Annotated in this window: 49 protein-coding genes and 2 pseudogenes (1 of these 51 running past the window's edge); 31 read left to right on the plus strand and 20 right to left on the minus strand. The window is 69.6% G+C overall.

What is annotated here, in order from left to right:
- The first annotated feature begins 160 nt into the window (after positions 1 to 160).
- Together KPL78_RS26675 and rlmN are read left to right on the plus strand one after the other, a co-directional pair.
- Entirely contained in the window at positions 161 to 685 is a 525-nt protein-coding gene (locus KPL78_RS26675; protein WP_219766143.1) for an invasion associated locus B family protein, read from the plus strand.
- Complete coding sequence (rlmN, locus tag KPL78_RS26680; protein WP_255569510.1) at positions 682 to 1,863, plus strand: dual-specificity RNA methyltransferase RlmN; 1,182 nt, start codon at positions 682 to 684, stop codon at positions 1,861 to 1,863. Before KPL78_RS26675 ends, rlmN begins: the two co-directional genes overlap by 4 nt.
- 453 nt (positions 1,864 to 2,316) lie before the next feature.
- On the opposite strand, the gene KPL78_RS26685 is transcribed toward rlmN, so the two are convergent.
- From KPL78_RS26685 to KPL78_RS26695, 3 genes are read right to left on the minus strand one after another with little or no spacing between them, the layout of a single operon-like run.
- On the minus strand, positions 2,317 to 2,985 hold the full coding sequence (locus KPL78_RS26685) for an SDR family NAD(P)-dependent oxidoreductase (protein WP_219766147.1): 669 nt from the start codon (positions 2,983 to 2,985) through the stop codon (positions 2,317 to 2,319).
- 51 nt (positions 2,986 to 3,036) lie between these two features.
- Positions 3,037 to 3,354: a YnfA family protein gene (locus KPL78_RS26690; RefSeq protein WP_219766149.1), complete on the minus strand. Its 318-nt coding sequence runs from the start codon at positions 3,352 to 3,354 to the stop codon at positions 3,037 to 3,039.
- A gap of 46 nt (positions 3,355 to 3,400) precedes the next feature.
- Entirely contained in the window at positions 3,401 to 4,531 is a 1,131-nt protein-coding gene (locus tag KPL78_RS26695) for a M20 family metallopeptidase (protein ID WP_219766151.1), read from the minus strand.
- A gap of 116 nt (positions 4,532 to 4,647) precedes the next feature.
- Here KPL78_RS26695 and KPL78_RS26700 point away from each other — a divergent pair, with 116 nt between their 5' ends.
- The 3 genes from KPL78_RS26700 to KPL78_RS26710 are packed head-to-tail and all read left to right on the plus strand — an operon-like array spanning position 4,648 to position 6,609.
- On the plus strand, positions 4,648 to 5,091 hold the full coding sequence (locus KPL78_RS26700; protein ID WP_304621886.1) for a MaoC family dehydratase: 444 nt from the start codon (positions 4,648 to 4,650) through the stop codon (positions 5,089 to 5,091).
- 4 nt (positions 5,092 to 5,095) lie between these two features.
- Positions 5,096 to 5,677, plus strand: coding sequence for an LOG family protein (locus tag KPL78_RS26705; RefSeq protein WP_219766155.1), 582 nt, complete (start codon positions 5,096 to 5,098; stop codon positions 5,675 to 5,677).
- A gap of 14 nt (positions 5,678 to 5,691) precedes the next feature.
- Complete coding sequence (locus KPL78_RS26710) at positions 5,692 to 6,609, plus strand: bifunctional riboflavin kinase/FAD synthetase (protein WP_219766157.1); 918 nt, start codon at positions 5,692 to 5,694, stop codon at positions 6,607 to 6,609.
- A 12-nt stretch (positions 6,610 to 6,621) separates the two neighbouring features.
- Here KPL78_RS26710 and KPL78_RS26715 read toward each other — a convergent pair whose 3' ends face one another.
- Positions 6,622 to 6,978: a hypothetical protein gene (locus tag KPL78_RS26715; protein WP_219766159.1), complete on the minus strand. Its 357-nt coding sequence runs from the start codon at positions 6,976 to 6,978 to the stop codon at positions 6,622 to 6,624.
- A 152-nt stretch (positions 6,979 to 7,130) separates the two neighbouring features.
- Complete coding sequence (locus tag KPL78_RS26720) at positions 7,131 to 7,958, minus strand: sugar phosphate isomerase/epimerase family protein (RefSeq protein ID WP_219766161.1); 828 nt, start codon at positions 7,956 to 7,958, stop codon at positions 7,131 to 7,133.
- A gap of 283 nt (positions 7,959 to 8,241) precedes the next feature.
- On the opposite strand from KPL78_RS26720, the gene ileS reads away from it, so the two are divergent.
- The 5 genes from ileS (at position 8,242) to KPL78_RS26745 (ending at position 15,271) form a co-directional block, all read left to right on the plus strand.
- A complete protein-coding gene (gene ileS / locus KPL78_RS26725; RefSeq protein WP_219766163.1) occupies positions 8,242 to 11,067 on the plus strand; it encodes an isoleucine--tRNA ligase in 2,826 nt (941 codons plus the stop codon).
- A gap of 61 nt (positions 11,068 to 11,128) precedes the next feature.
- The gene (gene lspA / locus KPL78_RS26730) at positions 11,129 to 11,626 is read left to right on the plus strand and encodes a signal peptidase II (protein WP_219766165.1); all 498 of its coding nucleotides are present in this window, start codon (positions 11,129 to 11,131) and stop codon (positions 11,624 to 11,626) included.
- Positions 11,623 to 12,195 (plus strand): DUF3035 domain-containing protein, encoded by a 573-nt coding sequence (locus tag KPL78_RS26735; protein WP_219766166.1) that lies wholly within the window; start codon positions 11,623 to 11,625, stop codon positions 12,193 to 12,195. Before lspA ends, KPL78_RS26735 begins: the two co-directional genes overlap by 4 nt.
- 448 nt (positions 12,196 to 12,643) lie before the next feature.
- Positions 12,644 to 14,014 (plus strand): M16 family metallopeptidase, encoded by a 1,371-nt coding sequence (locus KPL78_RS26740; RefSeq protein WP_255569512.1) that lies wholly within the window; start codon positions 12,644 to 12,646, stop codon positions 14,012 to 14,014.
- 3 nt (positions 14,015 to 14,017) lie between these two features.
- Positions 14,018 to 15,271, plus strand: a complete 1,254-nt coding sequence (locus tag KPL78_RS26745; protein WP_219766170.1) for a M16 family metallopeptidase — start codon at positions 14,018 to 14,020, stop codon at positions 15,269 to 15,271.
- Between the two features lie 19 nt (positions 15,272 to 15,290).
- On the opposite strand, the gene KPL78_RS26750 is transcribed toward KPL78_RS26745, so the two are convergent.
- Positions 15,291 to 16,115, minus strand: coding sequence for a hypothetical protein (locus KPL78_RS26750; RefSeq protein ID WP_219766172.1), 825 nt, complete (start codon positions 16,113 to 16,115; stop codon positions 15,291 to 15,293).
- 222 nt (positions 16,116 to 16,337) lie between these two features.
- Between KPL78_RS26750 and pgi the strand changes: the two genes are divergently transcribed.
- The 6 genes and pseudogenes from pgi to KPL78_RS26780 all read left to right on the plus strand — a co-directional run bounded on the left by pgi (position 16,338) and on the right by KPL78_RS26780 (position 23,907).
- Entirely contained in the window at positions 16,338 to 18,008 is a 1,671-nt protein-coding gene (gene pgi / locus KPL78_RS26755) for a glucose-6-phosphate isomerase (RefSeq protein ID WP_219766174.1), read from the plus strand.
- 505 nt (positions 18,009 to 18,513) lie between these two features.
- Positions 18,514 to 20,169: pseudogene (gene mdoH / locus KPL78_RS26760) on the plus strand (glucans biosynthesis glucosyltransferase MdoH); the annotation flags it as partial.
- A 9-nt stretch (positions 20,170 to 20,178) separates the two neighbouring features.
- The gene (locus tag KPL78_RS26765) at positions 20,179 to 20,733 is read left to right on the plus strand and encodes a hypothetical protein (protein WP_219766177.1); all 555 of its coding nucleotides are present in this window, start codon (positions 20,179 to 20,181) and stop codon (positions 20,731 to 20,733) included.
- Positions 20,730 to 21,257: a dihydrofolate reductase family protein gene (locus tag KPL78_RS26770; protein WP_219766179.1), complete on the plus strand. Its 528-nt coding sequence runs from the start codon at positions 20,730 to 20,732 to the stop codon at positions 21,255 to 21,257. Before KPL78_RS26765 ends, KPL78_RS26770 begins: the two co-directional genes overlap by 4 nt.
- Before the next feature lie 63 nt (positions 21,258 to 21,320).
- A complete protein-coding gene (locus KPL78_RS26775) occupies positions 21,321 to 22,949 on the plus strand; it encodes a flavin-containing monooxygenase (protein ID WP_219766181.1) in 1,629 nt (542 codons plus the stop codon).
- Positions 22,950 to 22,959: 10 nt separating this feature from the next.
- Positions 22,960 to 23,907: an alpha/beta hydrolase gene (locus KPL78_RS26780; protein ID WP_219766183.1), complete on the plus strand. Its 948-nt coding sequence runs from the start codon at positions 22,960 to 22,962 to the stop codon at positions 23,905 to 23,907.
- A 256-nt stretch (positions 23,908 to 24,163) separates the two neighbouring features.
- On the opposite strand, the gene KPL78_RS26785 is transcribed toward KPL78_RS26780, so the two are convergent.
- Entirely contained in the window at positions 24,164 to 25,408 is a 1,245-nt protein-coding gene (locus tag KPL78_RS26785) for a tetratricopeptide repeat protein (protein ID WP_219766185.1), read from the minus strand.
- Positions 25,409 to 25,530: 122 nt separating this feature from the next.
- Between KPL78_RS26785 and KPL78_RS26790 the strand changes: the two genes are divergently transcribed.
- A complete protein-coding gene (locus KPL78_RS26790) occupies positions 25,531 to 26,499 on the plus strand; it encodes a Bug family tripartite tricarboxylate transporter substrate binding protein (protein WP_219766187.1) in 969 nt (322 codons plus the stop codon).
- Here KPL78_RS26790 and KPL78_RS26795 read toward each other — a convergent pair.
- Both KPL78_RS26795 and KPL78_RS26800 read right to left on the minus strand, forming a co-directional pair.
- Positions 26,468 to 26,959 (minus strand): GNAT family N-acetyltransferase, encoded by a 492-nt coding sequence (locus KPL78_RS26795; RefSeq protein ID WP_219766189.1) that lies wholly within the window; start codon positions 26,957 to 26,959, stop codon positions 26,468 to 26,470. The genes KPL78_RS26790 and KPL78_RS26795 overlap by 32 nt on opposite strands.
- Positions 26,956 to 27,756 carry an enoyl-CoA hydratase/isomerase family protein gene (locus tag KPL78_RS26800; RefSeq protein WP_219766191.1) on the minus strand — a complete coding sequence of 267 codons (801 nt, stop codon included), beginning with the start codon at positions 27,754 to 27,756 and terminating at the stop codon, positions 26,956 to 26,958. Before KPL78_RS26800 ends, KPL78_RS26795 begins: the two co-directional genes overlap by 4 nt.
- Positions 27,757 to 27,908: 152 nt before the next feature.
- Here KPL78_RS26800 and KPL78_RS26805 point away from each other — a divergent pair, with 152 nt between their 5' ends.
- The 6 genes from KPL78_RS26805 (at position 27,909) to KPL78_RS26830 (ending at position 35,347) form a co-directional block, all read left to right on the plus strand.
- Positions 27,909 to 29,459 (plus strand): ABC transporter substrate-binding protein, encoded by a 1,551-nt coding sequence (locus KPL78_RS26805; RefSeq protein WP_219766193.1) that lies wholly within the window; start codon positions 27,909 to 27,911, stop codon positions 29,457 to 29,459.
- A gap of 4 nt (positions 29,460 to 29,463) precedes the next feature.
- The gene (locus KPL78_RS26810; RefSeq protein WP_219766195.1) at positions 29,464 to 30,324 is read left to right on the plus strand and encodes a metallophosphoesterase family protein; all 861 of its coding nucleotides are present in this window, start codon (positions 29,464 to 29,466) and stop codon (positions 30,322 to 30,324) included.
- A gap of 40 nt (positions 30,325 to 30,364) precedes the next feature.
- Positions 30,365 to 31,384: an NADPH-dependent curcumin/dihydrocurcumin reductase gene (locus KPL78_RS26815; protein WP_219766197.1), complete on the plus strand. Its 1,020-nt coding sequence runs from the start codon at positions 30,365 to 30,367 to the stop codon at positions 31,382 to 31,384.
- A gap of 127 nt (positions 31,385 to 31,511) precedes the next feature.
- Positions 31,512 to 33,545, plus strand: a complete 2,034-nt coding sequence (locus tag KPL78_RS26820) for an HWE histidine kinase domain-containing protein (protein ID WP_219766199.1) — start codon at positions 31,512 to 31,514, stop codon at positions 33,543 to 33,545.
- Positions 33,546 to 33,611: 66 nt separating this feature from the next.
- Positions 33,612 to 34,169, plus strand: a complete 558-nt coding sequence (locus tag KPL78_RS26825; RefSeq protein ID WP_219766200.1) for an HD domain-containing protein — start codon at positions 33,612 to 33,614, stop codon at positions 34,167 to 34,169.
- 614 nt (positions 34,170 to 34,783) lie between these two features.
- Complete coding sequence (locus tag KPL78_RS26830; RefSeq protein WP_219766202.1) at positions 34,784 to 35,347, plus strand: nucleotide exchange factor GrpE; 564 nt, start codon at positions 34,784 to 34,786, stop codon at positions 35,345 to 35,347.
- Positions 35,348 to 35,527: 180 nt separating this feature from the next.
- Here KPL78_RS26830 and KPL78_RS26835 read toward each other — a convergent pair whose 3' ends face one another.
- The 3 genes from KPL78_RS26835 to KPL78_RS26845 form a co-directional block, all read right to left on the minus strand.
- Positions 35,528 to 36,175, minus strand: a complete 648-nt coding sequence (locus KPL78_RS26835; RefSeq protein WP_219766204.1) for a putative adhesin — start codon at positions 36,173 to 36,175, stop codon at positions 35,528 to 35,530.
- A gap of 120 nt (positions 36,176 to 36,295) precedes the next feature.
- Positions 36,296 to 37,684, minus strand: a complete 1,389-nt coding sequence (locus KPL78_RS26840; protein WP_219766398.1) for a flavin monoamine oxidase family protein — start codon at positions 37,682 to 37,684, stop codon at positions 36,296 to 36,298.
- 100 nt (positions 37,685 to 37,784) lie between these two features.
- Positions 37,785 to 42,368, minus strand: a complete 4,584-nt coding sequence (locus KPL78_RS26845; RefSeq protein ID WP_219766206.1) for a beta strand repeat-containing protein — start codon at positions 42,366 to 42,368, stop codon at positions 37,785 to 37,787.
- Positions 42,369 to 42,823: 455 nt separating this feature from the next.
- Here KPL78_RS26845 and dnaK point away from each other — a divergent pair, with 455 nt between their 5' ends.
- Both dnaK and dnaJ read left to right on the plus strand, forming a co-directional pair.
- Positions 42,824 to 44,758: a molecular chaperone DnaK gene (dnaK, locus tag KPL78_RS26850; protein ID WP_219766208.1), complete on the plus strand. Its 1,935-nt coding sequence runs from the start codon at positions 42,824 to 42,826 to the stop codon at positions 44,756 to 44,758.
- Positions 44,759 to 45,026: 268 nt separating this feature from the next.
- Positions 45,027 to 46,181 (plus strand): molecular chaperone DnaJ, encoded by a 1,155-nt coding sequence (dnaJ, locus tag KPL78_RS26855; protein WP_219766210.1) that lies wholly within the window; start codon positions 45,027 to 45,029, stop codon positions 46,179 to 46,181.
- A 111-nt stretch (positions 46,182 to 46,292) separates the two neighbouring features.
- On the opposite strand, the gene KPL78_RS26860 is transcribed toward dnaJ, so the two are convergent.
- Entirely contained in the window at positions 46,293 to 46,676 is a 384-nt protein-coding gene (locus KPL78_RS26860) for a PRC-barrel domain-containing protein (protein WP_255569514.1), read from the minus strand.
- Positions 46,677 to 46,856: 180 nt separating this feature from the next.
- Here KPL78_RS26860 and dapB point away from each other — a divergent pair, with 180 nt between their 5' ends.
- A complete protein-coding gene (dapB, locus tag KPL78_RS26865; protein ID WP_369412879.1) occupies positions 46,857 to 47,630 on the plus strand; it encodes a 4-hydroxy-tetrahydrodipicolinate reductase in 774 nt (257 codons plus the stop codon).
- A 156-nt stretch (positions 47,631 to 47,786) separates the two neighbouring features.
- Entirely contained in the window at positions 47,787 to 48,506 is a 720-nt protein-coding gene (locus KPL78_RS26870; RefSeq protein WP_219766214.1) for a Hint domain-containing protein, read from the plus strand.
- Positions 48,507 to 48,509: 3 nt separating this feature from the next.
- Here KPL78_RS26870 and KPL78_RS26875 read toward each other — a convergent pair whose 3' ends face one another.
- Positions 48,510 to 49,265, minus strand: coding sequence for an IclR family transcriptional regulator (locus KPL78_RS26875; RefSeq protein WP_369412874.1), 756 nt, complete (start codon positions 49,263 to 49,265; stop codon positions 48,510 to 48,512).
- Between the two features lie 104 nt (positions 49,266 to 49,369).
- Here KPL78_RS26875 and KPL78_RS26880 point away from each other — a divergent pair, with 104 nt between their 5' ends.
- From KPL78_RS26880 to KPL78_RS26890, 3 genes are all read left to right on the plus strand, one after another.
- Positions 49,370 to 50,335, plus strand: coding sequence for a hydroxymethylglutaryl-CoA lyase (locus tag KPL78_RS26880; RefSeq protein WP_219766218.1), 966 nt, complete (start codon positions 49,370 to 49,372; stop codon positions 50,333 to 50,335).
- A gap of 313 nt (positions 50,336 to 50,648) precedes the next feature.
- Entirely contained in the window at positions 50,649 to 51,803 is a 1,155-nt protein-coding gene (locus KPL78_RS26885) for a CaiB/BaiF CoA transferase family protein (RefSeq protein ID WP_219766220.1), read from the plus strand.
- A 28-nt stretch (positions 51,804 to 51,831) separates the two neighbouring features.
- Positions 51,832 to 52,800, plus strand: coding sequence for a Bug family tripartite tricarboxylate transporter substrate binding protein (locus KPL78_RS26890; protein WP_219766222.1), 969 nt, complete (start codon positions 51,832 to 51,834; stop codon positions 52,798 to 52,800).
- Positions 52,801 to 53,079: 279 nt separating this feature from the next.
- On the opposite strand, the gene KPL78_RS26895 is transcribed toward KPL78_RS26890, so the two are convergent.
- The 6 genes and pseudogenes from KPL78_RS26895 to KPL78_RS26920 all read right to left on the minus strand — a co-directional run.
- Positions 53,080 to 53,373 (minus strand): hypothetical protein, encoded by a 294-nt coding sequence (locus tag KPL78_RS26895; RefSeq protein ID WP_219766224.1) that lies wholly within the window; start codon positions 53,371 to 53,373, stop codon positions 53,080 to 53,082.
- 157 nt (positions 53,374 to 53,530) lie between these two features.
- Entirely contained in the window at positions 53,531 to 54,751 is a 1,221-nt protein-coding gene (locus KPL78_RS26900; RefSeq protein WP_219766226.1) for an ABC transporter substrate-binding protein, read from the minus strand.
- 71 nt (positions 54,752 to 54,822) lie between these two features.
- Positions 54,823 to 55,200, minus strand: a complete 378-nt coding sequence (locus KPL78_RS26905) for a periplasmic substrate-binding domain-containing protein (protein WP_219766228.1) — start codon at positions 55,198 to 55,200, stop codon at positions 54,823 to 54,825.
- Complete coding sequence (locus tag KPL78_RS26910; protein WP_219766230.1) at positions 55,182 to 55,442, minus strand: hypothetical protein; 261 nt, start codon at positions 55,440 to 55,442, stop codon at positions 55,182 to 55,184. The genes KPL78_RS26905 and KPL78_RS26910 overlap by 19 nt, the downstream gene beginning before the upstream one ends.
- On the minus strand, positions 55,387 to 55,566 hold the full coding sequence (locus KPL78_RS26915) for a hypothetical protein (RefSeq protein WP_219766232.1): 180 nt from the start codon (positions 55,564 to 55,566) through the stop codon (positions 55,387 to 55,389). The genes KPL78_RS26910 and KPL78_RS26915 overlap by 56 nt, the downstream gene beginning before the upstream one ends.
- Positions 55,567 to 55,594: 28 nt before the next feature.
- Positions 55,595 to 56,077, minus strand: a pseudogene (locus KPL78_RS26920) (ABC transporter substrate-binding protein); the annotation flags it as partial.
- Between the two features lie 491 nt (positions 56,078 to 56,568).
- Here KPL78_RS26920 and KPL78_RS26925 point away from each other — a divergent pair.
- Positions 56,569 to 56,729, plus strand: partial view of an aldolase gene (locus tag KPL78_RS26925; RefSeq protein WP_219766236.1) — the 5' portion only. Its footprint extends 628 nt past the window's final position; the window shows 161 of its 789 coding nt (coding positions 1-161); the start codon lies at positions 56,569 to 56,571; its stop codon lies beyond the right edge, outside the window.

The raw sequence follows: 56,729 nt of genomic DNA on the forward strand, positions 1-56,729 counted from the left end.
GGCCCGCACCCCCGCCCGGCCACCCATGCAGCATGGTGTCGTTGGGCGGCCGGGCGGGGGTGCGGGCCGGTGCCGGCATCGCGATAGCGCCGAATGGCGCATTCCCGAACCTCCTCCGACGCGGTTGCTCCAACGGGCCGGGCTTCGTATCTAGAGGCCCATGCGAACGCTCCTCCTCGTTCCGGCCCTGGTCGCCCTGGCCGTGGTGCCTGCCCTGGCGCAACAGCGTGGCGGATCGGCAACGCCGCAAGCCCCGCGACGACTGGGCGATTTCCAGTCCTGGACCGCCGCCGTGCATACGGAGAGCGGGCAGAAGGTCTGCTATGCCTTCACGCGCGCAACCCGCACCGATCCGGCGCGGGAGAACGTCATCCTGACCGTGACGCACCGTTTCAACGGGCGTGACCAGGTGGCGCTCTCGGCGGGCTATGCCTACCCGCGCAATGCCGCGGTCACGGTCGCGGTCGGCCAGCGGGAGCTGCCCTTCTACACCGGCGGCAGCTCGGCCTTCGCCCGGGACGGGCGTGCCGCCGTCGCCGCCTTCCGTGGCGGCGCGCAGGCCGTGGCCCGCGGGCCGCGGGCCGGGGGGCGCGGCACGACCAACGATACCTTCAGCCTGTCCGGCTTCTCGGCAGCCTATGACGCCATCAGCCAGGAATGCCCGCCGGGCCCGGCACGCCGATGACCGAAGCCCCCGCCACGGACGGGCTGGCCGAGGCGGAACGGGCTCGCATCCTCGCCAAGGCCGCCATCTTCGCCCCGCCCCCGGCCACGCTGCCGGATGGGCGGCGCGACCTCGTTGGCCTGTCGCGCGAGGAACTCGCCGGGGAAATGCTGGCGATCGGGGAGAAGCCCTTCCGCGCCAAGCAGCTCTGGCACTGGATCTATCACCAGGGCGAGACCGACTTCGCCAAGATGTCGACCATCGCCAAGCCGATGCAGGCGAAGCTGGCCGAGCGCTTCATCGTCGGCCGGCCCGACGTCGCGATGCAGCAGGAGAGCGCCGATTCGACCCGCAAATGGGTCTTCGCCTTCCGCGACTCGCAGCGCGTCGAGACGGTCTACATCCCCTCGGCCGATGAGGATCGCGGCGCGGTCTGCATCTCCACCCAGGTCGGCTGCACCCTGTCCTGCCGCTTTTGCCATACCGGCACGCAAAAGCTGGTGCGCAACCTCGGCGCGGCCGAGATCGTCGGCCAATTCATGGCCGCCCGCGATTCCTATGGCGAATGGCCCTCCCCCAAGGACGGCACGGCGCGGCACCTGTCCAACATCGTCGTCATGGGCATGGGCGAGCCGCTCTACAATTACGAGAACGTCGCCAAGGCCCTGCGCATCGTGATGGACCACGAGGGCATCGGCCTGTCCCGCCGGCGCATCACGCTGAGCACGAGCGGCGTCGTGCCGATGATGGACCGCTGCGGGGCGGAGCTCGGCGTCGGCCTGGCGGTGTCCCTGCACGCGGTGACCAACGAGCTGCGCGACGAGATCGTCCCGCTGAACCGCAAATACCCGATCGAGGAGCTGATGGCGGCCTGCCGCCGCTATCCCGGCGCCTCCAACGCGCGGCGCATCACCTTCGAATACGTCATGCTGCGCGGGGTGAACGATTCCGAGGCCGAGGCGCGCGAGCTGGTCCGGCTGATCAAGGGCCTGCCCGCGAAGGTGAACCTGATCCCGTTCAACCCCTGGCCCGGCAGCCCCTACAAGACCTCGACCTCGGAGGCGATCCAGCGCTTCGCGGCGATCGTCAACGACGCCGGCTATGCCAGCCCGATCCGGCGTCCGCGCGGGCGGGACATCCTCGCGGCGTGCGGGCAGTTGAAGACCGAAAGCGAAAGGCGGGCTCGCGGGGCGGCGTGAGGCCGGCCGGCCCCACCCGCCAGGCGGTGGGGCCTTCCTGAAGATCCCGCCGCTGCAGATCAAGGGGCCAAACCACCCGAGCAAAGGCCGAAGCGCCTCTGCAATCCTCCGATTGGAACGGCGCGCCATTGGCGGAATGGCGCCGAGACGCGCATCTGCGCCCGCACCGCGTTCGGCGAGCGCTTCTGGAACGTTCAGCCCGGCGCCAGAAGATTGCGGTCCAGGTGCGCCAACCACCAGGGGCACCCCATTGACGTTGCGCTGCAACGCCAATGGGACCTCGATGGCGGGGAGGTCCGGAGGGGCAGAGCGCCTCCGTTTCCAACCTCAGCGGAAGCGGCCGGGTCATCAGGACGTTTGGTGGTCCGGCGCAGGGCGGAATCCGTCCCTGCTTCAGCGTCCTCATCCGCGGTCATATGGGACGGGCCCTTCCGCCGCGCCCGGCAAGCGACCTCAGAACGTCTCCACCCAGGGCCGCACCTCGATCTCCCAGGACCAGGCAGACCGATGCTGGCGGATGAGGTGGAGATAGGTCTCGGCGATCGCATCCGGGTCCAGCAGCGCGTCCTCACCCGTCTCGGGCCGCCGCGTGCTGCGGATGCCGCCGTCGATGACGATATGCGCGACATGGATGCCCTTGGGGTGCAGCTCGCGCGCCATGGATTGCGCCAGGCCGCGCAGGGCGAATTTCCCCATCGCGAAGGGGGCGGATTGCGCATAGCCCTTCACCCCGGCCGAGGCGCCGGTCAGCAGGATGGTCCCGGAGCCGCGCTCCAGCATCCGCCGCGCCGCCTGCTGCGCCGCCAGGAAGGCCCCGAAGGCGCAGACCTGCAGCGTGCGCTGCACATCCGCCGGCACGAGGTCCACGAACGGCCCGCGCGTGCGGTAGGACGGGTTGTAGACCACCACCTCGGCATCGCCCTCGGCGTCGAACAGGTGCTCGACATGCGCCTCGTTCGCCGCGTCGCAGGCATGGGCGACGGCACCGGTTTCGGCCACCAGCGCATCCAGCTTGGCGATGTCCCGTGCGGCCAGGGCGATGTCGTAGCCCTCCTTCGCCAGCAGGCGCGCCAGGGAGGCCGAAAGCCCATCCCCCGCGCCGATGATCAGGGCCTTCGGCATGTCTCGCTCCTTACCGCGTCCCTCGGCATGTGGTGCCTTCCGCGCGGAGCGTCAGACCCCCCGCGGCGCGAGCAGCATGACCGCCGCGCCGGCCAGGCACAGCGCGGCGCCGGCAACGTCCCAGCGATCGGGGCGTACACTCTCGACCGCCCACATCCAGGCCAGGGATGCGACGATGTAGATCCCGCCATAGGCGGCGAAGGCGCGCCCCGCTGCCGCAATGTCCACGCGCGTCAGCAGCCAGGCGAAGGCGATCAGCGACGCGACGCCCGGGACCAGCCACCACGGGCTGCGATCCAGGCGCAGGACGGCCCAGAAGGCGAAGCAGCCGGCGATCTCGGCGGCGGCGGCAAAGGTGTAGATCAGCATGGCATGGGCGGCCGGGGAGGGGCGAGGCCCTTCCCCGATCCCTCCATCAGTCGATGCTTTCCAGCAATTCGCACAGCGTCGCGCAGCGCGGCGCGAGGTCCTGCCACAGGATATGCTCGAACGGGGCGTGGGCGCCGGCGCCGGTGCAGCCGAGCCCGTCCAGCGTCGGCACGCCGATCGCCGCGGTGAAGTTGCCGTCCGACCCGCCGCCACGATGCTGCTTCGGTAACTCGTAGCCCATCCGGGCCGCGATGCCGTGCGCCATGACGTAGAGCTTCGTGATCTCCGGCGTCTCGACCATGGGCGGGCGGTTCATGCCGCCGGTGACCTCGATACGGATGCCGTCGGCCTCGCCCGCCATGCCGAGGATCAGGCGCTCGATGCGCTCGCCATCGGGGATGGTGGCGACGCGGCAGTCGATCTCGCAGCCGGCTTCGGGCGGGACCACGTTGGGGCGGGTGCCGCCCCAGATCGGCGCGACATTGGTGGTGGTGCCGCCGGGCAGGTCGGTCAGGGCGTGGATCTCCAGGATCTTCTTCGCCAGCGCGACCACGGCGCTGCGCCCGTCCTGCCAGTTGCCGCCGGCATGGGCCGACACGCCATGCACCTTCATCACGAAGCGGCCGACGCCCTTGCGCGCCGTGACGCAGGCGCCGTTCGGGCCGCCCGCCGGTTCGGGAATCAGCACGGCGCGGGCGCCGGTCGCGGCCTTCTCGATCGGGGCGCGGCTGGTCGGGCTGCCGACTTCCTCATCCGGGGTCAGCAGCAGGACGATGGGGCGCTTCGTCGCGATCTTCTGGCGCAGGATCTCGCGCACCGAATGGAAGGCGAAGAAGGACCCCGCCTTCATGTCGTAGATGCCCGGGCCATGCGCCTTCGCGCCATCCACCTTCCACGGCATGGACGTCGCGAGGGTGCCATGGTCCCACACCGTGTCGAGATGCCCGGCGACCACGACCGGCGCGCCTTCGCCCGGCGTGCGGGCGATCAGCGTGTCGCCATAGCCGTCATAGCCCGGCAGGCGCTCGATCGCCGCGCCGACCGCGGAAAGTTCCGCCTGCGCCTTGTCGATCAGCCCGTTCACCGCCTTGGGGTCGGTGGTCGGCGTCTCGTGCAGCACCCATCCCTTGAGTTCCTCGAGCAGGCGTTCTGAGGAGCCGATCTCGGTCTGGGGCATGGCGATTTGTCCTGTTGCTGGAAGGTCCGGCTTCTGGCAGCGGGGTTTTCGCTTGTCCATCCCGGGCAGGGCCGTTAACGACCGTGCCGCAGCGCAGCAGAGGATTGTTGCCGCCCATGCCCGACTCCTACGCTTTCGAGGACCTCTCGGTCGGTCTGACCGCGAAATTCTCCAAGACCGTCACCGAGGCCGATATCGTGCTGTTCGCCGCCGTCACGGGCGACACCAACCCGATGCATCTCGACGCCGAATACGCCGCGACCTCCATCTTCAAGGAGCGTATCGCCCACGGCATGCTGGCGGCGGGGCTGATCACCAAGGTGCTCGGCACGCAGCTTCCGGGCCCGGGCACGATCTACATGTCGCAATCCTTGAAGTTCCGGGCCCCAGTGCGGATCGGCGAGACGGTGACCGCGACGGTCGAGGTCATGGCCCTGCATCCCGAAAAGCGCCGCGCCACGCTGCGCACGGTCTGCACGGTGAAGGGCGAACCGGTGCTCGAGGGCGAGGCCTATGTCTCCGTTCCCTCCCGCGCCCAGGCGGTCAAGGCCGCGGAGTAACATCATGCGTCGCGTCTGTGTCTTCTGCGGGTCGGCTGTCGGCGCGCGCCCGGACTATGCCGAGGCGGCCGAGACACTCGGCCGCGCCATCGCCGCGCGGGGCCTCGGCCTGGTGTTCGGCGGCGGCGCGGTGGGGCTGATGGGCATTGTCTCGCGTGCCGTGATCGCGGCGGGGGGCGAGGTCATCGGCATCATCCCCCATGGCCTGATGATGCGGGAGGCCGGCAACCGGGACCTGACCGACCTGCGCGTCGTCGCCTCCATGCACGAGCGCAAGGCCATGATGGCCGAGCTGTCCGACGGCTTCCTGGTACTGCCCGGCGGCTACGGCACGCTGGAAGAGGTGATCGAGGCGCTGACCTGGCTGCAGCTCGGCATCCACGGCAAGGGCGTGGTCTTCGTGGACACGCTCGGCTACTGGCAGAAGCAGATGGCGATGCTGGACCACATGGTCGAGGAAGGCCTGCTGAAGCCGCAGATGCGCGCCTTCGCCATGATCGCGCCGGACCCCGAGGCGGCGCTCGACACGCTGGCGGCCTTCACACCGCCGCCCATGCCGCGCTGGCTGCTGCCGGGCGAAGGCTGAGGAAGCACCATCGGATGATCATCGAGGGTTGGCGGCAGGTGCCGCCGGAAGCCCGCGGCGCCACCGTCGCGCTGGGCAATTTCGACGGGGTGCATCTCGGCCACCTGGCGGTCCTGCGCGCGGCCCATGCGGCACGGCCCAACCTCCGCCTCGCCGCCCTGACCTTCGAGCCCCATCCGCGCGAGCATTTCCGCCCCGACGACCCGCCCTTCCGCCTGACCCTGCTGCCGGCCAAGGCCGCGGCGTTGCAGGCCGGCGGCGCGGCCTTCGTCTATGCGCTGCCCTTCGACGACGCCTTCGCCGCCATGACCGCCGAGGATTTCGTCGAGGAGGTGCTGCACAAGGGCATCGGCGCGAAGCACCTGGCCTGCGGACCGGACTTCGCCTTCGGCCACCGTCGCGGTGGCGACGTCGCCTTCCTGGCGCGCGAAGCCGAGAAGCGCGGCATGGGCCTGTCCATCGTCCCGCCCGTCCAGCATGACGGGGAGGCGATCTCCTCCACCCGCATCCGCCGCCTGTTGCAGGACGGATACCCGGAGCGCGCCGCCGAAAAGCTCGGCCGGCCTTGGGAAATTCGCGGCACGGTGGTGCATGGCGACAAGCTCGGCCGCGTGCTGGGCTGGCCGACCGCGAATATCTGGATCGGGCGGCACCTGGAACCGGCGCGCGGCGTCTATGCCGTGACCGTCGCCCTGCCCGACGGGTCCGAGGCCAAGGGCGTCGCCAATGTCGGCCGGCGCCCGACCCTCGGCGGCGATCCCGAGACGCGGCTCGAAACCTTCATCTTCGACTTCGACGGCAATCTCTACGACCAGGAGATCGGCGTGCGGCTGGTGCGCTTCCTGCGTCCGGACGCGAAATTCGCGGGGCTCGAGGAGCTGAAGGTCGCGATCGCGCAGGATGTCGAGGACGCCAAGGCCGCGCTGGGGTGAAGCGGCCGGCGCCTATCGGACCGAGATGGCGATGGTGAAGCGTTCGGACGAAAGGGACCGGAACAGCTGGCTGACGCGAACGCGGTAGCTGCGCCGCTCGGTCGTGAAGGTCAAATCATCCCGTCCGTCGGCGACGCCATCGACGCCAATGATGATGTTGCGGCCGGCTGTCACCCGCAGTCGTGCTGTCTGACCGGCCCCGGTGGCGAGGCTGTAGCAGAGGACATCCTCGGGCGACGCAATGCCCGTTATGGTTGTTCCGGTTGCGCCGCGCGGGAAGCGGATATCGCTGCAAGGAGCCTGGGCATGGCCCGACGCCGTCCAGGCGAGGACGACCGCCCCCCACAGCCATGCGCCATGTCGCGGCATCGCGGGCCTCCCGAAATGTTCAACAGGAGGAGAACCCGAATCCGGCCGGCAGCCCAAGCAGCAAGAACATGATTTCGCCCCGGCCGGTCAGGCGGCCGGCGCGTGGGGGAGGGGGGACCCCAATGCGCGCATGCCGGGGCAAGGCGCCCCGCTCAGCGCGCCAGCCCCAGCCCTGCCAGGTATTCCGCCGCCTGCCGGATGCGCCCCTTGTCGCGCAGCTCGATCATCAGCCGGGGCATTGTCTCCAGCGTGGCGAGGGCCGCGAAGACCGCCGTCCAGCGGATATTGCCCTCGCCCGGGGGCCAGTGCCGGTCGGCATAGCCGTCGGTGTCCTGAAGATGGACATGGTCCAGCAGGTCGCCCGCCGCGGTGATGAAGTAGTCCGGCGGCGGCGCGCCGGTGGACCCGTGGGCGTAGTTGGCATGCCCGGTATCGACCGACAGCTTCACCGAGGGCAGCCCGATCGACAGCGCGAGATGGGCGCGGTCCCGTGGGTCCTTGTCCTCGATGTTCTCGATGACCAGGGTGACGCCCAGTGCCTCGGCCCGACGGGCAGCGGGCAGCAGCGTGTCATGGGCGTGCGCGGTGACCTCCGCCCGCGCCTTGTGGTCCATGTCGAGGTTGTTGTGCATCCAGGTCGTGTAGGGGCTGTGGACGACCATCTGGGTCGCGCCCGTCTCGGCACAGGCATCGAGGCCCTGGTCGAGACGCCTGCGCACCACGGCGCGGATCTCGGGGTCCGGGGAGGCGATGGAGAAGCCCCAGAACGGTCCGTGCAGGCCGAGCCGGCCGGTGTGGCCGGCCAGCATCTCCCGGGCGCGGGCGGCGCGGTCCTTCCAGTCCGGCGCGTCCAGCACCTCGGCGAAGCAGAAATCCTGCAGCTCGACGTCGCGCTGGTCGGCGAGGATCCATTCGCGATAGGCAGGCAGGCTGGCGATCGGCAGGCAGGCGCCGAGAACGGGACGCGGATCGGCCGGCATGGGGGGTTCCCTGGATGCGGATGCATCCCTTGTCGCCGGCTGGCCGGGCCGGGCCAAGGAACCGTATGGCGATGATTACGTGACGTCCGCATGACTGCCGCCGTGGCGGCCCGGCTTGACGGGCGGGCAGGCCCCTCCGCATATGCGCGCCATGGCTTGGGACGCGCATGCGCGAATTATCGACCCGGCCCTCGCTTGAGGGTCGGGTACTGCCGCACGCCACCCCCATGACCCGCCGCCGCGCCCCCACGCCCCGCCCGCCGGCGCACCGAGACAGGCTCCCATGACCGACAGCCCCGCCGAGGCCCGCGACTACCGCAGCACCGTCTTCCTGCCGAAGACGCCCTTCCCGATGAAGGGCGACCTGCCCAAGCGGGAACCGGCGATGCTGGAACGCTGGGCGAAGCTCGGCCTGTGGCAGAAGCTGCGGGCGCAGTCCGCGGGCCGCGAGACCTTCGTCCTGCATGACGGCCCGCCCTATGCCAACGGCAACCTCCATATCGGCCACGCGCTGAACAAGATCCTCAAGGACGTGATCAATCGCGGCGCGCAGATGGCGGGCTTCGACGCCAACTATGTGCCGGGCTGGGACTGCCACGGCCTGCCGATCGAATGGAAGGTCGAGGAGGAGTACCGCGCCAAGGGCCGCGACAAGGATGCGGTGCCGGTGCTCGATTTCCGCGCCGAATGCCGCGCCTATGCGACGCATTGGCTGAACGTGCAGCGGGACGAGTTCAAGCGCCTCGGCGTCTTCGGTGATTGGGACGACCGCTACGCGACGATGGACTTTGCCTCCGAGGCCGCCATCGCCGGGGAAATCGGCAAGTTCCTGCTGAACGGATCGCTCTATCGCGGCCTGCGCCCCGTGATGTGGTCGCCGGTCGAGAAGACCGCGCTGGCCGAGGCCGAGATCGAATATCATGACCATGTCTCGCCGACGCTGCATGCGAAGTTCCGCCTGCTGAAGGCGAAGGCCGAGGATCTGGTCGGTGCCGATGTGGTGATCTGGACCACCACGCCCTGGACCATGCCGGGCAATCGCGCCGTGGCCTATGGCGAGGAGATCGACTACGCGCTGGTCCATGTGGAAGGCGTCACGGAGACCTCTCTGCTGAAGGTCGGCGACCGGCTGCTGGTGGCGCTGCCCCTGCTGCCCGCTTTCGAGAAGGACGCCGGCATCGGCGCGCACACGGTCACGCGCGTCTTCAAGGGCACGGAGCTGGAAGGGGCCATCGCGGCGCATCCGCTGCGCGGTGCCGGTTACGACTTCGACGTGCCCCTGCTGCCGGGCGACTTCGTCACCACCGATGCCGGTACGGGCTTCGTGCACATCGCCCCGGGCCATGGTGAGGACGACTTCAACCTCGGCCGGCAATACGGATTGCCGATCCCCGAGACGGTGAACGACGACGGCACCTTCACCCACCACGCGCCGGGCTTCGAGGGGCTGCACGTCTTCAAGGCCCACACAGCCGTCTATGACGCGATGCGCGCCGCCGGCACGCTGGCCGCGACCGGCAAGCTGACGCACAGCTACCCGCATTCCTGGCGGTCGAAGAAGCCCGTGATCTTCCGCGCGACGCCGCAGTGGTTCATTGCCATGGACGATGGCAACGCCATCCGGACCAAGGCGCTGAAGGCGATCGACGAGACCTATTTCGTCCCCGACGCCGGTCGCAACCGCATCGGTTCCATGGTCGCCGCGCGGCCGGACTGGTGCATCTCCCGCCAGCGCGCCTGGGGCGTGCCCATCCCGGTCTTCGTGTCGAAGCAGTCGGGCGAGCCGCTCCGCGACCCCGAGATCATCGAACGCGTCGTCGCGGCCTTCCGCGATGAAGGCGCGGACGCCTGGTACAAGCCCGGCGCGGCCGCCCGCTTCCTCGGCCCCGATCGCGATCCCAAGCTCTATGAGCAGGTGATGGACATCGTCGATGTGTGGTTCGAGTCCGGCTCGACCCACGCCTTCGTCCTGCCGCCGCGCAAACTGCCCTTTCCGGCGGACCTGTACCTGGAGGGTTCGGACCAGCATCGCGGCTGGTTCCATTCCTCGCTGCTGGAATCCGTCGGCACGAACGGCGTCGCACCGTTCAAGGCGATCCTCACTCACGGCTTCACGCTCGACGAGCAGGGCCGGAAGATGTCCAAGTCGCTCGGCAACACCACGGCGCCGCAGGACGTCCTGAAGCAGTATGGGGCCGATATCCTGCGGCTGTGGGTGATGAATACCGATGTCACCGAGGACCAGCGCATCGGGCCGGAGATCCTGAAGCAGCAGGCGGAACTCTATCGCCGCATCCGCAATACGCTGCGCTGGCTGCTCGGCAGCCTCGAGGGCTTCAGCGAGGCCGAGACCGTCCCCTATGACGAGCTCCCCGAGCTGGAGCGCTGGGTGCTGCATCGCGTGACGGAGCTGGATGCCAAGATCCGCGCGGCCTCCGAACCGCATTCGGCCACGCGCTTCGCCTGGACCGGCGTCTATCCCGAGATCCACAATTTCTGCGCCACGGACCTCTCGGCCTTCTATTTCGACATCCGCAAGGATGCGCTCTATTGCGACCGGCCGGATTCCGCGCGCCGGCGCGCGGCGCGCACCGTGCTCGACATCCTGCATCGCTGCCTGTGCACCTGGCTCGCCCCGGCGCTGGTCTTCACGGCGGAGGAAGCCTGGCTCGCCCGCTTCCCGGATGAGGAGGGCAGCGTCCATTTCCTCGACTACGCCTTCGTGCCGGAGGGGTGGAAGGATGAGGCGCTGGCGGCGAAGTGGGCGGAAATCCGGGCGATCCGAGGCGCCGTGACGGGTGTTCTGGAAACATATCGGCGGGAGGGCGCCATCGGCTCCAGCCTGCAGGCGAAGCCGTCCCTGCTGCTGCCGATGGAGCAGCTCAACCTCCTGACTCCGCAGGAATGGGCAGAGGTCTGCATCGTCTCCGACATGGAAGTGCACCGTTCGGACGCGGCGGCGGCAGGCGCGCCGCCCGCCGTCGGCTTCAATCCCGCCCCTGGCATGAAATGCGCCCGCTGCTGGCGCGTCCTGCCCGAGGTCGGCGCCTCCGCGAAGCACCCCACTCTCTGCCTGCGCTGCGAGGACGCCGTGGAGGCCCTGGCGTGACGGCGGGGTCCGGGACAACTCGGGGGGAGAGGGGGCGGCGTCCCCTCATCGCCGCCTGCCGATGAGCCTCCGCCTCGGCCTTCCGGTTGCCGCCGGCATCCTGGTTTCGGATCAGCTCAGCAAATGGTGGATCCTCGAGGTCGCCCGCCTGCCCGAGGTCGGCCGCATCCCCCTGTTCGAGGCCGGGCCCTTCAGCCTCGACCTCACCATGGTCTGGAACCGCGGCGTCACCTTCGGGATGTTCGCCGGGGAGGGGCCCTGGCACCACCTGGCGCTGGCCCTGGTCGCCGCGGCCATCGTCGCCTTCCTCATCCGCTGGATGGCGCGGGCCGAGAACCGCCTGACCGCCATCGCCCTGGGCGCCGTCGCCGGCGGGGCCATCGGGAATGTGATCGACCGGGTCCGCTTCGGGGGCGTCGTCGATTTCGTGGACGCTGCCGGCTGGGGCTGGCACTGGTATGTCTTCAACATCGCCGACGCCGCCATCGTCTGCGGCGTGATCGCCCTGGTCGCGGATGCCTTGTTCCGGCCAAAGCCGCGGCCTAAGGAAGGGACATGAGGATGCGCCTCCCCCCCGCCCTTGCCACCCTGGCCCTCGCCGCGCTGCTGCCGGCCTGTGGCGACAGCACCGCCCGGACCCTCGGCCTGGTGCGCGACGCGCCGGACGAGTTCCAGGTGACCACCCGCGCGCCGCTGTCCATGCCGCCCGACATGACGACGCTGCCGACGCCGCGCCCAGGTTCCCCGCGGCCGCAGGAACGGTCCAGCCGTCAGCAGGCCGAAGCGCTGCTGTCCCCTGGCCTCGCGCTGAATGACCCGCGCCGCGCACCTGGCGCCCAGGCCTCGGTTGGGGAGAACGCCCTTCTGCAGCGCGCTGGCCCCACCGCCCCGGACGACATCCGCCGTCGGGTGGATGAGGAGAGCCTGCGGCTCGACCAGCCGGACCGCAGCTTCACCGACCGCCTGATCTTCTGGCGCGACCCGCCGCCACCGGGCACCCCGGTGGACGCGACCCGCGAATCGCAGCGCATCCGGGAGAACGCGGCACTCGGCCGGGATGTCGAGAACGGCGAGACCCCGGTGGTGCAGCCGCGCCAGCGGACCTTCTTCGAATGGCTGGGGTTCTGAACGGCTGACGGTGGGGCGGCTTCGCGCATATGCCGCGGCGGGGTGGGGCTTTGCCCTTCCCCGAAACCACACCCCAGCAAAGGCCGAAAGGCCTTTGCAAACCCCGATCTGGCGTCGGGCACCGCTGGCAGCATGACGCCGAAGCCCGCATGAGCGGACCAAAGGCGCTGGCGAGGGCGACACTTTCGCTCAGGGTCCAGGGGCACCGGCCACCAGGTGCAGCGCGACGTGCTCTGACACGTGTCCACCCTTTGCGCCGCCGCGATCCGCCTGGCGCCAGGGCTCGGTTTCTGAAGGCCTTGCGACCATTGGCGCAGTAAGGCTTGGAGAGGGGCAGACCCCTTTCCAAGCCTCACCCGATGACCAAGGCCGGTTTCCGCCGCCATACACTTCCGTAAGTCCGCTTCCCCTGTTGCGCTCGCGGCCCCATCTTGGCCCCATGCCCGAGATGACCCGTCGCACCACGCTCTGTGCCGCCGCCGCGCTCGCCGCCGCGACCCCGGCCGCCCGCGCCACCGCCCAGACCGCAACGCCCGCTGCCGCACCCGAGGCGCCGCTGTTCGGTGCGAAGATCTGGAAGCTCGGCAACGGGCTGACCGTCGCCTACGTCGAGAATCGGCGCGCGCCGGTCATCGCGCAGTACCTCTACTATTCGGCTGGTGCGGGTGAGGACCCGGCCGGCCGCTCGGGCGTGGCGCATTTCCTCGAGCACATGATGTTCAAGGGCAGCCCGCACGTGCCCTCGGGTGTGCTGTCGCGGCGCGTGGCGCGGGAGGGTGGGAATGACAACGCCTTCACCTCGCGCGACGTCACCGCCTATTACCAGCAGGTCGAAGCCTCCCGCCTGCCGATGATCATGCAGATGGAGGCGGACCGCTTCGCCGCCGCACTGATCCCGGCCGACGAGCTCGAAAGCGAGCGGAGCGTGGTGCTGGAGGAACGACGCCAGCGCACCGATTCGAACCCCCGCGCCCGGTTCCAGGAGGCCTTCCGCGCCGCGCTGTGGGGCCCGCAGACTTGGCCCGGGCGGCCGATCATCGGCTGGGCCGACGAGATCCGCGCCATCACCCGCGACGACCTGGTCGGCTTCCACCAGCATTTCTACGCCCCGCAGAACGCGACGCTGGTGATTTCCGGCGCGGTGCCGGAGGACCAGGTGCGCGCCCTGGTCGAGGAGCACTACGGCCCGGTCCCCACCCGCGCCGTGCGCCACCGCGACCGCGCCGCACCGCCGACCGCCGCCCATGAACCCCGCCTCGTCACCCGTGAGCCCCAGGCGCGCGAGGCGCTGCTGCTGCGCGCCTGGATGGCGCCGTCCCTGACCACGCCACGGGCCGAGATGAGCCTGCCGCTGGAAGTGCTGGCGCATCTGCTCGGCGGTGGCCAAGGGTCGCGCCTGCATGCCGCGCTGGTCGAGACCGGCCTCGCGGTGTCCGCCGGCGCCTCCTACGATTCCGAGGCCTATGGCGTGACGGAATTCATGGTCTATGCCGTGCCGCGCCGCGGCGTGGCGCCGGAGCGGTTGGAGGAGGCGGCGAATGCCGCCATTGGCGGTCTGTTGCAGGATGGCCCGACCGAGGCCGAGGTCGCGCGCTCCATCCGCCAGCTTTCCGCCGGCTCACTGATGGCGCTGGACAGCTTCGGCGCCGCGCCGCGCATGCTGGGCGGCGTGCTCGCGGTCGGGCTGCCGGCCGATGTCGTGGAATACTGGCCGTCCCGGATCCGCGGCGTGACGCGCGACCAGGTCATCGCCGCGGGCCGCGCCGTGATGGGTGAGGCCGCCAACACCACAGCCTGGCTCCTGCCGGAAGGGGCCTGAACCATGGCCGACACGTTCACCCTGCCGATCCAGCGCGTCGTAGCTGGCGCCTTCACCGCCTGGCTGGTCGAGGATCATTCCGTCCCGGTCGTCTCCCTCGCCTGGGCCTGGCCGGGCGGCGCGGCGACCGACGCCACGGGCCGCGAGGGCACGGCGGCCATGGCGGCCGCCATGCTGACCGAAGGCGCGGGCGACATGCCGGCGCTGGCCTTCGCCGATGCGCTGCGCGATGCGGCGATCGGGCTGTCCTTCTCGGCCGGGCGCGACGCCTTCGACGGCAGCTTCCGCTGCCTGACCGATGCGCTGCCCGAGGCGCTGCGCCTCGCGCGGCTGGCCATGACGGCGCCGCGCATGGATGCGGATGCGCTGGAACGGGTCCGGGCACGGGCCATCGCCGGGGCGCGCACCCAGCTCGAGACGCCGCGCGGGCAGGCGGGCCGGCATTTCTGGGCAGCGGCCTTTCCCGGCCATCCGGCCGGACGGCCGGCGCATGGCACGGCGGAAAGCCTCGCCGCGATTCCGCCGGAGGCGCTGCGGGAGGCCCTGGCCGCGCAGCTTCGCCGCGGCGGGCTGCTGGTGGCCGCGGCCGGCGCCATCCGCCCGGCGGAACTGGCGCGGGTGATGGAAGATCTGTTCGGCAGCCTGCCCGCCGGCGCGCCCGCGACGCCGCCCGCATTGCCGGCCTTCACCGCCTTCGGACGGGAGGTGGTGCCGGTGCCCGGGCCGCAGTCCCAGGTGGTGTTCGGCCAGCCCGGCATCGCGCCGGACTCGCCGGATTGGGAAACGGCGCAGGTGGTGCTGCGCGTCCTCGGCGGGGGCGGCTTCTCGTCCCGCCTGATGGAAGCGGTGCGGGTGCAGCGCGGGCTGACCTATGGCATCGGCGTCGGGCTCGACACGCTGTTCGGCGGCGGCGTCGTGACGGGCGGCTTCGCCACCGAGAACGGCAAGGTCGCCGAAGCCCTGCAGGTCACGCGCGACGTCTGGGCGGACCTCGCGCAGCAGGGCCCGACCGAGGCGGAGCTGGAGGAGGCCGTCGCCTACCTCACCGGCTCCCTGCCGCTGCAATTCACCGACAGCCGGCGGATCGCCGCCACGCTGCTGGCGATGCAGCGCAACAAGCGCGCGATCGACTGGCTGGACGGACGCAACGCCCGGCTGCGGGCGATCACGCGGGCGGATGCCGCGCGCGTCGCGACCTCGCTGTTGCAGCCGGAGGCGCTGGCGGTGACCGTGGCGGGGCAGCCGGTGGGGTTGTGAGGACGCACCCCGCCCTGCCTCACCGGCAGATCGCGTCGTAACCCGCCACGGCCGGAACGTCGTTGTCGCCGACCGTGGTGACGTTCAGCGTGCCGGCCGTGCCGCGATAGGTGAAGCCGCAGAAGCCGAAGCCCGTGCCGGAGCAATCCTCGACCTCGGGGAGGCCGCGCCGGACCAGCTCCGTCACGCGTGGGTCGTTGCCTTCGCGTGGCCCGGCCGGTGGCGCCGGGGTCCAGCCGTGGCGCAGCAGCATGGCGCGCGCCTGGTCGATCGGCCGGCCGTAGATATTGGGCACCATCGCCGACCCGCCGCAGACCGGTTCCTCCGCGGCCAGCGGCTGGATCGTCAGGCCGTCGCCGGCGCCGAGGCGCAGATCGGCCACGGGCTGGCTGAGGAAATCGCCATCCCAGAGCCGCAGCGCATCCGCGCCGAAGGGGCGCAGCGTGCCGATCGCCGCCGCCCCGGCCGTCGGGGCATAGGCGATGGCCACCAGCCCGCCGGCGCGGAAGATACCGAGATTGCCGTCGCCGAGCCGGCAGGATCCGCTCGTCCCCGGTTCGATGGCGCCGACGAAGCTGACGACGTCATAGGGGCCGAGCTTCGCCTCCCGCGTCACCGCCCATCCGGCCGCGGCGACCTGGCGGCCCGCCTCGGTGCGCGGCGCCGAGAGCAGGTGGCGGCATAAGTCAGCCCCGCGCATGGCGGGCGCCCGCGGCAGGCGCTGCAACGGCACGAAGCGCAGGGCCGGGATGTCCGAGCGGATGGCGGGCGCGGGCTGCGCCGCCGCAGGCTGTCGCAGCAGGGGCGTGGCCAGCACTGCGGCCAGGAGGAGAAGGCGCTTCATCATCGTATCACCGTGATAGCGGCTGGCTTGGTGCATTAGCGATGCGGCCATGCGGCCGACCGCGCGACGAACCGCTTCATGGCACTTCATGGACAGCCTTGGCAGAGGATCGTGAGCGCCCGCGCATGCTGGCGCCTTGGGGGTGCCACATCCCGCCGGTTGAATGCAGGATGCGGGTGATTGTGACGCCCTCGACCGGATAGCCGCGCAACAGGAACCGCCATGACGCTTGACGATGCCTGGTCCACCTTCGCCGCGCTCGCCCGCAGGCCCGGCGCGGCGGCCGTCCGGCCGCTCTTCGCGGCGGATCCGGACCGTGTGGCGCGCATGACGCACCGCGCCGGGGACCTGCTGCTCGACCAGTCCCGCACGGCCATCGGCCCCGAGGTGCAGGCCACCCTTATCGCCCTGGCGCGGGCCGCCGGTGTCGAGGGCTTCCGCGATGCGATGGCGGGCGGCGAGACGGTGAACGTGACCGAGGGCCGCGGTGCGTTGCACATGGCGCTGCGCATTCCCGACGGAGCGCCCGCCTATCCGCCCGGCTGGGGCGAACGCCCCGCCAGCAAGGTCGGCAGCATCCAGACCAACGCCGCCTGGAACCAGGCGCGCCAGACCCGCGAGCGCATGCAGGTCTTCACCGAGGCCGTGCATGCCGGCGCCATCCGCAGCGCCACCGGCCAGACCTACACGGACGTGGTGAATATCGGCATCGGCGGGTCGGATCTCGGCCCGGCGATGGTCGCCCGCGCGCTGTGGACCCCGGCCTGCCCGCTGCGCGCCCACTACCTCGCCAATGTCGACGCCCATGCCTGGGAGGCGATGCATCATCGCCTCGATCCCGCGCGGACGCTGGTCCTCATCGCCTCCAAGACCTTCACGACGCAGGAGACGATGACCAATGCCCGGCTGGTCCGCGCCTGGATGGCGGCGACCATGGGCGAAGAGGGTGCGGCCTCCCAATTCGTTGCCCTGTCCACCAACCTGAAGGGCGCGGCGGAATTCGGCATCCCGGAAGACCGCGTCTTCGGTTTCAGCGACACGGTAGGCGGGCGCTTCAGCCTGTGGAGCGCGATCGGGCTGTCGGTCGCGCTCGCGCTCGGCTGGAACGCCTTCGACCGGCTGCTCGCCGGCGCGCGGGTGATGGACGAGCATTTCCTCGCCGCGCCGCTCGAGTCGAACCTGCCGGTGCTGATGGCGCTCGCCGAGGTGTGGCACGTGAACGGCCTCGGCTACCCGTCGCGCGCCGTGCTGCCCTATGACGAGCGTCTGGCGCGCTTTCCCGCGCATCTCCAGCAGCTTGAGATGGAAAGCCTCGGCAAGGCGGTGGGCGTGGATGCGCAGCCGGTGGCGCACGGGACCGGCCCCGTGGTGTTCGGCGAGCCGGGCACCAATGCGCAGCATTCCTTCATGCAGCTGATCCATCAGGGGCCGACCCCGGTTCCGGTGGATTTCATCCTGGTCGCCAAGCCCGACCACGCGCATCCGGACAGCCACCGCAAGCTGCTCGCCAACGGTCTGGCGCAGGCGGAGACGCTGCTGGTCGGCAAGACGCTCGAACAGGTGCGCGCCGAGATGACGGAAGCGGGCGCGAGCGAGTGGCAGGTCGCGACGATCGCGCCGCACCGCGTCTTCACGGGCGATCGGCCGAGCAACGTCCTGCTGATCCCGCATTTGGACGCCTTCACCCTTGGACAGCTCGTCGCGCTGTATGAGCACAAGGTCGCCTGCCTGGGCGCGCTGTGGGGGATCAATCCCTTCGATCAGTGGGGCGTGGAACTGGGCAAGGTCGTCGCGGGGAGGACCCTGGCGCGGCTGGAAGGCCGCACCGCCATCGTCGATCGGGCGACGGACGCGCTGGTGGCCGAGATTCTGCGGCTGCAAGGGCAGGGATGAGGCGACGGTTGCGCCCCGGAATGGGGTGCTGCCATCCCTCGGGCGCGACGATGCGGAAGACGCGGCTGATGAGGGTGCCCGATGCTTGCGCGGTCGCAGTTGGAGGGGCGCCACCCCTCCAAGCCACCCCGCCAAGTGCTTGGAGCACTTGGAACGCAGTCTCTTGGCGTTGGGCACGAAGCGCTTCCGGATCCCTCGCAGCGCCTTGCGTGCGCAAGAGCCAGTCTCGGCGCCATTCTGCCTGCCGCGCAAAGCACCAGGTTGAGGTTTCCAACGGCCCTTCGGCCTTTGGCGGGGAGGTTCCGAGAGGTGTAGAGCCCCTCTCGGTTCCACAGTGCAATAATGGGCGCGATCGGGCGCACCTTTCGCGCGAAAGACCCGATCGCGGCGCCATGCCGACCATCGCGCCCAGCCGCAGGCCGGGGCGTCCGGGAGCCCGTCGGTCCTCGTTGAGGGATGAAGCGGTGCTTCGCCGAAGGAAGGGCCAAGCCTCGTCTCGGCCCACCAGCGGGCCATGACATACCAGCGCCTGCTCTTTGCCGCGCTGGCCCTGGTCATCACTGCCGGCCTGTTGTGGCTGCTGGTCGCCGCCCTCGCGCCCGGTGGCTGGACGCCGTGGGAGGTGCTGATCCTTCTCTGCTTCCTCGGCACGGTGCCCTGGAGCGCTCTGTCGGCCGCGAATGCGCTGGCCGGCCTGGCGATCCTTCTGATCGCGCGCGATCCGGCCGCGGCGGTGCTGCCGCAGCTCCGCGCCGCGCGGCCCGGGCCGCCGCGGGGCTGCACCGCCGTCGCCATCTGCATCCGCAACGAGGCCATGGACGCCGTCCTGCCGCCGCTGGCACGGCTGATGGACGGATTGCCGGCGGACCGCTTCGCGCTGTGGGTGCTGTCGGACACGCCCGCCGGCGATGCGGCGGAGACCGAGGAGGCCGCCTTTCGCGCCTTCGCGGCAAACCGCCCCAACGCGCGGTACCGCCGCCGCACGACGAATGAAGGGTTCAAGGCCGGTAATGTGATGGACTTCCTCGATCATCACGGGGAGGGGCTCGACTATTTCCTTTGCCTCGATGCGGATTCCGAGATGACGCCGGCCGCGGTGCTGCGGCTGGTCGCGATCCTGGAGGCCGATCCGAAGCTCGCCATCGTGCAGCAGCTCATCCACGGGCGACCGGCGACGGCGGCCTTCCCGCGGCTGTTCCAGTTCGGCATGCGGCAGGGGATGCGAACCTGGGCGACAGGGCAAGCCTGGTGGCAGGGGGATGAGGGGCCCTATTGGGGACACAACGCTGTCATCCGCATCGCGCCGTTTCGCGACCACTGCCGGCTTGACCCGTTGCCGGACGGGTCGCCCATCCTCTCGCACGACCAAGTGGAGGCGACGCGGCTGACGGCAGCCGGATGGAAGGTGCGCGTCCTGCCCGACGACACGGGCAGTTCCGAGGGCAACCCGCCCACCTTCGGCGATTTCGTCACGCGCGACCTGCGCTGGGCGGGGGGCAATATGCAGTACCTCGCGCTGCTGCGCCTGCCGGGGCAGACCTGGATGGCGCGCTGGCAATTGGTGCAGGCGATGCTGCTCTTCGCCGGCGCGCCGCTGTGGTGCGGGATCCTGCTGCTCGCCGCCATCAATGCGCTGACCGGCGGCGGCGCGACGACCCCGACCGGCTGGCTGATCCTGCTGATGGGGGCGACCTGGCTGTGCCACTACGCGCCCAAGCTCGCCGGCTATGCGGAGATGCTCATCAAGCCCGGCCTGGCGGAACTCTATGGTGGCCGTGGCGGCGTGCTGCGCAGCGCGGCGGCCGAGATCGCCTTCACGACCCTGATGGAACCGGCGCGGCTGATGGCGCAGTCACTGTTCCTGCTGGCGCTGCCCTTCGGGCTGAAGGTGGGCTGGGTGCCGCAGAACCGGGCCGATCGCGGCGTGTCCTGGGCCGATGCGGCGCGGCAGTTCCGGGCGCCGACGCTGGCGGGACTGGTGCTGATGGTCACCTTCGCGGCGGCCTCGCCGCTCGCGCTGATCCTGGCGTTGCCGGTACTGGCCTCGCTGGTGCTCGCCATTCCCTTCGCGGTGGTGACCGCGGATGCCGGTCTCTCCGCCTGGCTGCGGCAGGAAGAAATCTGCGCTTTCCCGGAAGAAATCGTGCGCCGGATGGCCTAGATACCAGCCATGTTCCATTTGCGCCGGGCGCTGCGGGCGCCGCTCCTGCTGCTGGCCTTCCTCTGGGTCGTGTTCGAGGAAACGATTTGGCACTGGGCCACCTGGCTCGGCGGGCAGATCGCGCGGCTGCCGATCTTCAAGGGGCTGGAACGGCTGGTGCTGCGGCTCGATCCGCACATCGTGCTGCTGCTGTTCGTGGTCCCCTTGCTCGGGCTGATTCCGCTGAAATTCGCCGCGGTCTGGCTGATCGGCGGCGGGCATCCCATGAAGGGGGTGCTGCTGCTGCTGGGGGCGAAGTTCCTGGGCACGGCGATGTCCGCCCATCTTTACGCAGTGGCCGAGCCGAAGCTGATGCAGATCCCGCTTTTCGCACGGAGCCGGAACTTCATTGTTGCACTGCTGGCGCGGGCGCACGCCTATCTCGATGCCTCGCCGAGCTGGCAGGCGGCACGGCACGCGGTCCGGCAGGCCAAGACGATGATCCGTGCCATGGTCCTGGGCGGAGGCCCCGGGCTGATCGACCGCGTGCGGGCCGTGCGCGCGCAGTGGCGACGCCGGGCATGACGGCGCGGCTGCGGCTCTATGCCGCCATGTCCCTGGACGGCTACCTGGCCGATGCGGAGGGCGGCGTCGGCTGGCTCGCGCCCTTCGATGCCCAGGATTACGGGATGCAGGGCTTCCTGGGCGGCATCGGCGCGATCCTGACCGGGCGCGCGACCTATGACCAGGTGCGCGGTTTCGACACTTGGCCCTATGCCGGCAAGCGGGTGGTGGTGCTGACGCATCGTCCGCTCGACGCCGATGCGCCGGCGGGAGTCGAGACCGCCTCCGGCGCGCTGGATGACCTCGTCGCGCGGCTGAAGGCAGAGACCGCCGCGGGCGACATCTGGTTGCTCGGCGGGGCGGCCGTCGCGCAGGCGGCGCTGGCGCAGGGGCTGGTGGACACGCTTGAACTTTTCGTCATTCCCCTGACGCTCGGCGCCGGCATTCGGCTGTTCGCCACGGAAGGGCCGGGCGCCGCCTGGGCCCTGACCGCGGCGCGGCCCTTCCCGAACGGCGTGGTCGAACTGGACTATCACCGCCCCTGACGGCGAGTGGATCGCGCCGGCGGATCATGCAAGGCTTCCCGCAAGCACAAGGGAAGCGTTGCCATGCCGAAACAGGCCACAAGGGTTGATGCCGTCATCGTCGGCGCCGGATTCGCCGGGCTCTACATGCTGCACAGGTTGCGCGGCCTCGGCCTGTCCGCGATCGTGCTGGAGGCGGGCGAGGATGTCGGTGGCACCTGGTACTGGAACCGCTATCCCGGCGCGCGCTGCGACGTCGAGAGCATGCAGTATTCCTACTCCTTCGACGAAGCCTTGCAGCAGGACTGGCGCTGGTCGGAACGCTATGCAACGCAGCCCGAGATCCTGCGCTACGCCAACCACGTCGCCGATCGCTTCGACCTGCGGCGCGACATCCGCTTCGACGCGCGTGTCAGCGCGGCGCGATACGATGAGGCCGCGTCCCTGTGGCACCTGATGCTGCAGGATGGCAGCAGCGTCACCGCGCGCTTCTGCATCATGGCGACGGGCTGCCTGTCGAGCGCGAAGCGGCCGGAGATCCCGGGCCTCGATGACTTCCGGGGCCCCGCCTACCACACGGGTCACTGGCCGCATGACCCGGTGGACTTCACCGGGCTGCGCGTGGGCGTGATCGGCACGGGGTCGTCCGCGATCCAGTCCATCCCGGTCATCGCGGCGCAAGCCGCGCAGGTCACCGTCTTCCAGCGCACGCCGAATTTCAGCGTGCCCGCGCATAACCGCCCGATCGACGAGGCCTATGAGCGATCCTGGAAGGATGACTACGCGGCGCGGCGGCGCCATGCGCGCACGCTGCGCACGGGCATCGACTACCCATTGAATCCGCTCTCCGCGCTGGAGGTCAGCGCGGAGGACCGTGAACGCCAATACGAGACATCCTGGGCGGCCGGCGGCACCGCCTTCATGGCGGCCTTCTCCGACCTGCTGCGCGATGAGGACGCCAACGCCACCGCGCGCGACTTCGTCCATCGCCAGATCCGCCGCATCGTGCAGGATCCGAAGACGGCGGATCTTCTCTGCCCGACCAACCATCCGATCGGCACCAAGCGCATCTGCGTGGACACGGACTACTACGCCACCTTCAACCGGCCGAATGTCCGCCTGGTCGATCTGCGCGCGACGCCGATCGACCGCATCACCGAACACGGCCTGCGCACGACCACCGAGGACTTCTCCTTCGACGCGCTGGTGCTCGCGACCGGTTTCGATGCGATGACGGGCGCGCTGCTTGCCATCGACATCGCCGGGCGGGGCGGCGTGACGCTGCGGGACGCCTGGGCGGATGGTCCCGTCTCCTATCTCGGCCTGATGGTTGCGGGATTTCCCAATCTCTTCACCATCACCGGGCCGGGCAGCCCATCCGTGCTCAGCAACATGATGGTGTCCATCGAACAGCATGTGGACTGGATCGCCGATGCGCTCGCCGCGATGCGCGCGCGCGGCGCGACGAGCATCGAGGCCGCGCCCGACGCGCAGGACGACTGGGTGCGGCAGGTCGCCGAGGTCGGGGCGTCTACGCTCTATCCGCGCGCCAATTCCTGGTACATGGGCGTGAACGTGCCCGGGAAGCCGCAGGTCTTCATGCCCTATGTCGGCGGTGTCGGCACCTATCGCGAGATCTGTGACGATATCGCCGCGCGCGGCTATGCAGGCTTCCGCCTGACCGCCGCGCCCGAAGCCGCCGCGGCGGAGTGACGGAGAGACCATGCCCCTCGATCCCGGCGCGCAGAGCGTCCTTGATCTGATTCGCGACAGCGGCCGGCCGGCCCTGCACACCCTGACACCGGACCAGGCGCGCGAGGTCTCCATCGCTGCCGCACCCGTGCTGCAACCCGATCCGCAGGAGGTCGCCGAGGTCGAGGATCTGACCTGCCCTGGCCCCGCCGGGCCGATCCCGCTGCGGCGCTATCGCGGGATCGGCACCGATCCGGCGGCCGTCCTGCCTTGCCTCGTCTTCCTCCATGGCGGCGGCTGGGTCATCGGCACTCTCGGTACCTACGACCAGGTGTGCCGAAGCCTCGCCAACCATCTCGGCGCCTGCGTGATCTCGGTGGATTATCGGCTCGCGCCGGAACACCGCTTCCCCGCGGCGGTCGAGGATTGCGCAGCCGCGCTGCACTTCATCGCCGCCGAGGCCACCTCCCTGCGCATTGCCCCCGGGCGCATCGCGGTCGGCGGCGATTCCGCGGGCGGCAATCTGTCCGCCGTCATGGCGCTGATGGGGCGCGATGGCGCGGTTCCGGCACCGTGCTTTCAGGTCCTGTTCTATCCGGTGACGGACCTCGCCGCGGAGGCGCGATCCTATGACCGCTGCATCGACCGCTATCCGCTGACCGCGACGACGATGCGCTGGTTTATCGACCACTACGCGCCGGACGTGCCCGGGCGCATCGACTGGCGCGCTTCGCCGCTGCGCGCGGCTTCGCTCGCCGGCGTGGCACCGGCCTTCGTCATGACCTGCGGCCATGATCCGCTCTGCGACGAGGGCATCGCCTATGCGCGGCGGCTGGATGCGGAAGGTGTCACCGTCACGCATCTGCATGTCGCCGACCAGATGCACGCCTATCTGACGATGGGACGCTACATCCCGACCTCGGACCTTACCCTGCGCCAGGCGGCGCTGGCGCTGCGGGCGCATTGGGAAATGTCGTAGAGGCGTGTCGGGCGCCGGCACCGTGTGAAGCGCGCCGGCCGGATTGCGACACGGCCTTGCCGCGTGGCAGTTGTGCGACTGCCCGCATCGGTGCCGCGGAAGGAACGCGAAGGGCGTCCTTCCGGAGCATCCACCGGACCGGAAGGCGAGCCTTCCGCCGCGGCTGGCCATACGGGCCCCACGACGTTCCGAACCGGGGCCCGCCGGCAGCCCTGCGGCCGAGGGGCACGAGGGTGAAGCCCTCGTGTTCTCAATGTCAGTCGCGCCCCAAGGCATGCAGGGCTGCGGCGCGTCCGACCTGCGCCGCAGCGAGTTGCGGCGCCTCCAGTAAGGCCTGGTCGAAGGTGGCGAGAGCAGCTTCCGCCTCGCCCAGGCGCAGCAGGGCTTCTCCCAGGGCGGCCAGGGCCGGCGCGTGGTGCGGGTCGACGGCGAGGATCCGCCGTGCACGTTCCGCCGCATCGTCAGGGCGGGCCATCTCCCGCAGGATGTGGGACTCCTCCATCAGGCCGGGCCGGTCGTCGTCGTCGAGGTCCTGGGCGCGCCGGGCCTCCACCAGAGCTTCATCATACCGGCCGATCTGGCGCAGCAGGGCGGAGGAAAGAAGATGCGCCCAGGGGCTGTTCGGATCGAGGTCCAGGCCAAGCTTCTGCGCGGCGAGCGCCTCCTCGGGCCGATGGAGCGCCTGCAATGCCTGGGCGCGGCCGTAGTGGCCCGCAGCATAACTGGGCTGGGACTGAACGAGCCCGTCCATCATGGCGAGACCTTCCTCCGGCCGCCCGCCACGGACCAGGGAGCGACCGATGAGATAGGTCAGCGTTGCCTGCGTCTCGGGGTCGCGCGCGCGCCGGCGCAGTTCGAGCAGCCGGTCGCGGATCTCAGCCTCCTCGATGTCGAGCTGCGCGACATGCCAAGCGTAAAGCCGTGGCGAGACGACCCGCCAGACCTCCGGCGCGGCGAGGACGAGCAACTGGTCGGCGCCTTCGCTCTTCGGCACGGCAACATCGGCCACCACGCCATGGCCCGAGAGGCGCAGGCGCAGCCGGTACTGGTCGCCCGACTGCGTGATCTCCCCGGTCAGCCGCCGTTCCGGCCAGCCGAGCAGCTTGCGCGTCAGCGAGGCAAGGGAATGCAGCGACAGCCCGACGACCGGGAGATTGAGGTCCGGCGTCGAGTTCTCGAGCTCCGCGGCCGGGCGGTGCAGCGTCTCGGACAGGGTCTGTGTGGCGGCCCGGTCGATGGCATCGGCCAGCCGGGCGGCGACCACTTCCGGCGTCAGGCCGTGGTCGGCGAAGCCGGCGGGCACGGCGATCGGGGTGAATTCGATGGAATCGTTCACCGCCTCATGCACCACGAGGCCGGCCATGGTCACGCCGATCACCACCGGCAAAGCCCCGAAGACGAAGCGCGACCAGGCGTGCCAGGCACCCATGAGCAGGGACAGCCAGCCTCGCCGCGCAGGCGGCGCCGGTTCGATCGACCCCTGGGCTGGCGCGGCGTCCATGGCGCGGGAGGTAACGGCAAGCCAGTGCCGGGGGCAAGCGTCCTGACGCGGTTTTCGCGTGGCGCGGAATGGGTCTAGCCTTCGCGCAAAGGCCCCGGACCGGGCCGGGAGGAGACCAGGCCATGAAGACCACGCGGCGCATCCTTGGTGCGACGACCTTTGCCCTGCTGGCGCGCCCCGCGCTGGCCCAGTGGCAGCCGACGCGGCCGATCCGCGTGCTGGTCGGCTTCGCCCCGGGCGGTGGGACCGACATCACCACGCGCACCATCGCGGCACGCATGCAGGCGCTGCTCGGCCAGCCCATCGTGGTGGAGAACCGCCCGGGCGCCGGCGGCAACCTGGCCAGCGAGGCGACCGTCAACGCGCCGGCCGACGGCACGGCGCTGATGATGGGCACCATCGCCTCGCTGGTGATGAACCCGATCATGACGCGGCTGTCCTTCGACGTGCTGACGGACCTCACCACCATCGGCCGTTCGGTTGAGGTGACGAACTTTCTCGTCGTCGCGCCCGAGAAGCCCTGGCGGACACTGCCGGAGCTGATCGCTGCGGCGAAGGCGAAGCCGGGCGAACTGTCCTACGGGTCCTCGGGCGTCGGTGGGGCGGGGCATCTCGGCGGCGCGCTGCTCGATTCCATGGCGGGGATCGAGACGATCCACGTGCCCTATCGCGGCGGCGGGCAGCTCATCACCGATATCCTGTCCGGCAAGGTGGATTTCTCCATCGCGACGGCGGCGACGGTGCTGCCGCATATCGAGGCCGGCCGGCTGCGCGCCCTCGCCGTGCCCTCGGCCCGCCGCAGCGCGTTGCTGCCCGATGTGCCGACGGTCGCCGAGGTGGCGAACCTGCCGGGCTATGAGGTCGCGAACTGGTACGCGATGATGGGCCCGCGCGGCCTGCCGCGTCCGATCGTGGACCGGGTCAACGCCGTGCTGAACGAGAGCATGCGCGACACTGACGTCGTCGCCGCGCTGAAGGGCCACGGGCTGGAGCCGGCACCGAGCACGCCGGAGGAACTCACCGGCTTCATCGTCGCGGAGACCGCCAAGTGGCGGCCGATCATCGAGCGGGCAGGGGCGACAGCGAACTGATCCCCGGCACCAGCCGCTTCTCCAGGAAGCGGCTGATCGGCGTGGCGGTATAGGGCGCGAAGGGTCCGCGCGGCGTGAAGCCGCCGCGCCGGTACATGGCGTACGCTGCGTCGTTGCGGATGCCGACTTCGAGTAGCAGCAAGGCGATGCCGCGCTGAATCGCCAACGCCTCCGCGCCGCGCAGCAGCGCCTCGCCGATGCCCTGCCGGCGATGCGCCTCGGCGACGATCATGCGCTTCAGCTCGCCGCTGCCATCTTCGCGGTCGAACAGGGCGCAGCATCCGGCGGTGCGCCCGTCATGGCGCGCCACCAGCAGGCTGATCCCAGCACAGTCGAGCGAGGCCGGGTCTATCGCGCGGCGAAATTGGCCCGGATACAGCGCCGCCGCCACGGCATCGGAGTGCCGCAGCAGCGCCGCGACCTCCTCCCGCCGCGGCGTCTCGACCGCGACGGTGATCACCGGCCGTGGAAGACCGGCTTGCGCTTCTCGTTGAAGGAGGCGATGCCCTCGCGCCGATCCTCGGTGCCGACGAGCTGGTTGTAGCATTCCACCTCGAAGCGCAGCGCGGTGCGGATGTCCATCTGCAACCCGAAATGCATCGACCGCTTGGCCTGGCGCACCGACAGCGGCGCGTTGCGCGCGATGGTGCGGGCGGTGTCCATCACGGCCTCGGTCAGTTCCTCGCGCGTCGCGAGGACGCGGTTCAGGATGCCCCAGTCGAGCGCATCCTGGGCGCTGAAGGGACGGGCCGTGAGGATGATCTCCTTCGCGCGCCGCTCGCCCACGATGCGCGGCAGGGTCTGCGTGCCGCCGGCGCCGGGCATGATGCCGATCGCCGCCTCGGTCAGCGCGAAGCGCGCGCCCGCCACGCCATAGGCGAAGTCCGAGGCGAGCACCATTTCGAGCCCGCCCGCATAGGCATGGCCCGAGACGGCGGCGACGATCGGGATCGGGCAATCGAGCTGCGACCAATAGGCGCGCTCGAAGATCTCGTGCTGGTGGCGCCAGGCCGCATCGGTCATGCCGTTGCGTTCCTTGAGGTCACCGCCGCCGCAGAAGGCCTTCTCGCCGGCGGCGGCGAAGACGATGCAGCGCGTGTCGCCCGGCTCGGCGGTGATGCCCGTCCAGACCGCGTGCAGGTCACGCCCCATCTGCGTGTTCAGGGCGTTCGAGACATGCGGGCGATTCAGCCGAACCACCAGCACATGCGGTTCGGGCGCTTCGAGCTGCAGGGTCTCGTAATGGGGCAGGGTCACGGACGGCTTCTCCTCGGTGATGATTCGATTGGCCGCACCGTGCGACGGGACGAGCGTCCTGTCAGCACCCCATCGTCATGGGATCGCAACTCGATTGTCGCAGGGCCATCATCGTCGTCTGGCATGGCGGGCCGAAACGCGGAGCCCCTGCCATGACCCTGACCCGACGCGGCCTTCTCGGCGCGAGCCTTGCCGTTCCCCTGGCGCAGGAGGCGGCATCCCAGTCCCAGCCCGGCCAGCGCCCGCTGCTGCGCGTTGCGGTGCCGGAAGTGCCGCCGACCCTGGAGCCGGCGCGGGAACTGTCGAATGTCGGCACCCGCACCACCTATTCCATGTTCGACACGCTCATCCGCCGCGACTTCCTGGGTTCCCCCGATGGCGGCGGGTCCGAGCTGAAACCGCACCTCGCCGAGGCCTGGGAACGCGCCGGCCCGCAGGAGCTGGTGGTGCGCCTGCGTGAGGGCGTGCGCTTCCACAACGGCGACCTGCTCACCGCCGAGGACGTGGTCTACACCTTCACCTCACCCCGCATGTTCGGCGAGCGCCCGCTGATGCCCGAGGCGCGATCCTACTTCGCGACCCTCGCTTCGGTCGAGGCACTCGACCCGCGCACCGTGCGCTTCCGCACCCGCGTGCCCGACGTGCTGCTGGAACAGCGCCTCGCCTCCTGGGCGTCGTGGATCGTCAACAGGCGCGCCTATGAGGAGCGCGGCTTCGACGGCTTCTCGCTCGATCCGGTCGGCACCGGGCCCTACAAGCTGAAGCGCCTGCAGCGCGACCAGCTCGTCGCGCTGGAGGCCCATGACGACTACTTCATGGGTCGCCCCACCGCGCGCGGCGTCGAGTTCCGCCAGGTGCCGGAACTCGCCGCGCGCGTCGCGGCGCTGCAATCGGGCGATGTCGATCTCATCACGAATGTCACGCCGGACCAGACGGCGACGCTGCGCGGCGCGGCGGGCATCGACGTCCGCAACGTGGTGCTCGCCAATGTCCATGTGCTGACCTTCGATGAGCGGGGCCCGCATATGAGCGACAAGCGCATCCGCCAGGCGCTCGGCCTTGCGATCGACCGGCAGCTCCTGGTCGATACGCTGTGGGACGGCAAGGCGGTGGTGCCGCATGGCCACAACTATCCCGAATACGGCCAGATGTTCCTGGAGGGCCGTTCGCTGCGCTACGACCCGGAGGCGGCGCAGCGCCTGCTGCGCGAAGCCGGCTATGCGGGGCAGGAGATCACCTACCGCACCATGCCGAACTACTACACCAACGCGCTGCGGGCCGCGCAGGTGATCGTCGAGATGTGGAAGGCGGTCGGCATCAACGCGAAGCTCCAGGTGGTGGAGAACTTCACCCAGATGCGCGCCGACGGGCAGCAGGTCGGCAACAATTCCAACTCCACGCGCCTGCCCGATCCGCTGGGCGCGCTGTGGATCTCCTGGGGCCCTGCCTCCTGGTTCCAGAAGTCGGGCGCCTTCGCCACCACGGCGGAGTTCAACGCTGCCGGCCGCGCGCTGGAAGCCGAGACCGATCCCGCGAAGCGCAAGGCGCTGTTCGAGCGCATGCTGAATGCGTGGGAGGATGCGGCGCCGGGAACGGTGCTCTACCAGCCGGCCGAGTTCTATGCGGTGCGGAGCAACATCCGCTGGCGGCCGACGACCTTCTACTTCATGGACCTCCGCCCCGATAACCTGGCCTTCGGCTGAACCCATGACGCCCATCCGCCTGGTGCAGGTGAGCGACACTCACCTGTCCGCGACCCATGCCTATTTCGGCGTGAACTGGGATGCGTTCCGGCAGGCCATGGCGGATGCGCCGCCCGACCTGCTGGTGCATGGCGGCGACCTGTCCTTCAACGGGCCGGCTGCCGAGGACGACCTCGCCCATGGCGCGGCGGCGCTGGCCGCGCTCGGCCTGCCCTGGCGCGCCATCCCCGGCAATCACGACATCGGCGAGGCGCCGTCCTTCTCGCGCCTCGACCAGCCGGTGAACGCCGCGCGCATGGACGCCTGGCGGCGCCATGTCGGGCCGCAGTGGTGGCGGCACGACGCGGGCGGCTGGCGGCTCGTCGGTCTCGACACCGCGCTGATGGGCAGCGACCTCCCGGAGGAGGCCGAGCAGCGCGGCTTCCTCGCCGAGGCGCTGGCCAAGCGCGACCGGCGGCCGGTGATGGTCTTCATGCACATGCCGCCCTTCGACCAGGATCCCGAGGATCCGGCGCCGACGACCTCTGTCATCCCGCATCGGGCGCGCGGCTCCTTCCTCGATACCTGCGTGGAAGGCGGCGTGCGCGTCATCGCCTGCGGCCATCTGCACACCTATCGGCGGATGGAGCACCGCGGGATGGAGATCGTCTGGGCACCCGCCACGGCCATGGTGGATGTCCGGCGCGGCATGGCGCGCTGGCAGACCTTTCCGCGCCCGGGCTATCTGGAATGGCGGCTGGAAGCCGGCCAGGCCTCGCATCGGCTCGTGGAGCCGGAGCGCATGTTCGTCATCGACATGTCCGGCTGGACGATGCGCAACAACGGCACCACCACGACGCTGCCGCCCTGGTCCGGCTCGCCCTGACGGCGCGGGGGTGGCATCCTCCGCGCGAATGGAGGATGCCATGCCCGAGACCAATCTGCAGATCCTGCTGAAGCGCCGCCCCGTCGGCGCCCCGGTGCGCGAGGATTTCGAGATCGTCGAAACCCCCATGCCCGAACCCGGCGAGGGCCAAGTGCTGGTGCGGGCGCGCTATCTCTCGCTCGACCCCTACATGCGCGGGCGCATGGCGGATGTGAAATCCTATGCGAAGCCGGTCGCGCTGGGCGCGGTGATGGAAGGGCAGACGGCGGGCGTCGTCGTCACCTCCCGCGCACCGGGCTTCGCGCCCGGCGACGTGGTGCTCGGCGGCTATGGCTGGCAGCGCTTCTCCGTCGTCGGGCCCGAGCGGCTCTTCAAGGTGCCGGAGGCCGATCCGCCGCTGTCCACCAGCCTTGGCGTGCTGGGCATGCCGGGCCTCACGGCCTGGGTGGGCCTCGAGGATATCGGCCAGCCCAAGGCCGGTGAGACGGTGGTCGTCTCCGCCGCCTCGGGCGCCGTGGGCCAGGTGGTCGGCCAGATCGCGAAGATCCGCGGCTGCAAGGTCATCGGCATCGCCGGCGGGGCGAAGAAGTGCGACTTCGTGGTGAAGGAACTCGGCTTCGACGCCTGCCTCGACCATCACGGCGATCTCGACGCGCAGCTCGACGCCGCGGCGCCGGAAGGCATCGACGTCTATTGGGAGAATGTCGGCGGCAAGGTGCAGGCGGCCGTCTTCCCGCGCTTCCGCGACTTCGGCCGCATGGTGATGTGCGGCATGATCGCCCAGTACAACGAAGCGCCCGGCGCGGATGCCGCCGGCGCCCCGGTGGGGCCGAACCTTGGCCCCGTGGTCCGCAAGCGCCTGCGCATACAGGGCTTCATCGTTTCCGACACCGGCTGGCCCCGCTACCCCACCTTCCGCGCCGAGATGGAAGGCTGGATCCGCGCCGGGCGCGTTCATTGGCGCGAGGATGTGGTCCAGGGCCTGAGCGCTGCGCCCGAGGCCTTCATCGGCCTGCTCCAGGGCGCAAACTTCGGGAAGCTCGTGGTGGCCGTCGATTGACCGGACGCGGAAGCGTGACCGGGCGAGGGGGCCGTTAGGTATTGCACCGCACAGACCCCGCCCGGATAGTTGGTTCAGCATTGCGTGATAGGGGGAAGGCAAGGGGCAGGCCTGCGCACGGATGAGCATGGACGAGGTTGCCCCCCTTCGGCTCGCCGGCTTTCCTGGCGTCGCAGCGCCGGTGCGCAGGCGGAATGCACGGCGCCTGTGGATGCTGTTTGCCGCCGTCGTGCTGCTGCCGACGGCCATCCTCGTCACCGGCGCCTGGGGCGCCTGGCACCTTACCTGGACGGAGACGGAGCACGACCTCACCCGCGGTGCCGACCTCAACGCCGCCTACGTCCAGCGCAACCTCGAAAACCTCATCCAGGCGTCGGAGCGGATGGCGGATACGCTCATGGCCCTGGACCGCCCGGCCACGCCCTCCGAGAAGGCGCGCCTCGACGAGGGCTTCGCCCTGTTGAACGGCGGCCAGCGGCTGCTGCATGCCGTACTCGTACTCGACGCCGCCGGGCGCGAGCTTCGCCGGGTCGATGCGCAGCCGGGCAGCCCAGTGGGCGCGCCGGGCGGTGATTTCCGGCAGGCGCTGGCCGATGTCGCGCCCGGGACCCTGGCCGTCGGCACGGTCTATCGTCAGGACGGCGGCCTGCTGATCGCCTGCGGACGGCGCCGGCCGGCCTCGGACCACGCGGTGGTGATGCTGATCGACACGGCCCAGCTCGGGCTGGCGCTCGGCCGGCACACCGACAGCGCGACCGATACTGCGGCGCTGATGCGGCAGGACGGGCAGATCCTCGCCCGGCAGCCGCCCCTCATCGACCCGCTGCCGCCGGTCCCGCCCGAACGGCCCTTGCGGCGAGCCCTGGCTACGGGGCTGCGGCAGGGCACCGTGACGGGCCAGGCGGTGCGCGACGACCATCCCGTCGCGCTGGCCTACCGGCGCCTGGACAGCGTGCCCGGGCTGGTGGTGACGGTCGGCCGGCGCCATGCCGAGATCGTCCAGCATTGGCGCCAGGTGCTGGTGCCGCTGCTGATGGTCGGCTTTCCGGCGGTCGTCGCCTTGGTCGGGCTCGCCCTCGTCGTGCGTCGGCAGCAGGAGGCGCTGGAGGGTGCCCTGGACGGGCTGGAGCAGCGTGTCGCCGAGCGCACCGCCTCCCTGCGCGAGGGCGAGGAGCGCTTGCGCCTGGCTGTCGAGGCCGGGCGGTTCGGCACCTGGGAGACGGATCTGTCCACCGGCCTGACGACCCGATCCGCCCGCGCGCTCGAGATCGCCGGTCTCGGTCCCGATCTCGCCGTCTCGCCGTTCGACGACTGGATCGCCCGCATCCATCCGGGCGATCGTGAGCGCTTCCGCGCTGTCTGGGACAGGATCCTCGGCGGGCAATCTGCCACCTACCGGGAGGAGTACCGCTTACAGCGTGTGGATGGCGGTTCCTGCTGGATCGAAGCCCATGGCGCGGTGGTGCGCGCCGATCCCGAGACCGGCCACCCGCTGCGTGTCGCCGGCACCGTCCAGGACATCACGGAACGCCGCGAGGCGGAGGAACGGCGGGAGCTGCTGACGCAGGAGGTCAACCACCGCGCCCGCAACACCCTGGCCATCATCCAGGCGATCCTGCGTCTGACGCGGGCCGACAGCGCCGAGGGCTATGCACGCCTCATCGAAGGCCGCGTCGCGGCGCTGGCGCGGGCACAGACGTTGCTTGCGGCCGAACGCTGGACCGGAGCCCCCCTCGCGGCGATGCTCATCGACGAACTCGCACCCTTCGGCGGGGTCGGCATCGGTCACAAGGGGCCGGACTGCCGCTTCGTCATCGCCGGCCCGGCCTTCCGCATCCGAGCCGAGGCGGTGCAGGCGCTCGGCATGGTCTTCCACGAACTCGCGACCAATGCGGTGAAGCACGGGGCGCTGTCGACGCCGGACGGGGAGGTCGTCGCGACCTGGCGCATCGACGAGGTCGAGGGGCTGTTGCGCATGCGTTGGCAGGAGAGCGGCGGGCGCCCGCCGGGGCTGCCCGTCCATCGCGGCGTCGGCTCACGCGTCATCGAGGCCACGGTGGCCGGCCAGCTCGGCGGCAGTGTGGATCGGCGCTGGCCCGATGAGGGCATGGTGTGCGACATCCTGCTGCCGCTTGCTCAGGTCAGGACGGACCGCCCCTAGGGCCGTTCCTGTTCCCGGCCTCTCCGCCCTTGCGCGGCAGGCCATGGCAGGCTCATGGGAAGGACCATGAAACCCAGCACGGATCCCGCCGCGCAGATCCTGCGCGCCACCCTGTTCGCCGCCCGCGCCCATGCCGGCCAGACGCGCAAGGGGATGGCCGCCGAACCCTATGTAAACCATGTCATCGAGGTCGCCGGCATCCTCGCCGAATATGGTGCGCCCCTGCCGGTCGTCCTGGCGGCCCTGCTCCACGACACGGTCGAGGACACGCCCGTCACGCATGCCGACCTGGTCGCGTCCTTCGGCGAGGAGATCGCCGGGCTGGTCGCCGAGGCGACCGACGATACCGCCCTGCCCAAGGAGGTGCGCAAGGCGTTGCAGGTCAGCCAGGCGCCGAAGAAGTCCGACGGGGCGAAGCAATTGAAGCTGGCCGACAAGATCTCGAACCTGCGGGCCATCGCGGACAGCCCGCCGGCCAACTGGATCCATGCGCGGCGGCTGGAATATGTCGGCTGGGCAGGACGCGTCGCGGCCGGGCTGAAGGGCGTGAACCCGGCGCTCGACGCGCTGTTCGACGAGACCTACCGTGCCGCCGTGGCGAAGCTCTCGGCCGAGAAAGGCTGAGAGCCCGTCCGAAAGCGCGCCGGAGCGTTGTATCGCGCACGCTGGATCGGCATCGCCTCACTTCCACCCGGCCACCCGACACCTGCACCCTGGATGGCTGGCCGGGTGCGGGTCGGTGCCGGATTGTCCGGACGTTCGCCGGGCCGCCACAGCGCTGCCACAGGCGCCGCGCCTTTGCCACGGACCGGCCCCGTCATGAACAAGCGGTCATGATCTTCTACTCCCTGCCTCAGGGAGATGCGCCATGCGCCGCCTGCTTCCGACTGCCACCCTCCTCCTCGCCACCCTGGTCGCCGTCCCGGCCTGCGCCTGGGATCATCCGCCGCCGGCCTATGGCTGGCGCCCGGGTCCGGCCTGGCATCATGCGCCGCCGCCCCCGCCGCGCTGGGGCTGGCACCGCCCGCCGGCCCGGTATTGGGCGCCTCCGCCACGCCGGGACTATGGCTGGAGCCGGCCAAATCGGGACCGTTACGACCGCGGTTGGAACGAGAGCCGGCGCTGGTAGCCGGCTTGCCGGGACCGGGGCGCCTTGCCCCGGGCCCTCCGGCAGCCTAGGTGAGAGGCCCTAGGCGGCCTCCGCGCCGCGCCCGCGAAGTACGAGACGCGATTTCCCGATGAGCAACGACAAGGATACCCCAACGCCCGCCACCGAGCCGGCGGAGCCCGCTTCGCCCGCGACCGCGGCGGAGCAGACGCCCGAGGAGCGCATTGCTGCGCTCGAGGCCGAGGTTGTGGGCTTCAAGGACAAGTGGCTGCGCGCCGAGGCGGAGATGCAGAACCTGCGCTCCCGCACCCAGCGCGAGGTCCAGGAGGCCCGCGCCTATGCCACGCAGAAATTCGCCCGCGACGTGGTCGAGGCGGCGGAGAACCTGCGCCGCGGCCTCGACGCCCTGCCCGGCAAGGCAGCCGGCGAGCCTGAAGTGCTGACCAAGATTCGCGACGGGATTGAAGGGGTGGAACGCTCCTTCATCGGTATCCTGGAGCGCAACGGCGTGAAGCGCGAGGACCCGACGGGCAAGCCTTTCGACCCCGAGATGCACCAGGCGATGGCCGAACAGCCGGCGCCCGACGGCGTCGCGCCGGGGTCGGTGGTGGCTTGCTGGACGCCGGCCTGGACGCTGAACGGGCGGCTGCTGAAGCCGGCCATGGTGGTGGTCGCGGCTGGCGGGGGGCGGTAGCGCCGGTTCTCCGCGGCGGAACCGAGTGGGGCTTTGGCCCCTCTCGGACTTACCCCACCCATGGCCGAAAGGCCTTTGGAAACCTCGATCTGGTGCTGGGCGCCGCCGGCAGGATAGATATCGAAGCCCACCCTGACGTGTCGCGCGCGATACCAACAGATCGCGATCCGGGATCCCTGGTTACTCGAACCACTTCCCCGAACTGCCCGACCAGGTCCAGTCGGAATCGGTGTCGTCCACCCGGCAGAACAGGCAGTGGAAGGTGGTGATGCTGGGCGCCACCTTGCGGACCGCGTCGATGGTGTCTTCCAGGGACACGCTCGCCGCTGACCAGCGATTGCGGATCGTCACCATCACGATGCCGGCCTCCTCCGCGATGCTTTGCAGGGCGGTGTAGGTGGTGCCTTGGTCCTCGGCCTCTTCCAGGTCGTCGGCGCCGTGGCGGCCTTCGAACTTGTTCAGCAGGTAGTTGGTGCAGTTTTCGCCGCCGCTGAATTCCACGTCGCCTTCGGACGCATCCTGCTTGAGCGCCTTGCCGCTACGCAGGAAATTGTTGTTCAGCGCGAAACAGAAGCCGTGCGGCTGGTAGAACTTGACATGACAACCGTTCGGCACCGTGAAGGTCTTGCTGTCTAGGCCATAGCTTGCGCCCATGCTGCCGCCGTGGGCGCCAATATAGCAGGACGTCGCACCCTTGGTGTTGCCGACAATGTAGTGATTCTTTAGCTGAACAACCCATGCGCCTGAGCCGAACTTCATGTGCGACTTGCGCTTCACGTCATTCAGATTGTGGTCGATGAAGTTGATCAGCGCATTGCCGAAACCCATCGTCTCATCTCTCCCGTCCGGTCGCTGACGGGATGTCAGTCGACTTGTATACAACGATGGCAGCACCGGCGCCGGTGCGTCCAGCCGGGTTCGGGCGATGCCGGGCGGAACCGATGGGCGTCAGCTTGCCGTGGCCATCACCTCCCGCGCCGCCCGCCGTCCGCCGAGAAGTGCGCCATGAGCATAGGACGGGGCCTCGGTCGTCGCTGCCTCGCCGGCGAAGAAGATGCGGCCCGCGATGGGCCGCGACAGCGCGGCATGATCGTCCAGTGAGCCGCCGACCGGCAGGAAGGAATAGGACCCCCGTGCATAGACGTCGCGCGACCAGCGGGTGACGCGGGTCTCGACCGGGTTCGGGACGGCACTGCCATACATTCGGCGCAGCGCCTGCATCACCTGGTCCACCTGGGCGGCATCCGGCAGCATCTCGATCCGTTGGGCGGCCGACCCGCCCACCAGGGCCACCAGCACCGGCACGTTCAGATGCGGCTGCAGCGAGACGATCTCCGGCGCTGCATTGTCCCGCGTAGCCGACAGGCTGCGCAGGTAATGCGTCTCGGGCGGCCAGAAGGGCTGGTTGAAGGCGAGGATGATCTTGTTCAGCAAGCCATTGCCGATGCGCGCGATCGCCCCCTGATGTGCCGCCGGAAGCGGCGGGTCGAAGGCGACATCGCCACGCTTCAGCACGCCGAGCGGCAGGGTCACCACCACCCTGTCGACGAAATACGCCTGCTCCGCCGTGGCGACGACGACGCCGGCGCCCGTCATCCGCACCTCCCGCACCACCTGGCGGAGGTGGATGTCGAGACCCCGCCCGAGCAGGTCGGTGATCGCGTTATAGCCCTGGGCGAGCAGGTGGTTCTCGTCGGGGATCTCGCCTTCCCCGCCGAACCAGCCCTGGGCGGAGACCTCCGCCGCATCACCCCCGGCGTAGCCGGCTATGTAGGAGGACAGCCAGGCCGCGACCCGCTGGTCATAGGGCGTGGCCCGCGTGGTCGGGTCGACGATCGGCACGGCCTCGGCCAGCGAGACGTCGCGGGCGCCCCGATACGCAAACGGGCTGTCATGGGCGATGAGCTGGCCGACCGTGTCGAAGATGGCGGTGGTCTCGGCCTCGGTCAGGCGGCGGCCATCGGCGTCGAACATGATGCTGCGGGCGTCGTAGGTCGGCAGGCGCCGTATACCGGCCTGGTCGGCGAGCGGGGTGAGGGGATTGCCCTCCGGCCCATGAATCCACGCCCCGCCGAGATCCAGCCGCTGCCCGCGGAAGGTGACGGTGTGCAGCCTGCCGCCGGTGCGTGCCCGCGCCTCGAGCACAGTCACGCGATGCCCGGCATCGGCGAGCGCCCGTGCGCAGCCGAGGCCGGACAGCCCGGCGCCGATGACGATGACGCTGAGCGGCCGCGCGGGGGCCTGGGCGTGACCGCTGCGCGGCAGGATGGGGGATGTGGCGGCAGCCGCCAGCAGGCGCAGCAGGCCGCGCCGATTCAGTCCCGCGATGCTGACCACGACCCGGCATCCCCCATCTGGTTCTTGCCGGATCGTAAGGTTTGCCCCGACATCGGGGCAATGCGGGCGGCGCCACCCTGGCGCCGCCCCGTGACGGCGGTTACAGCAGGAACCAGCCCGCCGCCGGGGTGTTGGCGCTGTGGATCTCCACCGCGAAATCCGCTGCGCCGTTGCCGTCGACATCGGCCTCTGCCCGGAAGCGCCCTGCCGCCAAGGTCTGCACCCGGACCTGACCGGCCGACGCCGCCCCATCCCCGTCGAAGGCGGCCGCGCCGATGAAGGCGAAGGCCTGGTTGCCCGCGACGAAGGGGTTGGCATCGATGCTGCGCAGATCGACGCGGTCGATCTGCCCGGGGATGGATACGAAGTCGAGGATGACATCCGGCGCGGCGACCGTGCTGTCCGCCACGCTGGTGAAGCGGAACAGGTCATTTCCCGCGCCGCCCGTCAGCGAGTCCGTGCCGGTCCCGCCGATCAGGACGTCCGCGCCGCCGCCGCCGAACAGCGAATCCGCGCCGCCCAGGCCGTTGAGGGTGTTGGCTGCGCTGTTGCCCTCGATCCGGTTGCCGAGCCCGTTGCCGACGCCGTTCATCGCCAGGTCGCCGCCGAGCAGCAGCACCTCGACATTGCCCGTCAGCGTGACGCCGCCGCCGCCGGATGCCGAGACGGTGTCGATCCCCTGGTTCGCCCCTTCGACGACGACGTCGCCGGGCGTGACGATGTAGAAGTCGTTGCCGCCGCCGCCGACAAGGCGATCCGTGCCGAGGCCGCCATCGAGCGTGTCGGCGCCGGCCCCGCCCAGAAGGGTGTCGTTGCCGACATTGCCGGTGATGAGGTTGGCGAGGGCGTTGCCGGTCAGCGTATGGGCGATGGCGCCGGCCGCTTCGAGGTTCTCGACATTCGCCTGGAGCGTGTGATTCGCGGCGGTGGTGCGGACGGTGTCGATGCCCTGGTTCGCGCCTTCGATCACGACGTCGGCCTGGCTGTTGACGATGTAGAGGTCGTTGCCGGTCCCGCCGAGCAGACGGTCGTTGCCAAGCCCGCCATCCAGCGTGTCGTGGCCGGCGCCGCCGTTGAAGGTATCGTTGCCGCTGCCGCCCACGATGAGGTTGTCGAGCCCGTTGCCGATGACGCCGCGTGCCGCGCCGAGGACGACGGCGCGTTCGACATTGGCCATCATGCCGAGGGTTGGCGCGGCGCCGGCGCCGGTCAGCAGGAGCGTGTCGATGCCGGCGTTGGCAGCCTCGACGACGGTGTCCGGCGTTTCATCGAAGACATAGAAGTCGTCCCCTGCCCCGCCACGGAGCACGTTCTTGCCGAGCCCGCCATCCAGCGTGTCGCCGCCGGTGCCGCCATCGAGCGTGTCGTTGCCCGTACCGCCGAGCAGGCTGTCGTCCCCGCCCTGGCCGAGCAGGCTGTCATGGCCATCGGCGCCGCGCAGCGTGTCCCCCACCCCGGTGCCGGACATCGTGTCGTTGCCGGCGCCGCCCGAATGGGGGCCGTCATTGTCGATGATGACGCCTGCCACCTGGAGCGTCGTTGCGCCGCCAGCGAAGACGGCACCGCCGGTCGCGCCGAATAGTTCCAGCACCACGGTTTCGTTCGGCTCGAGGAGGCTGTCGGTGCCAAGCGAGATGACGACGGTGCGGGACGTCTCTCCCGCGGCGAAGGTGATGATGGTGTTGCGCGCGGAGAAGTCGATGCCGCTGGTGGCCGTCCCCGTCGTCAGTGTGCGGTAGCTGACGGAGATCGCCGCCGTCGAGGCCTGCGACAGCGTGATCGTGTAGAAGAGTTGGCCATACCCGCTGCTGATCTCGGACAGCACGCCGGCGCGCGCAGAGATGACCGGCACGCCGCCGCCGCCCGCATCGTCGTCGAGGATGGTGGCCGTGCCGTTGACGCTGCCCATGCCGGCGTCGCGCGGGGTGACGGTCAGCGCGAAGGTCTCGCTGGCTTCGGCGACCGCGTTGCCGACGATGTCCACCGTCACGAAGGCCGTCTGCTGGCCCGCCGCGAAGGTCACGCTGCCCGTCTTGGCGACATAGTCCGAGCCGGCCAGCGCCGTGAGGTTGGAGGTGGCGAAATCGAAGGTCTGCGCGGTCTCGCCGGGGCGGGACAGGCGCAGTTCGAACACCGCTTGGCGGAGCCCCGCATTGCCTTCGATGATCTGCGGATCGGAGACGAACAGGGCGAGGTTCGAGCCCGCGCCGTCATCGTCCAGGATCACGCCGGTCGCGCGGATGGTCGGCTGATTGCCGGCGAAGACCGCACCTCCGCCAGGATTGAACAGTTCAAGAACAACGCTCTCATCGACCTCATCGAGGGAATCCGACGCGACAGCGACCTCGATCGTCTTGACCGTCTGGCCGGCGGCGAAGGTGATGGTCACGTCGCCGTGCTGTTCCACGTCGACGCCGGCGAGAGCCGTGCCCCCGAAGATGCGGTAATGCACCGTGACCGGCGCCGTGGAGGGCTCGGACAGCGTGACCGTGTAGAGCAGGGTGCCGTAGCCCGAGGTTATCTCGTTCAGCGTGCCACCCTTGACCGAGATGACCGGAACCGATCCACCCCCGGTGTCGTCGTCCAGGATCGTCGCCATGCCGGTCGCACCGAGCAGGCCAGTCTGATCTGGGGTGACGGTCAGGAAGAAGGATTCATTGTTCTCTGCGGCCGTATTACCGGTGACGTTGACGGTGACGAAGGCGGTCTGCTGGCCCACGGCGAAGGTCACACTGCCGGTCTTCGCCGTGTAGTCCTGGCCCGCCACTGCGCTGCCGTCCTGGGTAGAGTAGGTGAAGGTCATCGCCGAGGTAGCCGGCTGCGACAGCCGCAGTTCGAACACCGCCTGTGCGACCCCGGCATCGCCCTCGATCAACTGTGGGTCGGAGACGAACAGAGAGAGGTTCGACCCCGCGCCGTCATTGTCGCGGATCACACCGATCGCCTGGATGCTCGGCTGGCCGGCCGGCAGGACGACGCCGCCGGTGGGATTGAAGACTTCCAGAACCACACTCTCGTCGCGTTCGTCGAGCGTGTCATGGGCGACCGATACCTCGACGGTGGCGACGGTCTGGCCGGGGGCGAAGGTGACGGTCCTGGTGCCGTCCTCCGCGTAGTCCGTGCCGGAGAGCGCAGTGCCGCCGACGATGCGGTACTGCAAGGTGACGGACGCGGCCGAAGGCTCGGACAGTGTGATCGTATAGACGAGGGTGCCGTAGCCCGAGGTGATCTCGTTCAGCACGCCACCCGAGACCGAGACGACGGGCACCACCCCACCGCCGGTGTCGTCGTCGAGGATCGTCGCCATGCCGGTCGTGCCGGCCACGGCAGCGGAGGACGGCTTGACCGTGAGGAAGAAGGATTCGTTGTTCTCCGCAACCGCATTGCCGACGACATCGATGGTCACAAAGGCGGTCTGCTGGCCGGCGGCGAAGGTCACGCTGCCGGTCTTCGCCGTATAATCCTGCCCCGCCACCGCGCTGCCGTCCTGAGTGGCATAGGTGAAGGTCATCGACGCGGTGGCCGGCTGCGACAGGTGCAGCTCGAAGACCACCTTGGTTTTCCCTGCATCCCCCTCGATCACCTTGGGGTCGGAGACGAACAGCGCGAGGTTCGACCCGGCGCCGTCATCGTCGAGGATCGTCCCGATCGCGCGCAGGCTCGGCTGCCCGCCCTCGAGCGCCGCACCGCCGGTGGGGTTGAACACCTCGACCACGACGCTCTCATCGATTTCGTCGAGTGCGTCGGTCTTTACCTGGATGTCGATGGTCTTCACCGTCTGCCCGGCGGCGAAGGTCACGGTGCGGACGCCCGTGTCGGCATAGTCGTCGCCGGTGAGGGCAGTGCCACCCATGGCGCGGTACTGCACCGAGACCGGCGCGGCCGACGCTTCCGACAGCGTCAGCGTGTAGATCAACGTGCCATAGCCTGGCGAGATCTCGGTGAGCACGCCGCCAGCCAGGGAGACCACGGGCGCGCCGCCGGCGTCGTCGTCAAGGATGGTGGCCGTTCCGGTGGCGCCCGCCAGCGCATTGCCCGACGGCGTGACGGCGAGGAAGAAGGCCTCGGTCACTTCCATCGCGTTGTCGCCTGACACGGCGACGGTGACGGTCTTGCTCGACTCCCCGACGCCAAAGACGACAGTGCCTTTGGTGGCCGTGTAGTCCTGCCCTGCGGTCGCGCTGCCGTCCTTCGTCGCATAGGTAAAGGTCATGGGCGTCGTGGCGGGACGCGACAGGCGCAACTCGAATGCCGCCTGCCCGGCGCCGGAATCGCCTTCGATGACTGTCGCATCGGACACGAACAGAGCGAGGTTCGATGCCGCCCCGTCGTCGTCCAGGATGACGCCCGTGGCGCGGATACTGGGCTGGTTGCCCGCAAAGCCCGCGCCGCCGGTCGGGTTGAACAGTTCGACAACGACGCTCTCGTCGCGTTCGTCGACCGTGTCAGGGTCGAGTGCGATCGAGATCGTCCCGCTGGGCTGGCCGGCGGGGATGGTCAGCGTCGCGACACCGGTATCGCTGTAATCCACGCCGGGCATCGCGGTCCCGCCGATCGTCCGGTATTGTACCGTGATCGGAACCGCGGAAACCTCATCGAGCGTCACGGTGAAGAGCAGCGTGCCATAGCCTGGCGAGATCTCGGCCAGCGAACTGCCCGTGATGCGGATGACGGGTCCCGACATGTCATGATGCTCCGGCTCTGTGATGCGACAGGATCAGGACAGCATAGGAAGCAGAGTCGAAACAATCTTCGCCACCATCATTGACGAAACGATGCGTGAAAGATTTCATTCGATTTGCCGCCTTTCGCGAAGACGGGGCCGCGATGGTGTGTTGGACAATGCTGCAGAGTCTTGATTGTATGAACTGACGACTGCGCCAGCATTAGTTGAGTCGATTGGCGATGAGGTCGATGGCCGCGGCGGCGCGGCCGGGGGGTGGAAAGGCGTCGAATCCGGCGTCACCGGGACTTGTCCGCCGCCCCGCCAATCAATACATCCGGTCCGTCACGACGCCCCGCCTTGCGCGGGGCCCCCAACCACCCATCCGCGGCGGCCCTCGCCGCCGGTTCAGCACAGGGGGCGGGCACGGTGCCACCACTTGGGCCGACCCCGCCTGCCGCAGAGGAGAGTATCGGATGAGCAAGGTCATCGGCATCGACCTCGGCACCACCAACTCGTGCGTCGCCATCATGGAAGGCAAGGACGTCCGGGTCATCGAGAACGCCGAGGGTGCCCGTACCACCCCTTCCATGGTCGCCTTCGCCAAGAACGGTGAACGCCTCGTCGGCCAGTCCGCGAAGCGCCAGGCGGTCACCAATCCCATGGGTACGCTGTATGCGGTGAAGCGCCTGATCGGCCGCCGCTTCGACGACCCGATGGTGCAGAAGGACATCGGCCTCGCGCCCTTCAAGATCGTCAAGGCCGCCAATGGCGACGCCTGGGTCGAGGTGGACGGCCAGTCCTACGCGCCGCAGCAGATCAGCGCGATGGTGCTGACCAAGATGAAGGAGACCGCCGAGGCCTATCTCGGCGAGACCGTCTCCCAGGCCGTCATCACCGTCCCCGCCTACTTCAACGACGCCCAGCGCCAGGCGACCAAGGAAGCCGGCACCGTCGCGGGCCTCGAGGTGCTGCGCATCATCAACGAGCCGACGGCGGCAGCCCTCGCCTATGGCATGGACCAGAAGAAAGGCGGCACCATCGCGGTCTATGACCTCGGCGGCGGCACCTTCGACGTCTCCGTGCTCGAGATCGGCGACGGCGTGTTCGAGGTGAAGTCCACCAACGGCGACACCTTCCTCGGCGGCGAGGACTTCGACCAGCGCGTCATCGACTACCTGGCTGATGAGTTCCGCAAGGAGCAGGGCATCGACCTGCGCGGCGACAAGCTCGCCCTGCAGCGTCTGAAGGAAGCGGCCGAGAAGGCGAAGATCGAGCTGTCCTCCGCCAAGGAGACCGAAGTCAACCTGCCCTTCATCACCGCCGACGCCTCCGGGCCGAAGCACCTGGTGATGAAGCTGACGCGGGCGAAGCTCGAGGCGCTGGTGGACGACCTGATCCAGCGCACCCTCGACCCCTGCAAGCAGGCGCTGAAGGATGCCGGGCTGACCGCGGGCGAGATCGACGAGGTGATCCTGGTCGGCGGCATGACCCGCATGCCCAAGGTCATCGAGGTGGTGAAGTCCTTCTTCGGCAAGGAACCCGCCCGCAACGTCAACCCGGACGAGGTCGTGGCCATCGGCGCGGCGATCCAGGGCGGCGTGCTGAAGGGCGACGTGAAGGACGTCCTGCTGCTCGACGTGACCCCGCTGTCGCTGGGCATCGAGACGCTGGGCGGTGTCTTCACCCGCCTGATCGACCGCAACACGACCATCCCGACCAAGAAGTCGCAGGTGTTCAGCACGGCGGACGACAACCAGACCGCGGTCACCATCAAGGTCTACCAGGGTGAGCGCGAGATGGCGGCCGACAATAAGCAGCTCGGCACCTTCGACCTGACCGGCATTCCGCCGGCCCCGCGCGGCGTGCCGCAGGTGGAAGTGACCTTCGACATCGACGCGAACGGCATCGTCTCGGTCAGCGCGAAGGACAAGGCCACCGGCAAGGAGCAGCAGATCCGCATCCAGGCGAAGTCCGGCCTGTCGGACACCGACATCGAGCGGATGGTCAAGGACGCCGAATCGCACGCCGAGGAAGACAAGAAGCGGCGCGAGGCGGTCGAGGCCCGCAACCAGCTCGACGCGCTGGTGCACCAGACCGAGCGCACGCTGAAGGAGAATGGCGACAAGGTTCCCGCGACCGAGAAGGCCGATGTGGAATCCGCCATCACCGAGGCGAAGGCCGCGATGGAGAAGCAGGACGCCGAAGCTGTGACCCGCGCCAGCGAGCGCCTGGGCCAGGCCGCGATGAAGATGGGCGAGGCGCTCTACAAGGCTCAGCAGGCCGAGGCCGCCAGCCCTTCGGACGCGGGTGCGGCGCCAGGCGGCGGCTCCGCGAATGCCGGCGGCAACGACAAGGTCGTGGACGCCGAGTTCGAGGAAGTCGACCCGAACAAGCGCAAGCCGTCCTGACGGGCGGGTCGCGTCGCCATGAGTCGTGCCGCCCGGTTCCCCGAAGGACCGGGCGGCGCATGTTTGGGGGATGACGGGCTGGCACTCCGGATCGTGGCAGGCCGCGATCCGGGAGCGCACGGCGCGACCGCGCCCAGACCAACCGGGGTCGCCGGAGCGGCAGCACAGGGCGCGAAGGCAAGCCGCACGGACGGGGCCCAATCACGTTGCGGAGCGACGCGATTGGGAGACCTGGATGTGCGGCGCCCGCCGTCTGAGGGCATGAGCAATGTCTAAGCGTGATTACTACGAGGTCCTCGGCGTTGGTCGCGACGCCGATGAGGACGGGCTGAAGAAGGCCTATCGCAAGCTGGCGATGAAGTATCACCCCGACCGCAACCAGGGTGATGCCGAGGCGGAGATCCGCTTCAAGGAAGTCAGCGAGGCCTATGAGATCCTGAAGGACGGCGAGAAGCGCGCTGCCTATGACCGCTTCGGCCATGCCGCCTTCGAACAGGGCGGGCCCGGCAATGGCGCCGGCTTCGGCGGCGGCGGACCCTTCGGGGGCGCCTTCGAGGACATCTTCGAGGAAATGTTCGGCCGCTTCGGCGGTGGACGCGGCGGCGGCCGGGGTGGCGCGACAGGCCGCGGTACCGATTTGCGCACTCAGGTCGAGATCACCCTCGAGGAAGCCTTCGCCGGCACCAAGTCCAATATCCGCATCCCGAGCTCCGTCTCCTGCGAGGCGTGCAAGGGCACGGGCGCGGAGGGCGGGTCATCGGCCGGCGTGCAGACCTGCGGCACGTGCAATGGCCAGGGCAAGGTCCGCGCGCAGCAGGGCTTCTTCCTGATCGAGCGCACCTGCCCGACCTGCGGCGGGTCCGGGCGCATCATCAAGAACCCCTGCAAGATCTGCCATGGCGCCGGCCGCGTGCAGCGCGACCGCAACCTGAACGTGACCATCCCGCCGGGCGTGGAGGACGGCACCCGTATCCGCCTCGCCGGCGAAGGCGAGGCCGGGCTGCGTGGGGCGCCCTCCGGCGATCTCTACGTCGATATCGCGGTGAAGCCGCACCCGATCTTCCAGCGCGACGGCGCGAACATCTTCATTCGCGTGCCGTTGCGCATGACGCAGGCGGCGTTGGGCGGGCATGTGGAAGTCCCGAGCATCGATGGCGGCCGAGCCCGCGTGACGATCCCGGCCGGCACCCAGACGGGCGACCAGTTCCGCCTGCGCAGCAAGGGCTTCTCGGTGCTGCGCTCCGCGGCGCGGGGGGACATGTATGTCCAGGTCAGCGTCGAGACGCCGCAGAACCTGACGACGCGCCAACGAGAGCTGCTGGAGCAGTTCGAGGAAGACGCGGCACAGGCCAGCAAGACCAGTCCGGAGAGCGAAGGCTTCTTCGCCAAGGTGAAGGAGTTCTGGGAGGGCCTCGGCCGGTAGAGCGGCCGCCCTTCGGGGATAGGTGAAGGACGGCCGCCTCCGCCGGCATCGCACGCACCGCCGATCCGGCCAGGTTCGGGGCAGGCCGGGCCCGGCGGGCGCGCGCCGCCGTCAGATCGGCGTCGCCCAGTAGTCGTCGATCAGGCGGCGGCGGTTGCTCCAACCCTCCTCGGCGACCGGCGCATTCTCCAGCCGCACCTTGTCGAGCTTGACGACATAGCCGCCGAGGCTGGTGTCGTAGCGCAGCATCTCCCACGGCAGCGGGTAGTGCTTCGAGCCGAGGCCGAGGAAGCCCCCGAAGGACAGCACGGCATAGGCGACGCGTCCGGTGGACTTGTCGAGCATCACATCCTCGATGCTGCCGATATGCTCGCCTTCGAGAGAATAGACGTCGGTTCCGGCCACCTTACCGCCAGCGATCAGATGGCCGGTGGTCGGCGCCGTCATATCCTTGGTCGTAGGTTGGGCAGTCTGGCGCGGATTGAGCGCGGTCATGCGGATCCTCCTTGTTTGGGTCCTTCAAGCTCAACGCGCCGCATCCGCGCGGGTTGACCGGCGCCGATGACAAGGCCGCGATCGGTCCCCCCTTGCCCTCGCCGCGCGCAGGGCGATGATCCGCCCCGAAAACGCACCGGCGCACCATGCGCCCGGGCCAGAAAGGAGCGCGCCGTGACCATTCGCATCGGCATCGCCGGCATTGCCGGCCGCATGGGCCGCCTGCTGGCGGAGGAGACGGAGGTGGCGGGCGCCGTGCTCGCCGGCGGCACCGTCCGCCCGGGCGCGCCGATCGCCACCCTGCCGGCCGGCCTGCCGGTTCTGCCGGACATCGTCGCGCTCTGCGCTGCCTCCGATGTCGTGGTGGACTTCACCCATGCCCATGCCGCGCGCGCCCATGCGCTGGCGGCGGCGGAGACGGGCACGGCGCTGGTGCTCGGCAGTTCGGGCCTGTCCGCGACCGACGAGGAAGCCGTGGCCGAGGCCGCCAAGCGCGTGCCCATCGTCTATGCGGCGAGCTTTGCCCCGGGCGTCACGCTCTTCCTCGCCGTCGCCGAGCGCATGGCCGCCGCCCTGCCGCCCGAGCAGTACGATGCCGAGATCGTCGAGATGCATCACCGTCAGAAGGTCGATGCGCCGTCCGGCACCGCCATCGCGCTCGGCCGGGCGGTGGCCGCCGGCCGCGGCACGACGCTCGAGGAAGCGGGGCGGGAGAGCGGCCGCGACGGCCATTGCGGGGCACGCGGGACGGGCGCCATCGGCTTCGCCGCGCTGCGCGGCGGCCAAGTGGTCGGCGAGCATACGCTGATCTTTGCCGCGGCCTCTGAGCACATCAGCCTGACGCATCGCAATTTCGACCGTCGTGTCTATGCCGCCGGGGCCGTGCGCGCGGCGTTCTGGGTGCAAGGCAAGGCGCCGGGGCTATACGCCATGCGGGATGTTCTTGGGATGTGATTAACCAATAAGTAGATCATTCAGGAAATATCCATGCGCAGTAATGGGTATTTCATGCAACCGTAGAACGATGAGCATCTGCACAATCGGGTGAAGTTCGTATCATTTCCGAGAATCATCTTCCCGTGCAGAGAGGTGGCACAATAGAGTGTCGCCATGTCCATGAACCCAGGCACACCCACCGCCGAGGCACCTCAGCCCGGCATCAACGGCGCGGCGGGGTTCGCCGCGCAGAGTGCAACCTGGTTCGAAACGGGCGGGATGCTCGGCCAGGCGCCCTGCTATGTCGCCGGGACGCGCATCGCCACGGCGGGCGGCGAGGTTCCGGTGGAGACGCTGAAGCCTGGCGATACCGTGGTCACTGCCGATGGCGGTGGTCCACCGCTGCGGCCAGTGATCTGGGTCGGGCACCGGAAGGTGTCCCTGCGGCGGCGTGGCAACCTGCTTGCCCTGGCGCCCGTCCGCATCACGGTCGGAGCCCTCGCGGATGGCGTGCCGCATCGCGACCTGTGCGTGTCGCCCGATCACGCCATGTTCCTGGACGGAAGGCTTGTGCCGGCGGGATTGCTCGTGAACGGTGTCACCATTTTTCAGGACTTCCACCATGCCGAGGTGACCTACTGGCACGTCGAACTCCCCGCCCATGCGCTGCTGGTGGCGGAGGGGGCACTGTCGGAGTCCTATCTCGATGACGGCAATCGCGGCCAATACGACAATTGTGGCCTGATCACCGTGTTCATGGATGCCGTCACGGCGCGCGGCACCGGCCGCTACGACGCCGCATCCTGCTTCCGGCCGCTCCGTCACGGCCCGTTGCTGGATGCCATCCGCGACAGGCTGGCCTTGCGGGCCAAAGGGATGCGGCGCCGCGCCTGAGCGTCAGGCGCCTAGCAGCCGCGACAGCAGCCGGGCCTCGGCCACCACCAGCGGGGCGATCGTCTCCGCCTCCACCGCGCCCAACCGCACGACAGGTCCCGAGACACCAATGGCGCCGAGGAAGTGCCCGTCGCGCCCGAAGACCGGTGCGGCCACAGCCGCGATCTCCGGGTCGCGCTCGCCGATCGACACGGCGTGGCCGACTTCGCGCGCAGCGTCATGCACCGCCAGCGTGCCGTCGGTGAAGGCCATCAGCACATGCGCGCTCGCGCCCCGGTCCAGGGGCATCGCTGCCCCTTCCTCGATGTGCAGCCGGATCGGCCGGGGGGAGGGCTCGCGAAACAGGCAGATGCGGCGCTGGCCTTCCCGCACGTAGAAGCCGCCGGTCTCCCCGGTGCGCTCCACCAGCCGTGTCAGGGCCGGCCGCACCTGGTCTGCCAGATTGAACCCCGCGCGATACAGCCCACCGAGCCGGAAGGGCGTGGGCCCCAGGCGATAGGTTCCATCGGACCCGCGCACCAGATAGCCGAAGCGGATCAGCGACCCCGCCAATCGCAGCGCCGTGCTGGGGTAAAGCCCTGCGCGCGCCGAGAGTTCCGCCAGCATCAGCATTTTGGTCCCGTCGGCGAAGGCTTCCAGCAGGGCCAGCGCGCGTTCGACCGCCTCCACCCGCTGTTCCGCTGCTGGCGGGGCAGGGCTGGCGGGACGGCCGCGGCGCCGGGCTGGCCGCGTCTCGGTATTGACCTCAGGGATATCCACGGTGATTATTCTATCCATTAGAATTTATTTCTGTTGCGCAGAATAAATCACGTCGGCTTCGCCGGCAATAACAAGCCGGTAGCGCCGGCATGAGGAGACGGTTGATGAGCGACCTCCCGCGAACAGTACGCATTTCCGAGGAAGGCCCCCGTGAAGGCTTTCAGATCGCGACGACGCCTGTGCCCACGGCCGACAAGATCGCCCTGATCGACGCACTTTCGGCGACCGGCGTATCGCGCATCCAGGTGGCGTCCTTCGTCAGCCCCAAGCGCGTGCCGGGCTGGGCGGATGCCGACGCCGTCGTCGCCGGCTTCACGCCGAAGCCGGGCGTCACCTACACCGCGCTGTGGTTCAACCCGCAGGGGCTACAGCGCGCGCTGGCCTACAAGGATCGGCTCGCGATCTCGGGCTCGATCACCGTCGCGGCCTCCGAGGCCTTCTCGCTGCGCAACCTCAACCGCGACCGCGCCGGCCAGATCGCCGCGCAGCGGGAGAACGTCGCCGAGCATCAGGCGGCCGGCGTGCCGGTTACCCGCGCCTCGGTCCAGGCCGCCTTCGGCTGCAACTTCCAGGGCGACATTACCCCCGCCCAGGCGATCGGTGCCGTCGCCGATGCCATGGCCATCGCTACGGAGACTGGCTGCGCCATTGAGCGGATCTCCCTGGCGGACACCATGGGGTGGGCCAACCCACTTCAGATCGAACGGGTCGTCGGCGAGGTCCGGTCCCGCTGGCCCGACCAGAAGGTGTCCTTGCATCTGCACGACACGCGCGGCCTCGGCATCGCCAATGCGCTGGCCGGACTGCGCATGGGTGTCGCCGACTTCGACGCGGCGGTCGGTGGCGCCGGTGGCTGCCCCTTCGCCGGCCACCCCGGCGCGCCAGGGAACATCGCGACCGAAGAACTGGTGATGCTATGCGAGGAAATGGGCATCGCCACCGGCATCGACATCGACGCGCTGATCGCGGCCGGGCATCTCGCGGAGCGGGTGCTGGGGCGGACCCTGCCCTCGGCACTGCTGCGGGGCGGGTCGCTGACCGCGTTCCGGGCAAAGGCGCGGGCGGCGTGACGGGGGATCAGAGAGGGGCTTTGCCCCTCTCCGAACCGCGAAGCAGTGCTTTGCGCCCCACCAGAGGCCACAGGGCCTTTGGAAACCGATACCGGGTGTTGGGCGCGACGCGTCCTGCCATCGTGGGGAACGCGCGCCGCGCGCCACGGCCGGTTTCATTCCAGCGCGGGGCACGGCGCGCCCCACCGCCGATCAACACAGCCCCCCTGCCCGGCGCCAAATTGAGGTGTCCAGAGGCCTTTCGGCCTTTGGCGGGGGAGGTTGGGAGGGGGCAGAGCCCCCTCCGCGCGCCCTCCCAGGAAGGAACGCAGCCATGATCACCCCGCTCCCCCTCGCCGGCATCCGCATCGTCGAGTTCTCCCACATGGTCATGGGTCCGACCTGTGGCCTGGTGCTCGCCGATCTCGGCGCCGAGGTCATCAAGATCGAGCCGCCCGGCAAGGGCGACCGCACGCGCTACCTCACCTCCTCCGGCACCGGCTTCTTCCCGGCGTTCAGCCGCAACAAGAAGTCCGTGCAGCTCGACACCGACGATGCGGATGACATCGAGACGCTGAAGCGCCTGATCGACACCGCCGATGTGCTGCTCGAGAATTTCCGCCCCGGCGGGTTGGAGGCGAAGGGCCTCGGCTATGCCGCCCTGTCGGCGCGCAATCCGCGGCTGATCTATCTTTCGCTCAAGGGCTACCTGCCCGGGCCCTATGAGAACCGCACGGCGCTGGACGAGGTCGTCCAGATGCAGTCCGGCCTCGCCTACATGACCGGCCCGCCGGGCCGCCCGCTGCGGGCCGGCGCGCCGGTGAACGACATGATGGGCGGGATGTTCGGCGCCATCGCCATCATGGGCGCGCTGCGCCAGCGCGAGGCGACAGGGCGCGGCCAGCACCTGCAATCCGGCCTGTTCGAGAACGCGGCCTTCCTCGTCTCCACCGCCATGCTGCAGCAGGCGATGACGGGCCAGGACCCCACGCCGATGCCCGCCGGCCGCCGCGCCTGGGGCGTGTACGACGTGTTCAACACGAAGGATGGCGAACAGATCTTCATCGGCGTCGTCACCGAGCGGCAATGGGAGATCTTCCTGCGCGAGCTCAACGAACCCGCGCTAGACAACCCCGACTACGCCACCAACACCGACCGGGCCAAGCGGCGCGAGACGCTGATCCCACTGGTGCAGACGCTGCTGATCAAGCACGACGTCGCGGCGCTGGAGGCCATGTGCGAGAAGGCCGGACTGCCCTTCTCCCGCATCGCCAGGCCCTGGGACCTGTTCGAGGACCCGCACCTCAAGGCGAGCGGCGGGCTGCTGCCCATCACCCTGCCCGATGGCCAACCCTGCACCGTGCCGGCCCTGCCCATCACCTTCGGCGGCGAGCGCCTGACCGTGCGGCTGCCCTTGCCGACGCCCGGCCAGCACGATGCCGAGATCCTCGGACCGCTGCGCGCCGAGGCGCCTGGCGCCGCCGAGTGACCGAACCCATCGGGAGAAACGACCGCCCATGTTCCGCCGCCACCTGCTGACCGCCGCCGCGGCGGTCGCGCTGCCCTGCGCCGCCCGTGCGCAGGCCGCCTGGCCCGACCGCCCCATCCGCCTGATCGTGCCCTTCCCGCCGGCCGGCGGCACGGACGTCATCTCGCGCGAGATCGGTGGCCGCATGGCCGCCGCGACCGGTTGGAACATCGTCATTGACAACCGGCCCGGCGCGGGCGGCAATATCGGCCTCGATGCCGTCGCGAAGGCGGCGCCGGACGGCTACACCATCGGCATGGGGCAGGCGGCGAACCTCGCCATCAACCCGGCGCTCTATCCGCGCATGCCCTTCGATCCGCTGACGGATTTCGCGCTGATCTCCCTGGTCGCGACGCAACCCAATGTGCTCGTCGTCGCGCGCGGCGCGCCCTTCCGCACGCTCGCGGACCTCGTCGCCGCCGGCAAGGCGCGGCCGGGGACGCTGACGGCGGGCAACGCCGGCAATGGCACCACCGGTCACCTGGCTGCGGCGATGTTCGCCCAGGCGGCAGGGATCGACATCACCCATGTGCCCTATCGCGGTGCGGCGCCGGTCATCACCGACCTGCTCGCCGGCCGCGTGGACATGTTCTTCGCCAATCCGCTGGCCGTGAAGGGCGTGCTGGAATCAGGCGATGTCCGGGCGCTCGCGGTGACCTCCGCCGAGCGCAGCCGCACCTTCCCCGCTGTGCCGACCGTCGCCGAAAGCGGCTATCCGGGCTTCGAGGCGGTGAACTGGACCGGCCTCGTCGCCCCGGCCCGCACGCCGGACGCGATCATCGCCCGGCTGAACGAGGAAACCCGCAAGGCGCTCGCTTTGCCCGAGACCATCGCGCGCCTGGCCGCGGAAGGCAGCGAGCCCTTCGCCTCCTCGCCCGAACGCTTCCGTGCCTTCCTGGTCGAAGAACACGCGAAGTGGGGGCGGGTCGTGCGGGAGGCAAGGATCGAGCTGAACTGACGGGTGGCAAGGGACCCAGGAGAGGGGCCCTGATCTTGTGAACTTGCCGTACTCCGCTTCGCTATGACGGCGGCGGCGGACGTGCGGCCGCCGCGCCGTCGCAGCGGGTCCCGCCGGTGACAGCGTGGGGCGTGCCCCACGCCGGCGCTGCCACGTTCCACAATGCGCGCAGGGTGTGTGCGAGGGCGTGCCGCAACCCCATCGCGCGCAACTTGGCCACGGAGCGCAGGTTCGTCGCGTCTGTCCCTCTCTGCCGGCAGCATGCATCGACCCGTTCGATCACCGCGACCCGGCAGCGGTGCCGCCGTTTGCTAGCCGCGCCGGTCGCGCGCTCGTGCCAAGCCGTCGCCCGGCGGGGATGCGGGTCGCAATGCCGGTCTGGGTCAGCGCCTCGTCCATCGCGGTGAGCGCGGCCTCGACGCGGGTGCGCTTTTCCACGGCCGGGCGCCGCCCACCGGCGGCGGCGGGGGCGGCCCCGACCTCCTGCCCGAGCGTGCGGACCCGGTGCTCGGCCACCCGCAGCATCGCGGGGCTGCGGGTGATTTCTCCATCCGGCCGGTTGGCGTGGTCCACCCGGAAGACAGACAGGGTGTAGCGGTTCGTCGAGGCCCCATCGCACAGCCAGCGATGGGCGGCGTCCGCTTCGCATTGCCGGGCGGGTTCCCGCGCGTGGCCGTCGCCCTCGATCGTGATAGGCAGCCACAGCGCCAGCAGGATGTGATGGCCGCCGTCACCGTATCAGCGGACAGCCTCCTTCCGCGAGGGGCCGGAACGCCTCGTTCCCGGGGATCGTCTGCGCCACCTCCAGCAGGTCCCATTCACCCAGGGCGGCGCGTGGCGCCTTCGCGCGCATCAGGTACATGTCGCGGATCACGCGCCCATCCGCACGGATCGTCCCGTTGGTGGTCATAAAGTCGTTGATCGGCGTTTCGCGCATCTTCGCCATCACCGGCTCGGTGGCGTCGGTTCCGGCGGCCTGGACGGCTTTCAGGTAGTGGGTGACGGCGCCCCACATGCTGGCCTGGAACATGGTGGGCGGGCGGCCGTGGATGGCCTGGAAGCGTTGCGCGAAGGCGCGGGTGGCGTCGCTCTGGTCCCAATAATAGGCCTCGGTGAAGACCATGCCCTGGGCGGTGTCGAGGCCGATCGCCTTGATGTTCGTCAACAGGCACAGCAGCGCCGCGGGCTGGATGCCGCGGCGGGTCAGGCCGAACTCGCCCATCTGCTTCACGATGTTGATGAAATCGGTCCCAGCCGCGGCGATGCCGACGACGTTCGCGCCCGACTGTGCCGCGCGGACCAGATGGGAGGAGTAGTCCGTCTCCCCCAGCGGTGCGCGGGAGCTGCCCGCCACCTGCCTGCCGAGTTGTCGGATCACCGCCACCGCATTGGCTTCGAGCGAATGGCCGAAGGCGTAGTCCGAGGTGATGAAATACCAGCGGTTGCCGCCATTGCGCATCACCGCGCCCACGGTGCCGCGCGACAGCGCGTAGTTGTCGTAGGTCCAGTGCACGCCATAGGGCGAGCAATCCTTGCCCGTCAGATCCGTGGTGCCGGCGGCGACGACCACGTCGATCTTCTGCTTCTCCCGCGACAGGTTCTGCACGGCGAGGGCGACAGCCGAATTGCCCAGGCCGAAAATGGCGTCCACGCGTTCCTGGTCGTACCAGCGCCGGGCGATGGACAGGCCGACATCAGGGCGGTTCTGCAGGTCGCCGAAGACGACCTCGATGGGCATGCTGTTGACCTTGCCGCCGAAATCCTCGGCGGCCATGCGGGCGGCGACCACGTCGCCCATGCCCTGCTGGTCTGCGAAGACGCCGGACATGTCGTCGAGCACGCCGATCTTGACCACGCCGTCCGAGATGCCGGATTGCGCGTGGCCGTCGACCGGCCGAACGGCGGCGAGCGGCAAAGCAGCCGCTCCAGCCAGCAGATGTCTGCGGTTCATGGACATTCCCTCCTCATTCCTTCCTTGCCGCGCATCATGCCATGTGCGGCGGCGGAATGAAGAGGGCGGTTTCAGTCCATGCGCACCGGCGTCAGGTCCTGGATCCAGTTCTGTGCCTGCATGAAGCCCTTAACCCGCAGCGACATGGCGCGCGGGTCCATGTCATGTACGACGCGCAGCCAGACGCATTCGTCGACCATGCGCGTGTGCATCTCGGCCACCACCTGGTCCTGCTTCGCCGGGTCGAACTCGGCGCGGATGCTGTCGGAGAAGGCATCGAATTCCGGCTGTTCGACATAGCCCCAAGTATTGCCGCGCGGGGCGGTCTTGCGGCTGTCGAGCGCGGTGATGAAGCCGAAATCCGGATCCACCCACACCCAGGAGTAGTTCAGCCCGTGCAGTCCGCGCTGCGACTGGTCGCGTGATCCCTTCAGCCGCGACTGCACCATCGCCGCCCGGTCCACCACGTCGAAGCTGATATGGACGCCAAGGGGCGCAGTATGTCCTGGATCGCCTTATTCATCATCGTCGGCTGCATCTGGCCCGAGCCGGATGCGCTGATGATGATCTTCGCCTCGACCGGCTTGGCCGGGCCGAAGCCGGCTTCGGCGAGCAGCCGCTTCGCTTCTTTCGGATCATGGCGGATGCGGAAGCTGGGATTGCCGAACCAGGGATGGTCGGGCGGCACCATGCCCCATGGCGGGCTTGCCGAAGCCACCCAGCATGGTCGCGATGGCCTCCCGGTCGATGCGGGGATTGATCGCCTTGCGCACGCGGATGTCGGCGAAGGGCGACCCGGCATTGAGGTTCAGCACCCGGGGCCAGGTGTGCTGGTAGGTGTGGTCACGATCTGCATGTTGGCGGCCCGCAGGGGCGGCACGGCGTCGGGCGGGGGCGCCTCGATCCAGGCCACTGGCCGGAGAGCAGCGTGGCCACGCGGTTGGAAGCATCGGGTATGGGCAACAGCACCAGCCGGTCGGTCGTGGGGATGCGCGCCGGGTCCCAGTAGCCGGCGTTCTTCACCAGCTCCAGCCGCTGGCGCGGCACGATGGACCGGAACTTCCATGGCCCGGTGCCGACCGGCGCGCAGGTATGGTCTTCGCAGCTCCGTCCAACCTTCTCCCACTGCGTGGGCGAGGAGAAGACGATGCATCCGAGATGGTGGGGCAGCAGCGCATCCGGCTCGCGCGTCGAGATGTTGATGGCGTGGTCGCCGAGCGTCTCGAAACCCGCGATGTATCCGATGCGGCCATAGGTCTGCGCGACCTGGCGCCGATCGTATTGTGGCGCGTTCTGGTCGGTCAGCTTCACGAGGTTCCAGATCGCCGCATCGGCGTTTCAGGGCGTGCCGTCGTGGAAGGTCACACCCTCGCGCAGCGGGAAGACCCAGCGGCGCTTGTTTGTCGGATCCATCTGCCAGCCCGGGCGATGGTGCTCGGCTGGTCGGCGCGCGACAGGTCTCAATTGACCAGACCGTCGTAGAGTGTGGCGCCCGTGAAGGGTCAACCCTCGCTGCCCTGGTCCGGTTGGCCATTGACGGCGGGGATGTCGGATGCCGTCATGCCGACGCGCAGGACAGTCTCGGCCTGGGCGCGCGCGGTGCCTCCGATCATCAGGGGGCCGCGAGCGCAGCGGCACCGGCAAGGGTGGCGCGGCGACCGGGGCCGGTTCGGGGAACGGTCATATCGGCAATGCCTTTCACGCTGTCACAAAACTGCGAGAAAACCGCAATCATCGTGCCAGAAGCTGCCGTGACTCGCTTGCCCCCGGGCGCCTTCCACGCGACACCCCGTCCGACCATTCCGGAGTAACCATTCATGGCCCACGCCCTTGGCGCGCCCGCCGCCCCTGCCATCCTGCGCAACACTGAGCTCGACGCGGACGCGGTGCGCCAGGCGCGGGTGGACCTCGCGGCCTGCTTCCGCATGGCCGCGCGGCTCGGCATGCATGAGGGCATCTGCAACCACTTCTCCTTCGT

The organism is Roseomonas alba, assembly GCF_019430885.1.
Classification (GTDB): Bacteria; Pseudomonadota; Alphaproteobacteria; order Acetobacterales; family Acetobacteraceae; genus Neoroseomonas; species Neoroseomonas alba.

Excerpts from the sequence above, each read along its gene's own strand:
- KPL78_RS26675 (WP_219766143.1), top strand. The coding sequence starts at position 161 with ATGCGAACGCTCCTCCTCGTTCCGGCCCTGGTCGCCCTGGCCGTGGTG.
- rlmN (WP_255569510.1), top strand. The coding sequence starts at position 682 with ATGACCGAAGCCCCCGCCACGGACGGGCTGGCCGAGGCGGAACGGGCT.
- KPL78_RS26685 (WP_219766147.1), bottom strand. The coding sequence starts at position 2,985 with ATGCCGAAGGCCCTGATCATCGGCGCGGGGGATGGGCTTTCGGCCTCC.
- KPL78_RS26690 (WP_219766149.1), bottom strand. The coding sequence starts at position 3,354 with ATGCTGATCTACACCTTTGCCGCCGCCGCCGAGATCGCCGGCTGCTTC.
- KPL78_RS26695 (WP_219766151.1), bottom strand. The coding sequence starts at position 4,531 with ATGCCCCAGACCGAGATCGGCTCCTCAGAACGCCTGCTCGAGGAACTC.
- KPL78_RS26700 (WP_304621886.1), top strand. The coding sequence starts at position 4,648 with ATGCCCGACTCCTACGCTTTCGAGGACCTCTCGGTCGGTCTGACCGCG.
- KPL78_RS26705 (WP_219766155.1), top strand. The coding sequence starts at position 5,096 with ATGCGTCGCGTCTGTGTCTTCTGCGGGTCGGCTGTCGGCGCGCGCCCG.
- KPL78_RS26710 (WP_219766157.1), top strand. The coding sequence starts at position 5,692 with ATGATCATCGAGGGTTGGCGGCAGGTGCCGCCGGAAGCCCGCGGCGCC.
- KPL78_RS26715 (WP_219766159.1), bottom strand. The coding sequence starts at position 6,978 with ATGCCGCGACATGGCGCATGGCTGTGGGGGGCGGTCGTCCTCGCCTGG.
- KPL78_RS26720 (WP_219766161.1), bottom strand. The coding sequence starts at position 7,958 with ATGCCGGCCGATCCGCGTCCCGTTCTCGGCGCCTGCCTGCCGATCGCC.
- ileS (WP_219766163.1), top strand. The coding sequence starts at position 8,242 with ATGACCGACAGCCCCGCCGAGGCCCGCGACTACCGCAGCACCGTCTTC.
- lspA (WP_219766165.1), top strand. The coding sequence starts at position 11,129 with ATGAGCCTCCGCCTCGGCCTTCCGGTTGCCGCCGGCATCCTGGTTTCG.
- KPL78_RS26735 (WP_219766166.1), top strand. The coding sequence starts at position 11,623 with ATGAGGATGCGCCTCCCCCCCGCCCTTGCCACCCTGGCCCTCGCCGCG.
- KPL78_RS26740 (WP_255569512.1), top strand. The coding sequence starts at position 12,644 with ATGACCCGTCGCACCACGCTCTGTGCCGCCGCCGCGCTCGCCGCCGCG.
- KPL78_RS26745 (WP_219766170.1), top strand. The coding sequence starts at position 14,018 with ATGGCCGACACGTTCACCCTGCCGATCCAGCGCGTCGTAGCTGGCGCC.
- KPL78_RS26750 (WP_219766172.1), bottom strand. The coding sequence starts at position 16,115 with ATGAAGCGCCTTCTCCTCCTGGCCGCAGTGCTGGCCACGCCCCTGCTG.
- pgi (WP_219766174.1), top strand. The coding sequence starts at position 16,338 with ATGACGCTTGACGATGCCTGGTCCACCTTCGCCGCGCTCGCCCGCAGG.
- KPL78_RS26765 (WP_219766177.1), top strand. The coding sequence starts at position 20,179 with ATGTTCCATTTGCGCCGGGCGCTGCGGGCGCCGCTCCTGCTGCTGGCC.
- KPL78_RS26770 (WP_219766179.1), top strand. The coding sequence starts at position 20,730 with ATGACGGCGCGGCTGCGGCTCTATGCCGCCATGTCCCTGGACGGCTAC.
- KPL78_RS26775 (WP_219766181.1), top strand. The coding sequence starts at position 21,321 with ATGCCGAAACAGGCCACAAGGGTTGATGCCGTCATCGTCGGCGCCGGA.
- KPL78_RS26780 (WP_219766183.1), top strand. The coding sequence starts at position 22,960 with ATGCCCCTCGATCCCGGCGCGCAGAGCGTCCTTGATCTGATTCGCGAC.
- KPL78_RS26785 (WP_219766185.1), bottom strand. The coding sequence starts at position 25,408 with ATGGACGCCGCGCCAGCCCAGGGGTCGATCGAACCGGCGCCGCCTGCG.
- KPL78_RS26790 (WP_219766187.1), top strand. The coding sequence starts at position 25,531 with ATGAAGACCACGCGGCGCATCCTTGGTGCGACGACCTTTGCCCTGCTG.
- KPL78_RS26805 (WP_219766193.1), top strand. The coding sequence starts at position 27,909 with ATGACCCTGACCCGACGCGGCCTTCTCGGCGCGAGCCTTGCCGTTCCC.
- KPL78_RS26810 (WP_219766195.1), top strand. The coding sequence starts at position 29,464 with ATGACGCCCATCCGCCTGGTGCAGGTGAGCGACACTCACCTGTCCGCG.
- KPL78_RS26815 (WP_219766197.1), top strand. The coding sequence starts at position 30,365 with ATGCCCGAGACCAATCTGCAGATCCTGCTGAAGCGCCGCCCCGTCGGC.
- KPL78_RS26820 (WP_219766199.1), top strand. The coding sequence starts at position 31,512 with ATGGACGAGGTTGCCCCCCTTCGGCTCGCCGGCTTTCCTGGCGTCGCA.
- KPL78_RS26825 (WP_219766200.1), top strand. The coding sequence starts at position 33,612 with ATGAAACCCAGCACGGATCCCGCCGCGCAGATCCTGCGCGCCACCCTG.
- KPL78_RS26830 (WP_219766202.1), top strand. The coding sequence starts at position 34,784 with ATGAGCAACGACAAGGATACCCCAACGCCCGCCACCGAGCCGGCGGAG.
- KPL78_RS26835 (WP_219766204.1), bottom strand. The coding sequence starts at position 36,175 with ATGGGTTTCGGCAATGCGCTGATCAACTTCATCGACCACAATCTGAAT.
- KPL78_RS26845 (WP_219766206.1), bottom strand. The coding sequence starts at position 42,368 with ATGTCGGGACCCGTCATCCGCATCACGGGCAGTTCGCTGGCCGAGATC.
- dnaK (WP_219766208.1), top strand. The coding sequence starts at position 42,824 with ATGAGCAAGGTCATCGGCATCGACCTCGGCACCACCAACTCGTGCGTC.
- dnaJ (WP_219766210.1), top strand. The coding sequence starts at position 45,027 with ATGTCTAAGCGTGATTACTACGAGGTCCTCGGCGTTGGTCGCGACGCC.
- KPL78_RS26860 (WP_255569514.1), bottom strand. The coding sequence starts at position 46,676 with ATGACCGCGCTCAATCCGCGCCAGACTGCCCAACCTACGACCAAGGAT.
- KPL78_RS26870 (WP_219766214.1), top strand. The coding sequence starts at position 47,787 with ATGTCCATGAACCCAGGCACACCCACCGCCGAGGCACCTCAGCCCGGC.
- KPL78_RS26880 (WP_219766218.1), top strand. The coding sequence starts at position 49,370 with ATGAGCGACCTCCCGCGAACAGTACGCATTTCCGAGGAAGGCCCCCGT.
- KPL78_RS26885 (WP_219766220.1), top strand. The coding sequence starts at position 50,649 with ATGATCACCCCGCTCCCCCTCGCCGGCATCCGCATCGTCGAGTTCTCC.
- KPL78_RS26890 (WP_219766222.1), top strand. The coding sequence starts at position 51,832 with ATGTTCCGCCGCCACCTGCTGACCGCCGCCGCGGCGGTCGCGCTGCCC.
- KPL78_RS26900 (WP_219766226.1), bottom strand. The coding sequence starts at position 54,751 with ATGAACCGCAGACATCTGCTGGCTGGAGCGGCTGCTTTGCCGCTCGCC.
- KPL78_RS26905 (WP_219766228.1), bottom strand. The coding sequence starts at position 55,200 with ATGGTGCAGTCGCGGCTGAAGGGATCACGCGACCAGTCGCAGCGCGGA.
- KPL78_RS26910 (WP_219766230.1), bottom strand. The coding sequence starts at position 55,442 with ATGGTGCCGCCCGACCATCCCTGGTTCGGCAATCCCAGCTTCCGCATC.